This is a genomic window from Arthrobacter sp. AIWTK1, from assembly GCF_056680535.1.
Window position 1 is genome coordinate 3867288 of record NZ_CM155287.1, and the last position, 54756, is coordinate 3922043.

The window sequence follows — 54756 nt, forward strand, 5'->3', positions numbered from 1 at the left end:
GGCTATAGCGGGGAGAACGACGCCCTTGCCTGGGCCGCAACCGCCGGCGTGTTCGGCGCCCTGCAGTCCTCCGTGAACCTCGCAGACCAGCGATCCCGGAATGACGTCCTGCCCGCGGCCGGAGGGCAGGGACTGGGAGTGGTGGCCAAACGGCCCCTGGCCAACGCCCCGTGGCGCCACGACGAACGCCCCGTGGGCGTGTACGGGGAAACCTACTGGGAACGGCTGCGCAGGATGGACGTCGAACCGGAAACCGATGATTGGCAGGGCACCGCTCTGCGGTTCTCGGCCTTCAGCCCGGGGGTGAGCACGGCGATCGTGGGTACGTCCAAGGTGCGCAACCTGGAGGCCGCGGCGGCCGCCGTCGGACGCGGCCCGCTGCCGGAGACCGAGCGCCGGCGCTGGGAAGACGCGTTTGCGCCGCACGCGCAGGACTGGGCCGGCGAAGTCTGAGCCCGGCGGCTGACTGACTTCGAAAGACGCCATGGGGATCCACATCGGAACGTCCGGCTGGAGCTATGACCACTGGGAGAACGTACTCTACCCTCCGGGACTTCCGGCACGCGACCGCCTGCAGCACTACGTTGCGCGTTTTGGCACGGTGGAGCTGAATGCGAGCTTCTACCGCTGGCCGCGGGAATCATCGTTCGCCAGCTGGCGCCGACGCCTTCCCGAAGGCTTCATGATGTCCGTCAAGGCCCCGCGCGGACTGACCCACGCGAAGAAGCTTTACGCCCCCGAAATCTGGGTGGAACGGATCATCAGGTGCTGGCACGAGCTCGGTGACAAGCGGGCGGTCCTGCTGGTCCAGCTCCCGCCGGGTTTCGCCCGCGACGACGCCCGGCTCGACTACTTCCTCGCGGCCCTGCCGTGGTGGGTGCGCGTGGCGGTGGAATTCCGCCACCCCAGCTGGGACGATCCCGAAGTGTATGCCCTGCTGGAACGCCACGGGGCCGCCTATTGCATCATGAGCGGGGCCAACCTGCCCTGCATCCTGCGGGCCACGGCGCCGTTCGTGTACATCCGCCTGCACGGACCGGACCATGATTACCTCTACGGGGGATCGTATTCCGACGATGACCTTCGATGGTGGGCTGGCCGCATCCGCGAGTGGCAGGGCCAGGGCAAGGACGTGTTCGCCTATTTCAACAACGACGGCGGCGGCAACGCCGTGCGGAACGCCGACACCCTGCGGTGGCTGCTGGGCGACGGCTGACTCTCTTGTTACGGTGCGGCGCCTTAGTGGCACAACACCGCTGGCGATGGACGCCGTTGTGGCAGAGTGGAGGCATGGAATTGGCGTCGCAGGAATCATCGGTGTCCGGAAATCATGCCTTTCGGGCGGCTCACAAGGTCTCGGACACGGTCAACAGCGCCCGCATCAAGCTGGCCCGGCGCTGGAATTTTATTCCGCAGACAGTCGCGTACCAGGGGTACGGCTCCACATCGTGGGTGCGGGTCCTTGGCCGGGTGGTTCTGACCACCAAACCGAAGCCGGGCAGCCGCGCCGAACACGCCGCGAAGAACGGCAACCAGAACATCCGCGGCTGGCGGGCCTTCACCAGCGTGCCGCTGCAGTTCACCGAGGTGGACATCGAAATCGAAGGCGTGACCACGCGCGTCAAGGCGGACCGCGGCGGCCTTGTGGACACCGTGGTGGACGTGGCCCTCTCCCCCGGCTGGCACACAGCCACCCTCCGGGCTGAAGGAACCGAGGCCGTCCAGGCCAACATCATTGTGATCGGCCCCGACACGAAGTTCGGCATCGTGTCCGACATCGACGACACTGTCATGGTCACGGCGCTGCCCAGGCCTTTCCTGGCCTTGTGGAACACCTTCGTGCTAAGTGAGCGCGCACGGATGGCCACACCGGGCATGCCGGTCCTCATGGACCGGCTGGTGGTGGAACACCCCGACGCGCCGGTGATCTACCTGTCCACCGGACCGTGGAATGCCGCGCCCACCCTGGCAAGGTTCCTGACCCGCAACATGTACCCGGCCGGTCCCCTCCTCCTGACGGACTGGGGGCTGACCCAGGACCGCTGGTTCCGCAGCGGCCAGGAGCACAAGAACGGAAACCTGGAGCGTCTGGCCAAGGAATTCCCGGATATGCGGTGGCTGCTGATCGGCGACAACGGCCAGCACGACGAGCAGATCTATTCGAGGTTCGCCCGGGACCACGGCGACCGCGTAGCCGCCATTGCCATCCGCCAGCTGTCGGTCGGCGAGTCCGTGCTGGCCGGCGGCCACTCGGAGAACGGTGACCACACCGGCTCCACCGTCCCGTGGATCTACTCCCCCGACGGCGCCGGCATCACCAGGGGCCTCGCAGACCTCAAAATCGTCTGATCCGGGACAGGCCGGCCGGTACGCTCGCCGGCCGGCCTCCCCTGCTGTGCAAGCCTGGGGGCTCAGGCCACGGGCTCCGGTTCCCCGGCGGCACTCTCGCCCACCGCTTTGGCGGCAGCCTCCTTGCGGGCTTCCTGCAGTTCCTGGAGCCAGTAGTAGGACGCCTTGGGCGTCCTGGCCATTGTCTCGAAGTCAACATGCAGGAGCCCGAAAGGCTGCTTGTAGCCCGCGGACCACTCGAAGTTGTCCAGCAGTGACCATACGTAGTACCCGCGGAGATCGATCGATTCCGCGGGCCCGCCGGGGCTGGTGGCCTCCACTGCGTTGGAGATGTGGTCGGCAAGATAGCGCAGGCGGCGCTCGTCCGGAATGATGATCCGGTCCCCGGCCCTGTCCCGCACCACCAGATCCTCAAAGCTCGCTCCGCCTTCGGTGATGAAGACGGGCGGCAGCTCCGGGTAGCGTTCGGCCATCTCAGCGAGGGCAACGGGCATGTAGTCGGGCCTGATCGGCCAGCCGTACGCCGTGGTCTCCGCGTTCGGGAACTCGGTGATGTGGAAGGGCGCACCGGGAGCACTGCCGCTGAGGTCGTCACCCATCGCCTCTGCCATGCCGGGGGGAACCGCGCCGTCACCGGGGCCGGCCGCAACCCGCGTCGGCATGTAGTAGTTGAGCCCGTAAAAGTCCAGCGGCTGTGAGATCAGTTTCATGTCCTCGTCGGAGGGGCTGAACGAGCTGAAGAACGTGGCGGCCCGGATAACGTCAGGGTACTTTCCAAGCAGCACGGGATCCGCGAACAGCCTGTTCTGGAAAACGTCCATGAGCGCCGTACTCAGCTTGTCCAGCGGGTTGACCGAGGCCGGGACCATGGGCGAATAGACATTGGTCATGCCGATTTCACCGGGGACATTGGCTGCGCGCAGGGCCTGCAAGGCCAGGCCGTGGCCTAGGAGCTGGTGGTGCACTGTGGGCAACGCCTTGAGCAACTGCGATTCGCCCGGAGCATGGAGGCCCAGGGCGTAGCCGTTGGTGGTCACGGTGGCCGGCTCATTGACGGTGACCCAGCGTGCCACGCGGTCGCCAAAGGCCGCTGCGGCAATGGACGCGAACTCGCCCAGCCGGTACGCCGTATCCCGGTTCATCCAGCCGCCGGATTCGTCGAGCGGCAGCGGGGTGTCCCAGTGGTAAAGCGTCACCATGGGTGAGATACCGCTGGCCAGCAACTGGTCCAGCAGGCGGTCGTAGAAGTCCAGGCCCTTCGGGTTGACCGGACCGCTGCCGCCGGGCTGGATACGGGACCAGGACAGTGAGAACCGGTAGGAATCCACCCCCAGTTCCTTCATCAGCGCAACGTCTTCGGGCATGCGGTGGTAGTGGTCACAGGCCGTGACAGGGCTGTGGTCGTCCACTATTGCCCCGGGCCTCTTCGCAAATACGTCCCACCCGGACGGTCCGCGGCCATCCTCGTCGAGGGCGCCCTCAATCTGGAAGGCGGCTGTGGCGACGCCCAGGGTGAATGATGGCGGGATCCTGGCAGCCAGGTCTTTGGCGGAGTAGTTCATCTGCGTGATCCCTTATGTAGTTTCGGGTGGTGGACTGATTTTAGTGCACCGCGGCGTCGGAGCCGAAGAGGAATTCCTTGGCGTGGGCCAGGGCCTTTTTGAAGGCATCGTTGCGGAGCGTAATCAGGTGCTCCGTGTCACCCGCGGCCGGTTCAAGGTAGCCCGTGAAGCCCGGGCGAAGCACCCAGATGTCACCGGCCGGGGGAAGATAGAAGACTCCAAAGGACCGGTGCTGGCTGTCATCCGGGGTCCAGATGGGCACCACGGCCAGCGCCGCACCCGTCTCAGGATGGATCCACTGGGCGCGCGGGAGCGGCTCCTCATGGGCCTCGGGATCCAGGAACGGGGCTGTACCCACGCCCCACCGCTGCTCGAAGCGTTCATGGAACGCCGGAATCAGATGGGAATCATAACGGCGCCAGGCGCTCATGGACTGCTCCTTCTTTAACTAACCGGTGCCCGGCCAGGGGCCGCGCTCCCAAAGCACTGGTGTGACCCGCAGCAGCGGAGGCTGCGGGGTATGAACCCGGCGTACCGGAACCTCGCGGGGTCCGCCGCGGCCGGGGTGGGCAACGGACAGTGCGCGGTCGTATTCAGCTCGCGTTTTCGCATCGCCCAGCACCGCAAAGGCTTCCATAATGCCCAGCAGCCCGTTGGGGTCCGGGCCGGCACCGGCGGAGCTGCCCCCGCCGCTGGACCTGCCCTCGACGTCAGGATGGTGGAGGCGCATCAGCGCCCGGTACGCGCGCGAAATCTCCTGCCTCGTGGCCGTCCTGGCCACGCTGAGTACGCCGTAGTAGTCAGGCAACTGGTTGTTCATGGCCGTCCCACGCCGTCCGCTGCGTGGCGGGGCGGCTGCCGGCGCCTACCGGCTGCCGCCCCGCGAACTTCCCTGGCGCTCTTTCGATGGCGATTAGGTGCTGATCTCGTGCATCTTGTCGTTCTTGGTTTCGATTTCGATCTTGCGCGGCTTTGCCTGTTCGGCAACGGGGATACGGAGAGTCAGGACACCGGCGTCGTAGCTGGCCTTGACGTTGTCCGTGTCCAGGGTTTCGCCGAGGATCAACTGGCGGCTGAAGACGCCGCGGGGGCGCTCCGAAACGACCAGTTCCACGTTGGGTTGAGTTTGATCGCGCCGTTCAGCCCGCACAGTCAGCACGTTCCGCTCAATGTTGAGGTCCACGGAGTCGATGTCCACTCCCGGCAGATCGAACGCGACCACGAACTCCCCGTCCTCCTGCCAGGCGTCCATCGGCATGGCCGCGGGTCGTGCCGCGGTTCCAAACACCTGCTGGGTTAGCCTGTCCAGTTCACGGAACGGGTCCGTACGCATCAACATCATTTCCCACTCCTTCAGCATGTGGTTTGTCTTTCGTTGGCGGTACCCGCCTGCCATATCTATGGTGGTGGGTATAGATTTTTTATAGCACCGGTGAGAGACTGTTGCAAGACCAATATGCAGGGAATTTTCGGGGAGGATCATGGCCGAGCGAAACGCAGAAACGGGCCTGTATGCGATCTCCGTGGTGGCCCATCTCGTGGGAACGGGCCAGCAGAACATCAGGCTGTACGAGCGGAAGGGCCTGCTCACTCCGGACCGCACCTCGGGAGGGACGCGACAGTACAGCGATGCGGATCTCGCCGTACTGAAACGCATCGGTGAACTGCTGGACGAAGGGCTCAACCTGGCCGGAGTGGCGAAGGTCCTGGAACTCGAGGCGGCCAATGCCAAGCTCAGGATCGAGCTGAAAAAGGCCCGCTCACGCTCAGGGGACTCCCACCCGCGGGGCTGACCAGGGATTTGGGACGGCCGCCGGAACGCAACGCGGGCCGTCCGGCGCTAGCTGTCTACCGTATCGGCCTTGGACAGTTCCCCGGTGATCTGTTCCCCCGGGATGCGCGCCGTCCGCCACGTGTCCAGGGCGATGACGGCGCCCAGCACCACGAAGGAGATGAACAGCGAGGCCAGGGCGTCGCTGACCCAGTGGTAGCCCAGGTAGAGCCGGCTGATGGAAGCCAGGAAAATCCCGAAGACGGCTACGGCGAAGGCGGCCACCGCCGGCCACGTGCTTTGCCGCCGCGAAAAGATCAGGAACGTGGTCACCAACAGGAAGTCGCAGGCACCGAGAACGTGCCCCGAAGGGAAGGAAAAGGTGACGTCGGGACCGAACAGCATGAGGTCCAGTGGCGGCCGCTGCCGTCCGACCGACCTGCCGATGATCTGGGCCAGCGCAACTCCGGTGAGCATGGCCCCGGCCAGCAGCAGGGGCCGCCAGGCGTGTTTCGCGGCAAGGCCCCAGGCCACCGTGACCACCAGGACGATGATCGGCAGCGCCACCGGCCCGAACACGATCGCCAGGAAGATCATGGCGGCGGTGAGGGGCTCCGACCGCTGGGTGACAAGCCACGCCCTGACGGGCTCGTCCATGAAGGTCAGGCCGTCTTTTCCGAGCACCCCCGTCAGGGCGAGCGAGAAGAGCACTGCGCCAACAATCATCAGGATCACGGCGATGCGGTAGAGGTTCCTCCGGGAGGCAGCACTCATGTACCGCTCTTCGACCACGAATTTGTCGTGGAAGACCCGCCACCAGTGGGGCGATTTCCGTGATCGATCTTCAGCCATGTCCCGCTTCCGCCTATGCAGTCTTGAAAATTTGTGTCCGCTGAGATTATCCCGATTCCGGGGATTTGGCTCGCGGCGGCACGGAGGATCCGGGCTGACCGGCCGGCTGCCGGCCCGAGGGACGGCGGCAACTGCAGCCCGGGCGCAGACTGTAGCCTGACTTGCATGGGTGCCATGAACGAACTGATTGACCATGCCGCCGTCGGCCGGCTGGTTCGCGTGCTCGCGGATGCAGCCCCCGGCGTTTCCTGGTCCAACGCCTCGAGTGCCGGCGCATCGCTGGGGAACCTGAGCCTCCGCGAACGCACGGACCACGTGAGCCGCGGGCTGCTGGCCGACCTTGCCGCTGCGGGCGGCCCGGGGGATTATCCGACGGCGGCGCGTGTCTTCCGCAGCGCCCTCCGGGAGCCGGGCTTCACCGGCTGGACCCTCTGGCCGGTGACGGAAACAGCAGTAACGCTGGCCCTCGGGTCAACCGCGTCCGCCGAATTTGAAGACTGCCTGCAGCTTCTGGCCGAACTGACCCCGCGGCTGACCGGGGAATTCGCCATCCGGCGGCTGCTGGCCGCCGACCTGGACCGCGCACTCGCCGTCGTCCTGACCTGGACCGCCCACCCTGATGAGCATGTGCGCCGCCTCGCCAGCGAAGGTACCCGCCCTTACCTCCCCTGGGCAGTGCGGGTCCCGGGCCTGGTCCAGCGGCCCGAGGCAACGGTCCCCATCCTCGATGCCCTGTACCGGGACCCGCACGAGTACGTCCGGCGTTCGGTGGCCAACCACCTCAACGACCTGGCACGCCACGCTCCTGAGACGGTGCTGGCCGCGGCTGCCGCCTGGACTGAGGCGCCGGATGCCAATACGCCGTGGGTGGTCCGCCACGGACTGCGCACCCTCGTCAAGAAGGCCCACCCGGGCGCACTGGCCCTGCAGGGGTTCGCCCCGGCATCACTCTCCGTCACCCCGCCGAGGCTGGACCGGGATACCGTGGCGCTGCCGGCGGACCTCGCCTTTGAATTTGAGGTCTCCAATACGGGCGCAGAACCGGCCAGGCTCGCGGTGGACTACGTCGTGCACTACATGAAGGCCAATGGCTCCCAATCAGAGAAGGTTTTCAAACTGGCCGCCCTGACCCTGGACCCGGGCGAAACCAGGACGGTGTCGAAGCGCCACGCCTTCCGCCAGATGACCACCCGGGTCCACCACCCCGGCAGCCACGCCCTGGAGCTCCAGATCAACGGCGTGCGGTATGCACCCACGCCGTTCCTCGTCGAAGTCTGACGCGGAGGGTTAATCCGCCGGCCAATGTGATTTGCTTCACAGCCCGGCGGTGGATAGCATTCCATAATTGTTAGCGCGCACAGATTGGACCCGGGATGAACTCCGCCGGCCCCGCCCCTGAACCGACCACCACCTGGCAGGAGCTGATTGGCAGCCGGGTTGAGCTGCGGCTTGACGGACGGCTGGTCCGCACCGGCGAGGTGGAAGACGCCACGCAGGATTCCTCCGTGATGTGGCTGCGGTTCGACGGCAACCACGGCCGGCAACTGGTCTCCCAGGCCGACGGCTACGAAGTGCTACCGGTCAACTGACGGCTTCGCTTCAGCTGAGGGCATCGCTCACGCCCTGGTGCCGGCCGCGGCCTTGCCGGCGGGCGCGCTGGTAACTTTCAACCCGCAGCCTTCCTCAGCGAACACTCGCAAGGTCTTGTAGCCGAAAGTCTTGTAGGTGACATTGGGCCAGCGGTTCCTCAGGAGCTGGCCGAGCCGGGGTGCGTTGACCAAACCGTTCACCCACAAGGTGGGGTCTTCCTTGAGGAACGCCTGGACGCTTGCTTTGTAGAGTTCGAGCTCGGCGTGCTGCGCACCGGTTTTCTTTTTCGCTGGCTTGGCCGGCGCCGGGGGCTTCTTCACGGCAGGTGCAACCACCGCAGCAGCCGGCGCCGGGACGTCAATGACATGGAAGTAGTCGGCCACCGACTGCAGGACCTTGTTCACCACACCCGCTTTCGGCTGGGACGTGGTGGCCACCAGCGAACGCTTGCCCAGCGCGTGCAAGCGCCGGAGCAGCGGGACGAAGTCGCCGTCGCCGCTGACAATCACAAAGAGCTCTATCCACGGCATGTCAGCGGCCACTTCCAGCGCGTCGACCACCAGTTCAATGTCCGCTGCGTTCTTGCTGCTCTGGTCAAACGAGAAAATCTGCACGGGCTTGATGTTGTGGGCCAGCAACTGGCTCCGGTAGCCGGCCATGTCCGCCCTGCCCCAGTTGGCATAGGCCCTCGTCAGCGCCGTTTGCCCGCCCAGGCCTGTTTCCCCCACCACCTTCTCGATGTCACCCACGACTGTGGCCAGCGGTACGGACGTGACGTCGTTCTTGTACCCGCCAAAGAGATTCTCCATGTCCAGGAAAATGGCGACGTTCCGTTGCTGCGACCCCGCCACATAAGACCCTGCCACGTAAACCGTCCTCCCCCAGCGAATAGTAAACAGATCCTATCCCCCGGCAGTTACCGCGGCGGCGGTTTGGTGACAAGAAAAGGAAGGCCGACGGCGGCAGTCGCCTGCCGCCGTCGGCCTCCCTTGTCAGTTGGTTGGCGCTGGTTGCGGCCTAGCGGCCGCCCTCAACCTTCCGGTTCCGCTGCTCCTGGGCCATGGGGCCGTAGGGGTACACGCCCACCCGCGGCTGGCTGGCCTCGGTCAGCCGCCGGGTTTCCTCCTCCGTCAGCTCCAGGTCCGCGGCTGCGAGGTTGTCCGCCAGCTGCTCCGTGGTGCGGGCACCGAGGATCACGGACGTGACTGCCGGGCGGTCCGCCAGCCAGGCCAGTGCCACTTGCGAGGCACTCACACCGTGGTCCGCGGCGATCTTCTCAACGGTGCCAATGACCTCCCACGTGCGCGGATCGTCATTGCGGGCCTGCCAGGCTTCCATGCCGCGTTGGGGATTCTCGCCCAGCCGGGTGGCGCCGGCCGGAGCCTCATCGCGCTTGTACTTGCCGGAGAGCCAGCCGCCGCCCAGGGGCGACCACGGCAGCAGGCCGATCCCCGCATCCAGCGACGCCGGAACAATCTCGGATTCAATCTCCCGGACCAGCAGGCTGTACTGCGGCTGAAGGGTCACCGGGGCGCTCCAGCCGTGGGCTTTGGCCAGGTGCACCGCCTTTGTCAGCTGCCAGCCGAGGAAATTGGAGAAGCCGTAGTAGGCAATCTTGCCGCTGCTGACGGAGTCATGCAGGAAGCGCAGCGTCTCCTCCAGCGGCGTGATGGGGTCCCACGCGTGCATCTGGTACAGGTCGATCTGTTCGACGCCGAGCCGGCGCAGCGAGTCATCGAGCGCTCTGGTGAGGTGGCGGCGGGAGGTTCCGAGGTCGTTCGGGGCCTGGCCCATGGGGAACCGGCCCTTGGTGGCCAGGACAGCACGGTCCCTGACCTCGGGACGGGCGGCCAGCCAGCGGCCGATGATCTGTTCCGAGACGCCCTGGCTGTAGACGTCCGCGGTGTCGATGAAGTTGCCACCCGCTGCAAAGTAGTCATCAAGAATGGCGAAGGACGTTTCCTCAGTGGCTTCGGCGCCAAAGGTCATGGTGCCCAGCGCGTAATTGGAAACCACGGCGCCGCTGTTGCCTAGTGTGCGGTATTGCATAGTTCTCCTCAGTCTTCGGTGGGTGTGGTGCGGTTCGAGTGGTAGGTGCGCCACGTGTGCTCCGGAGCGAACCCCAGGAGGCGCTTGGCTTTGTCGATGGACAGCATGGTTTCGTGTTCGCCAAGCTCCTTGACCACTTTGACGCCCGGAAAGACCTCCGCTGCGAGGCTGGAGCTGGACCGGCTCATGACCGTGTCTTCGTTGGCGATGATGAACGCCTCGAATCCCGGTTTGCCGTTTTCCAGTGCGCGGGCCACGGCCTGGGCGCCGTCGCGGCCGTCAATGTAGCCCCACAGGTTCCACTTCCGCAGCGTGGCGTCAGAGTCAAAGGAGGGAAAAGCCTCATAGTCCTCGGGGTCCATCACGTTGGAGAACCGCAGGCCGGTGATGCTCAGTTCCGGGTCCCATCGGGTCAGCTGGATCGCCATCTGCTCTTCCAGGTGCTTCACCAGCGAATAGGTGCTTTCCGGCCGTGCCGGATATTCCTCATCCACCGGGATATAGGGAGGTTCGACGTCGAACGGAAGTCCCAGCACCGTCTCGCTGGAGGCGTACACCACCTTCTTGATTCCGGCCCGGCGGGCCGCCTGGAAGACGTTGTAGGTGGCAAGCATGTTGTTCTCGAACGTGGCCGCGTCCGGCGCGAGGCCCGGAGCCGGGATGGCCCCCAGGTGAACGATCGCGTCGAATCCTTCGTGGCGGTCATCGAGGCCCAGGATGACGTCCAGGACCTGCCCGTAGTTGCGCAGGTCAACCTCGGTGAAGCCGCGGTCCCGGGTGCCCGTGCGGTCCAGGTTCAGGACGTCATGGCCGTCCTCGGTGAGCCTGCGCACCACGCTCCTGCCCAGTTTTCCGCTTCCTCCGGTTACAGCAACTCTCATCAGGAACTCCTCTGGGTAGTTGGCGGACAGCGGTCTTCCGCGACCGTGTGCCGCCGTCGTCATTCCACCCTAGAGGCGCAGCGGCATGGATGCAGCCCTTCTGCATGGCCCTCTGAGTCCTAGGAAAGTACGCCCCTGCCTGCCGGCAGCCCTCAGCCGGCCCGGAGCAGCAGGGGAAGGGTGTTCGTGAGGATGGTGAAGGCGGCCGCCACAATGCCGATGACTGCCGGAATGATGCCCCGCGCTTCACCACGGCCCCGCGCCCTGAATCCGAGCACCGCCGCAGCCAGTTCCGGCGCCAGGATCACCACGAGGGCCGGCCCCGCCGCGAGCGCAACGACACCCAGGGGAACAGTGTCCTCACCTGTGTATCCCTGCAGCGAGAGCAGCCCTTCGCCGATGACCATTCCGGCCACGAACGCGACGGGGATGGCGGCAACGGCGATCCAGGCCCGGCGCAGGAGCCTCCGGCCGTTCAGGGAGCCTCCGGCAGCCGGGGCAGCGGCTGGCACCTGGCTACGTGAAGTCATGGGTGATGGTCCTCAGATGTGCTGCGACTGGCCCGGCAGACCCAGGCTCGGGCGTCCGAAGGGGAGCCTGCTCGGGCTGATGCCAAACGATGCGTAGTAGCCGCCCGCAACCATCACGGCAAAGCCCGCGACGCCCAAATACATCAGCTGCAGGGCGGCGCCGGCGATCACCGCAAGGAATCCGCAGACCACGCACAGGGCACCTAGGACAATCCGACGCATCAGCGACCAGGCCTGGCCCTCCATGCGCGCGGCGAATTGCGGATCGTCCTCGTGAAGCGACTGCTCCATCTGCCTGAGGATGTCCTTTTCATGTTCAGAAAGCGGCATCATTGACCTCCGAACCGGATTGATATTAAGGATCGTCCCTCGGACGGTTAAGTCAATAGAGCCGAAAGTCATGGAGGAACCCCGGGTGACTTTGGACCCTAGGCAAGGGGTGCCGGGCGGCGCACGCTGGAACCCATGAACACTGAAGAACGCATTGTGGTGGGCGTGGACGGCTCCGAATTCTCCACAGCTGCCTTGCAGCTCGCCGGACGAATGGCCGGAAGCCTCAACGCCCCGCTGGAGATCATCACATGCCTGGGCACCTCTGATTTCTACCTCGCTTCGCACATGCCTGCCGGGCGGGTCCCCAGCATGGAGGAACTCGAAGAGACAGCCAAGCGCCTGGTGGACCAGGCCGTGGAGAGGGCCTTTGGGTCAGAACCCCCGGCGCGGCTGTCCCGCACCGTGAAGTTCGGTCCGCCGGCGAAGACCCTGGTCGATGAAAGCCGCGATGCGCAGCTGCTGGTGGTGGGCCGGCGGGGGGAAGGCGGGTTCCTCACCCAGGTCATGGGATCCGTCAGCGGCGCCTGTGCCGCGCACGCCCATTGCCCTGTTTTGGTGGTGGGCCAGGACTCCAAAGTGGCCGAACCGGAACCGGGTCCAAAGTCCGGCTGAAGCCGGGCATCCCCCGGAAGGCCACGGGGCGTTCAGTGACTTTGTGCTCTGACCCCGGTTCGCGTCCAAGCCCTAACCTGAATGCATCAGCGCGGCAAGCACCGCGCGCCAAGCCCTTGGAGCGTCGTCATGAAAGCAGCATCGGCGAGCATCATCGCAGGCGTAGTCCTCCTGCTGGCCGGCGTCCTGTTGTTGCTGGACGCCCTGCGCGTCCTCGACACCGCACTGCTGGTGTGGCCGTTTATCTTCGGCGCCTCCGGCGCAGCCTTCCTGGCGGTGTTTTCCAGGAGCCGAACGAACTGGTGGGCGGCCATTCCGGGGTTTGTCCTCCTGGGGCTGGCCGCGGTCATCGCCACCACACAGCTGTGGCCCGCTTCAGCGGGCGACTGGCCGGGCTCACTGTTCTTCCTCTTCATCTCCGCCGGCTTCGCGGCGGTGTACCTCCGGGAGCGGTCCAACTGGTGGGCGCTGATCCCCTGCGGCGTCCTGCTCACCCTTGCCCTGGTGGTGGCCTTGCCGCCGGCACTGGACGGAACACCGGTGGCCGCAGTGCTGTTCCTGGGGCTCGCCGCAACCTTTGCCGCCCTGACCCTCACCCCGGAGCGGATGAAGTGGCCGCTCATTCCTGCTGCCGTACTGGCCGTGCTGGGGCTGTCCTTTGCCTTCCAGTCGGCCGTAAATTTCCGCACGATGGAGTATCTCACCGCGGTGGTGCCGCTGGTGGCCGGCCTGTGCCTGCTGTACTACGCCTTCCACACCCGCCGAAGCGGCAACGCTCACGCGGGCAGTGCCGTCGCGGACCCCATGAAGCCAGGACTGGGTGATGCTCACGGTGGCCACTGACCCAGCAATCGGGAACGACGTTGTTGGGGGAACGCGCGTATATATCCTGGACAGCCATGCCCTGGTCCGGATGGGACTGCGTGAGCTGCTGGAAGAGGCGCATTTCGAGGTGGTCGGTGAAAGCGGATCGGCCTCCGAGGCAAGCAGCCGGATCCCGGAACTGCATCCCGACCTCGTGGTGCTCGGCGCTCATTTGCCGGACGGCACCGGCATTGAAGTGTGCCGGGAAATTCTCGCCGACAATCCTGGCCTCCGGTGCCTGCTGCTGAGCAGTTACGACGACGACCATGCCCTCAGCAGCGCAGTACTGGCCGGGGCGGCCGGCTACGTACTCCGGCAGTTGCCCGGGACCACTCTGCTTGAGGGAATCCGAAAGGTCGCAACCGGCGAGTCACTGCTGGAGCCCGGCATCGAACGCAAGGTCATGGAGGGCCTGTACCAGGCACAAGTCAACCGAAGGCACAGCGGCCTCAACGCACAGGAACTGAGGGTCCTGGCACTCATGGGCCAGGGGCTGACCAACAGCCAGATCAGCGAGGAGACGAGATTCGCCCGGACAGCGGTCAAAGTCCAGGTGGCCGGCATCCTCGCCAAACTGGGTTTCGAACTGCGTGGCTGAGGATGCCGTCGCAACCCGCACCCGAGGTCACTTCGACGGCGCGGTCCACGTTAGCCGGGTGCCGTGCCCGGGGCTGCTCGTGATGGAGCACTCGCCGCCCAGTGCCATGGCCCGGTGCTTCATGTTGGCGATGCCGCTGACCCTGGCGGGGTTTTCGAACCCGCAGCCGTTGTCCGTAATCCGGAGTTCCACGCAGTCCGTCCGGGCCGTCAGCGAAATGTCGATTTCGTCCGCCCCGGAGTGCCGGACGGCGTTGCTCAGCCCCTCGGACAGCACTGGCAGCAACTGCTCCACCACGGCGTCGGGAACCGCTTCGTCCACCGGCCCCGTCAGTTGGACTTTAGGGGAGAACTCGGAGTTGCGGATCCCCTCGTGGATGGTCCGCATGATGAGGCCGGTGAGCGGTTCCTTCTGGCCGTGGCCGGTCCGCATCGAGTAAATGGTGTCCCTGAGCTCATGGATGGTGCCGTCCAATTCGGCTGTCACCGCGGAGATGCGCTCCTGGGCCACGGGGTCCGGGATGTAACGCCGCAGGCTCTGCATGCTCAGCCCCGCACCGAAGAGCCGCTGGATCACCAGATCGTGCAGGTCGCGGGCGATCCTGTCGCGGTCCGTGGACAGCAGCTGCTCCTCCCGGCGCTGCCGTGCCCTGACCAGCCCGAGGGCCAGCCCCACCCTGGAACCGAAGACGGCGCAGGACTGCAGGTCGGACTGGAGGTACAAGGGGCCTCCTGCGGGGCGTGCCAGGATCAGCAGGCCGCGCTCGCTGCTCTTGCGCCCCAGGGCAGCCACCAGCAGGGGGCCCAGTTTCTCGTCCGTTCCCGGCCCGAAAACCTCGTTCGGGTCCCTGACAAGCGCGGACGTCCCGGTTTCAAGGACGTCCCTCATGACTTTGGATGCCGGCAGCTCCTGGCCGGCAGGAAGGGACTGGACACCCACCAGGGTCCGGCACCGCTGGGTGCCGTCGGAATCAGGGTAGGCAATCACGGCGAGGATCGAGTCCGAGACGGTCAGTGCCCGCTCGGCAACGAGGTCCAGGTTGTCGGTTTCGCCGGGGAACAGCGCCGAACTCAGCTGGTCGCTGACCTCCAGCCCGGCCTCCAGCCAGCGTTGGCGGCGGCGGGTGTCCTCGTACAGCCGGGCGTTCTCGATGGCCACGCCGGCGGCCGCCGCCAACGCCGAGGCGAGCTCCTGGTCCTCCGCGGTGAATGGCGCGCCGTCGAGCTTTTCCGTCAGGTAGAGGTTCCCAAAGACGGCACCCCGGACCCTGACCGGCACCCCCAGGAACGTCTTCATCTCCGGGTGGTGGGGCGGGAAGCCGCTGGCCATTTCAGTCGCGCCCAGATCGTCCAGCCGAAGTGCCTCGGGCCGGCGGATCAGGTGCCCCAGTACCCCGCGTCCGGTGGGGAGGTCGCCGATCAGGCGGACGCCGTCGTCGTCGATTCCCACGGTGATGAAGTGGCCCAGTTCGTGGTCGCCGTTGATCACGCCCAGCGCGCCGTAGCGCGCGCCCACCAGCTCGCAGGCTGATTGCACCACACGGTCCAGGACCGCTTCGAGGCTGAGGTCTTCGGTGAGGGAAACTACCGCCCCCAGCAGGCCCTGCATCTGGTCCTGGGCGCGCACGAGTTCGTCTGCCCGGGCCACGAAATCGCGCAGCAGGTCTTCGGTGCGCCGGCGGATGGGTTCACGCCACATGCCGCCACCGAGCGAAGGACGGCCGGCGGACACCGTCAAGGGATTCGGGGGCGGGCATTTTAGAGGGCGGATCGCCGGAAAAGCGCTCGCCGCTGAACCGGAGGCGATCGTAGTGTTCTGACCGATACAACTCGAATACCGGAAGGTCCGGGATCATGCAACTCCCCACAGCAGCGAAACACACACGGCGGACTGCTTCACCGAGTTCCTATGCACCAACCCCAGACTGATATCAACACAGTACCAAGACCGACACAGCGGCTCAATAGACGGCGTAACGGGACTAAAGGCACTGGGAAACAACAGGCCCGGCTGGGAATCTATACGAGCGGCATACCGCGGCGTCCCGGGTGCGAGGAGATGATCCAACGTGCGTATCGGACTGATCGCTCCGCCCTGGTTGCAGGTGCCACCGCCCCGCTATGGCGGCACCGAAGTGGTGGTGGACGGGCTGGCACGCGGACTCGCTGCCGCCGGCCATGAGGTGCTGCTGGCCGCACCCGCCGGGAGCACCTGCCCGGTTCCCCTGGTGCCTGACATGCCGGAGCCCAGCGCGGGTTCGTCCGCCACCTGGTCCGCCGCCACCGAGCTTTACCATGTGGCCCGGGCCTATGCGGCTTTGACCGACGTGGACCTCGTCCACGACCACACGGTGGCAGGACCTTTCTTCCGCTACCGCCCCGCCTCGCTGCCGGTGGTCACCACCAACCACGGGCCGTTCAGTTCGCGTCTGGGCGATCTCTACCGGCTGATGGGGCCGGATGTGGCCATGGTGGCCATTTCGCATCGACAGGCTGCGGATGCCGCCGGGGTCCGGATCGCCCGGGTGATCCACCACGGAATCGACGTTGACGCCGTGCCGGTGGGTGACGGCACCGGCGGATACGCGGCATTCCTCGGGCGGATGAGTCCGGACAAAGGGCCGCGGGAGGCCATCCTGATCGCGCGGCAGGCCGGGTTCAGGCTGCTGATGTCGGCCCGTGTCCAGGGCCGTGAAGAGAAAGAGTACTTCGACAGCCGGATTGCCCCGCTCCTCGGGCCGGACGTGGAGTTCCTCGGGGAACTCGCCGTGGCGGAGAAGTACCAGCTCATGGGCGGCGCAGCGGCATTCCTCAACCCGATCCAGTGGCCGGAACCCTTCGGCCTGGTGATGATCGAAGCCTTGGCAACCGGCACCCCGGTGGTGGGCACCGGATCCGGGGCGGCCCCCGAGATCGTGGACGACGGCGTCACCGGTTACCTGCGGAGCGGCATCGATGAGCTGGCCGAAGCACTGTTGCTGGCCCCCGGCCTGGACCGGACTGCCTGCCGCCGGGCCGCCGAGCTGCGCTTTAGCGTGGGGCGGATGGTGGCCGACCACGTATCCCTGTACCAGGAGATACTGCAGGATAGGCGGCCGGGTCAGTCCCCCGGCTCATCCGCGCCTGGCTGAAGGTAGCGGACGAACCAGTCCCTGGCCAACGCCGCGGCCTCCGATAGCGTCCCGGGTTCTTCGAAAAGATGCGTGGCGCCCGGAACAACGGACAACTGGCTGGGACAGCGCAGCAGCGCCTGGGCCCAGCGGTTGAGCTCCAGGACTTCACGGTCCGCCCCGCCCACTATCAGGAGCGTGGGGGCACGGACGGCTGAGAGCCGGTCGCCGGCGAGATCGGGGCGGCCGCCCCGGGAAACCACGGCATCAATACGTGCGCCGGGTTCCGCGGCGGCCCACAGAGCAGCCCCTGCCCCCGTGCTCGCGCCGAAGTACCCCACGCGGCTCCCGGCTGTGTCCGGCCGCTCGGCGAGCCACTCCGTAGCCCCGGTCAGCCGGCCGGCGAGCAGCCCGATGTCGAACACATTGGCCCGGTTGAGCTCCTCGGCCGGAGTGAGCAGGTCCAGCAACAACGTCCCCAGCCCCGCCCGCTGCAGGAACGCCGCCACGAAACGGTTGCGGGGGCTGTGCCTGCTGCTGCCGCTGCCGTGGGCGAACAGCACGACGGCGGCACCCGCCTCGGGCAGGTAGAGGTGCCCCTGGAGCCGCGCCGCTCCGGCTTCGATCTGGACGTCCTCATCGACGGCGGTGCCGTTGGCAACCGTCCGGGCGCTGTGCAGCCGCTTCGCTGCCGCATCGAGCAGCAGGACTACTTCGTCGTCGTCAGTCGGCGAGAAATCACGGTAGTGGTAGCCGACAGCGGTGAACTGGCGCGGCGTGGCAAGGCACACCACTTCGTCCGGTTCCGTGAGGTCCGCGAGCGTGTCCGCCGGGGCCACCGGCACGGCCAGAATCACCTTGGCTGCACCCAGTTGACGGGCGATGAGGCAGGCAACCCTGGCTGTGGACCCGGTGGCGATGCCGTCGTCGACGATCACTGCCGTGCGTCCATGCAGATCCGCACGGGTCCGCCCTTTCCTGAACCGGGCCACCCGCGACTCGAGCAGTGCGCGCTCCCGGTCTTCAACGGCGTCAAGTTCGGCCTGCGTCACGCGTACCCGGGAAATGATGTGCTTGTCCAGCACCCGCGCACCGCCTTCACCGATGGCCCCCATGGCCAGCTCCGGCTGGAACGGGACGCCCAGCTTCCGCACCACGATCACGTCCAGGGGTGCGTCCAGCGCCGTGGCCACCTCGAACGCCACCGGAACGCCGCCGCGGGGCAGCCCGAGGACCACGATGTCCTGGCCCCGGAGGTATTCGAGGCGCTGCCCCAGCCGCCGTCCCGCTTCAACCCTGTCCTCGAAAATGCTCATGGCCAGCCGTTCGCCTCGTGGCTCAAGGCCGCCATGCGGATCCGGGTGAGCCGGCGGTGCGGAGCTCGGCATGCGGGGATGGACAACGGCGGCCGCTTTTCTCCAACTATCCGGCAGGCGGCGGCCGGTTGCGAGGGACTTTCGGCCCGGATTAGGCGGGCATCGAAGGCTTCCGCCATGGCCGGCCGGCCCGGCGGTGGGCCTTGTCACACGCACCCGCTAACCCGTGACAGATGTATATAATTTCTCGGTACGGTTTAGCAGAGAGCCGTTGGATAGTTCTACGATCCGGCTTCTCTGCCTGCTGCCCGCGTTGCGATCGCCAGGGTGGGCGACCTCTTTGCCGGCTCGTTTTGACCTGAATGAAACGGCAGCAAGAACATCGTGGCCAGCGAGTCGACCGCATATACCGCAACGTCCATCAGCCAGCACCTTAATGAGATCGTGTTGAACAGCTCGGATGTTGAGCAATTCCTCCACGAACTCGCACGCGTCTCCGCGCGCATCCTTTCCGAACCGGGAGACGCCGTCCTGTGCGGGATTACCCTGCTCCGGCACCGGAAGGCAGCCACCGTGGCCAGCAGCAGCCCCGAAGCGCAGGCCATGGATGAGATCCAGTACGCCTTTGGTGACGGTCCGTGCATGACCGCTTCCCGCGACCAGGTGACGGTGCACATCAAGGACCTTGAAACCCATGAGCGCTGGCCGAACTACTCGGATACCGTACTGGGGCACGGAGTCCGGTCCATCCTCTCCGTGCCCTTCCAGCTTGACGGCGACACCCGCGCGGCGCTGAATCTCTACTCCCACCGCCCGGGCCGGTTCGAGGGCAAGGTCCTGGAACTCGCCGAGGATTTTGTCAGCCAGACGTCCCTGGCCCTCCGGCTGGCGGTGAGGTTCGCCCACTTCAGCGAGACGGCAGCCAATCTCAAGGCAACACTGGAGTCCCGCACCGCCATCGACGTCGCCATTGGCATCATCATGGCGCAGAACCGGTGCAGCCAGGAGGAAGCCTTCGAGCTCCTCAAGTCCGCTTCGAGCGCGCGGAACGTCAAACTGCACGGCGTGGCAACGGCAATCGTCGATTCCCTGGGCCGAGGCCCGACGAGGACGCACTTCGAGCTGTAACGGCTCAGAACATCGGCAGCAGGAACCCGGCAACCATGGCTGCCGCGCCGATGCCGCTCAGGATCCAGCCAAGGACCCCGGCCGCCTCGCCGCGCACCTCCGGCGCGCTGGTCCGCCAGCGGGTGGGCGTCTTCACCGCATAGTGGATGGTGACGGCGTCCCCCGGGGCCATATGCCGGATGTCATGCGGGGACATGGGCGCGTTGTGGACCTGGTGATGGTGGTCGTACCAGCGGAAACCCACGCCACTCTCGTCGGAGTAGACCACGCCTTCCGACTGCGCCCACTGATCCTCGAACCGCCTCATCGTCTCCACGATAACCAGGAGAATCAGGCCGGCAGGCAGGCAAATCCAGGTCAGCACTTCCAGGATGGGACCTGCAATGTCGAGAACTCCGGGCATGGTCATGATGGTACCGTTCCCGCGCATACGCGGGCCACATCCGCGGACCACATCCGCGGGACCGCACCAAAGCGGGCCAAGGGCCGGCAGGCGTGCCACACTAAGGACACGAGCGGCGGATGCCTAAGGGAGCAACACTCATGGTGACGGGGCAACGCACCCACCGGTTTGGCATGGAGAGTTGGCGCGGGCACGGGCTGTCCAGTGCCGACGTCTCCGAACGTGTCCGCGGAGGCCTGACCAACCTTGTCTCCAACGCATCAAGCCGCAGCATCTGGGACATCTTCCGTGCCAACGTCCTGACCCTGTTCAATGCCATTGTGGCCGGGAGCTTCGTGCTACTCCTGGCCTTGGGGCAGTGGCAGGACGCCCTCTTCGGCTTCGCGGCCGTCGGTAACGCCGTCATCGGGGTGGTCCAGGAATACCGGGCCAAGAAGTCGCTGGACCGGCTGGCGGTGCTGAACTTCCCGCACGCACGGGTCCTGAGGGACGGCGCCATCCAGGACATTCCAACGGCCGAGGTGGTCCTGGACGACGTCATCCTGCTCTTCGCCGGGGACCAGGTGCCCGCGGACGCCACCGTGTACGACGCCCACGGACTGGAAATCGACGAATCCCTGCTCACCGGCGAATCCAACCCCGTGGACAAAGCACCGGGGACCGAGGTGCTGGCCGGGTCCAGTGTTGTGGGCGGCCAGGGCCGGGCCCAGGTGATCCGCGTCGGGGACGACTCCTTTGCCGGCAAGCTCACAACGCAGGCCAAGCGTTTTTCCCTGGTCAACTCGGAAATCCGCACCGGCCTCAACAAGGTCCTGCGATGGATCACATGGGGCCTCCTCCCCGTCATGGCCATCGTTGTCAACGGGGAGATGCAGGCCCAGGGCGGCTGGAACCAGGCGCTGGACACCGGCGCCTGGAAGACCGCGGCCGTGGGCGCCGTGGCAAGCGTCATCGCCATGGTCCCGCTGGGCCTGGTGCTCATGGCCAGCGTCGCCTTCGCGCTGGGCGGGCTGCGGCTGGCCCGCGACAAAGTCCTCATTCAGGAACTGGCAGCCGTCGAAGGCCTGGCCCGGGTGGACATGCTTTGTCTGGACAAGACCGGCACCCTCACTGAGGGCAAGATCATTTTCGACGGCGTGCACGACGCCGGCGCCGCACCGGCGGAAGGATGGCAGGAGGCGCTGGGCTGGTTCGGCGCCGACCCCGACGCAAACGCCACCGCCCGCTGCCTCGCCGCTGTCTACAAGGACGACGGCGGCCTCCGCCCGGCGTCTTCCGTCCCCTTCGCCTCCTCGCGGAAATGGAGTGCGGTCAGCTTCAACAACGGGTCCTCGCCCGGCGCCTGGGTGCTGGGCGCCCCGGAACTGGTCCTCGAGGCCACGACTCCGGGACACGCCCGGGCACTGGCGTCGGCCGCCGGGCTGGCATCGTCCGGCCTCCGGGCACTGGTCCTGGCCCATGCCGGGCGGCCCATGGCAGACCGGGAGGCGGAAGCGGCAGCCCTGCCGTCCATGCTGGTGCCCGCCGCGCTGCTGACCTTCCGCGAAAAGATAAGGCCCGACGCCGCCGCGACCCTGGCCTACTTCCGGAAGCAGGGCGTCGACCTCCGGATCATCTCCGGCGATGACCCGCGGACCGTGGCGGCTGTTGCCCGCAACGTGGGCCTGGACGCCGCCGACGGCTACGATGCCCGCGAGCTCCCCGAAGATCCTGAGCTCATGGCCGACGTCCTGCAGAACCACACAGTGTTCGGCAGGGTCACCCCGGCGCAAAAGAAGGCCATGGTCGCAGCCCTGCGCAGCCGGGGCCATGTGGTGGCCATGACCGGGGACGGAGTCAATGACGCCCTGGCGCTGAAAGAGGCGGACATCGGGATTGCCATGGGCTCAGCCGCGGCGGCCACCAAGGCCGTCTCCCGGCTGGTGCTGCTGGACGGCCGCTTCGACAGGCTCCCCGGGGTCGTGGCAGAGGGCAGGCGGGTCATCGCCAACATCGAGCGAGTCTCCATGCTGTTCCTCGCCAAAACAGCCTATGCCATTGCCCTGTCGGTGGCCTTCGGCGGCCTGCTGTGGGGCTTTCCGTTCCTGCCGCGACAGCTCTCCGCCACCGACGGGCTCACCATCGGCATCCCCGCCTTCTTCCTCGCCCTTATGCCCAACGCCCGGCTCTACCGGCCCGGCTTCCTCAAACGCTCCCTGACGTTTGCCGTCCCCGCCGGCCTCATCATCACCGCGGCGGTGCTTGCGGTGAATGCCTATGCGGCGGTCGCAGGGGTGTACGGGCAGGACTCCGTGCGGACCGGCTCGGTGATGGTGCTCGCCCTCGTGGCACTCTGGGTGCTCGTGGTGCTCTCCCGGCCGCTGAACCGCTGGCGCCTCCTCATCGTCGCCTCAATGTATGCCGGGCTGTTCGCGCTGCTCACCGTCCCCGTCATTGCCGACTTCTTCGGCATCGCCTGGCCGCCGGACACGCTCCGCAACGCCGCCCTGCTGGCGGCGGTTGGCGGGTGCGCCGCCGTCGAACTCGTGTTCCGGTTACGCCGCCGCCTCAACGTTTGACGGTGCGCCGGCCGCGGCGCCATCGACGCAAAACTGCGGATGGCACTGCCGGAAGCCGGTTGCACCTAGGGTGGAGGGGCAACGGTTGGCATCCGCCCTCCTGCGACTGATCAACTGATTGAGGAAACAAACATGGGTTTGGGCGACAAGATCAAGAACGCTGCCGAGAAAGCAATCGGCGAGGCCAAGGAAGCACTGGGCAAGCTGACCAACAACAGCAAGCTCGAGACCGAGGGCAAGATTGATCAGGGCACGGCCGACGCGAAGCACGCCGCCGAGGACGTCAAGGACACCATCAACGACAAGTAGTCGTTACCTAAAGGCCGGGGCGCGGAGACTTCCGCGTCCCGGCCTTTTCGTATGCCGCGCCGGCCTGCCGGGACCTTCGCCCCTTCCGTTCGGCGGGATCGGCAGCCAGTCTGGTGACATGGCAGCCTGCCCGGGGGGAACCGACACCGGCGGGCAATGATCGGTACAGGCGGCGACAGCCATGGACGAGCCAGTGGTGCACATCAGCGGTTTCCGGATGGACTTCGCGGACACCACCGTGGTCCGCGACCTGTCCTTCGATGTCCGGGCCGGCGAAACGTTCGGGTTCCTGGGCAGCAACGGCTCCGGCAAGACCACCACCATCCGCGCGCTGCTGGGCCTCTACGAACCCACGGCCGGGGTTCTCCACATCAACGGCCGGCCGTTCAAACCCGAGCACGGCAGCAGGCTGGGCTATCTTCCGGAGGAACGCGGGCTCTACAAGAAGGAAAAGGTCATGGACGTCATGACCTACTTCGGCCGCCTCAAGGGAATGGACCGGCATTCGGCGCGGCAGTGGTCACTGGCCTACCTGGACCGGGTGGACCTGGCCGGCAAGGCCGCCACCCAGGTGGACAAGCTCTCCAGCGGCGAGCAGCAGAAGGTCCAGCTCGGCGTCACCATCATGAACCGTCCGGAGCTCCTCATCCTGGACGAACCCACCAAGGGCTTCGACCCCGTGAACCGCCGGCTGCTGATGGACATCATTGGGGAGCAAAAGAGCGACGGCGCCACCGTGGTCATGGTGACCCACCAGATGGAGGAAGTGGAGCGGCTGTGCGACCGCATCATCCTCCTGAAAGACGGCACGTCCGAGGCCTACGGCACCATCGATGAGGTCCAGAACAAATATGGCGGCAGGATCGTGCGCATCCGCCACGCCGGGCCCATTCCGCCGTCGCCCCACTATGAGGTGACGCTGGAAGAAACCAACTATGCGGAGCTCTCCATCACGGACGGCACCGACGAAGCAGCCATCCTGCGGGAACTCATGGACGCCGGCCTGGTCATCCGGAGTTTCACCACCACCAAAATCTCGATGGAGGACATCTTCATCCGCGTGTACGGGGACCACACCCAGCCGCCGTCGTCCGTTCCCGGCCGCGCGGCCGCCGCCCGGGGAGCCTAGCCATGGCCCAGCACAACCTTGGAACGGTCATCAGCTTCGAATTCGTGCGCACCGTCACCAAGCTGCGCTTCTGGATCGGCACCCTGTCCGTGCCCGTCATCATGGCGGTGGTGTTCGGGATGATCTTCCTCAGCAACACCAGCACCAGCACCGCCGCCGAGGCCCAGAAGAACGCCCAGTTCAGCATCTCCTACCTGGACGCCTCCGGCCTCATCACGCCGGCGGACGCGGCCGCGTTCGGAGCCGTTCCAGCGGCCTCGTCCGCCGCCGGGATCAGGGACGTCCAGTCCGGCGCCGTGGATGCCTACTTCGAGTTCCCCGCCCACCCCGAAACCACTGCAGTAAAGGCCTACGGCGCGGACCGGGGGCTGTTTGAGAACGGCAAGTACGCCGCCGTGGCCCAGGCCATGCTGGCCCGCGCCGTGGCCGTGAAAATCGGGTCACCCCAGCTGTCCCGCCTCGCGTCAGGGTCGGCGCAGGTGGACACCGTCACCTACCAGGGGTCCGAGGTGTCCGGCGGCATGAACTCCGTGATCCCGCCGCTGGCATTCCTGGTGGTCTTTTACGGGCTGGTGGTGCTCCTTGCCGGGCAGATGCTGAACTCCACGCTGGAGGAGAAGGAGAACAGGGTCACCGAGATGATCCTGACGACGCTCAAACCCACCACCCTCATCACCGGAAAGGTGCTGGCCCTGTTCATGGTGGGCCTGGTGCAGGTGGCCGTCTTCGCCTCCCCCATCCTGATCGGCGCACTCTTCTATCGTGACGCCATGCGCATCCCGGAGTTCGACGCGTCCCAGCTGGAATTCGACCCCCTGCGCATGACGGTTGGCCTGCTGATCCTGGTGGGCGGCTTCGCCTTGTTCACCACCACCCTGGTGGCCATCGGCGCCATCATGCCCACCGCCAAGGAAGCCGGAAATTTCATGGGCGTGATGATCGCCCTGATCTTTATTCCGTTCTATTCGGTCAGCCTGGTGGTCTCCGAGCCGCACTCCCCGATCGTGCAGGTGTTCACCTACTTCCCGTTCTCCGCCCCGGTCACGGCCCTGCTGCGGAACGCCTTCGGCTCACTGGGCATCGTGGAGGCGGCCGCGGTGATCGCCATCCTCTACATCGGGGCTGCCCTGATGCTCCGGGTGGCGGTGCGGCTCTTCCAATACGGATCCATCTCCTACACCTCGAAGGTGAGCATCAGGACCGCCCTCAAAGCGGGTTCCCGGCATGCCGTGGCCGCCCCGGCGGAGCACCCGGCGGAAAAGTAGGCAGACTGTGGAGGGGCGGGAGGCGGACCATGCGCCTGGTGTTCCTGGGTGACGTGATGCTTGGCCGCCTGGTGAACCAGCAGCTCAGGTCCGTCCCGCCCGCCTTCCCCTGGGGCGATACGCTTCCCGTCCTGGCTCAGGGGGACATCCGGTTCGCCAACCTCGAATGCGTCCTGGCCGACGCCGGGACGCCGCAGCCGGGGAAGGTATTCCACTTTCGCTCGGACGTCCGCAACACGGCCGTCCTGGCCGCGGCAGCCATCGACGCCGTCTCCCTCGCCAACAACCATGTGCTCGACTACGGGACGGACGCCTTCCGGGAGACGCTGCCCGCGCTGGACCGCCGCGGAATCCTTCACGCCGGAGCGGGGCCGGACCTGGAGGCCGCGCAACGGCCCGCGATCATGCGGGCGGGTCCGGCCGCCGTTGGACTCATTGCCTTCACGGACAACCAGCCGGACTGGGAGGCCGGGCCGCACCGGCCCGGGGTCTACTATGTACCGGCGGACGGGCGGCAGCAGGGCGACCCCCGGGTGCGGGATCTGCTGGCCCTGGTCCGCCGCACCAAGGCCCGGGCCGATCTGCTGGTGGTTTCGGCTCACTGGGGCGGCAACTGGGGAGCAGATGTGCCGTCCGCGCACCGGGACCTGGGGCGGGCGCTGGTGGACGCCGGGGCCGACGTCGTGTTCGGGCATTCGGCGCATATATTCCGTGGCGTCGAGCTGTACCGCGGACGGCCCCTCATCTACAGCGCCGGGGACTTCATTGACGACTATGCGGTGGATCCCGAGGAGCGCAACGACCAGTCGTTCATCTTGTGCCTGGAAACCGCCGGGGCCGTGCCCGTCCGGCTGCAGCTCCATCCGACGGTCATCGCCGGGTTCCAGGCGCGGCTGGCCGGGAAGAGCTCACGCCACATCGCACTGCGGATGCAAGGGCTTAGCGCTCAGCTGGGAACGCAGAGTAGGTGGTTCGATGAAGCGAACGTGCTGGAAATACCGGTGGACGGTTAGTCCCGCTTGTCCCGTTCGCTGAATTCCTCATCGAGGTCGAAGTGCCTGAATTCGGTCTCCGGATTCGGTTCGCCCTCGGCCACATATTCATAATCCAGCTGGCGCTGGACCTGGCTGTCGAGGACCTGAAGATCCTTATCCTCAACTTCTGAGAGATCTTCCGGAAACTCGTCTTCCGGGGCTAGATGCAGCTTCTCTGACATGTCGTGCCTCTCTTGGCCAGGAACTGGGGTGCTGTTCTGGCAGCATCCTGGCATTTCCCAGATTATCCGCCCCTGCCAGTGGGCGGAAGACCAGCAGGCGGAAGCCCGGGCGCCGGAAGACTAGCCAGCGGAAGCCTGGGCGCCGGCCTTCCCACGCCCTTTCCCCCGCCATGCCGCGACGAGGAGCCAGCCGGTCCACCCGACGACCAGCACAATGCCGGACAAGGTGGGCAGGGAATTGGATGCGGAGAAACCCTCGGCGCCAATGATCCAGCCCTGCACCAGGTAGGCCGCTCCGGAAAGCACCATCAGGTAGCCGATGAACCGGGAAACCCTGCGCGTGGCGGCGATGGCAACGCCGAACAGGATGAGCGCTGAACCCAGCATGAAGCTCTGGTAGCTTCTGACTCCCCACTCAAGCCACCGGATGTCCTCCGCGGCGGCGAAGCGGAGGGCTTTCTCCCCCTCGGCGGCGCCCGCCCAGGCATCGACGGCATGTTTAAGCGCCACGCCGTCCACGCCCTGCAGGACGCCGTAGAGGGCGAGCGCCGTAATGGCTGCCGCAGCACCCACCCGGACACCCCAGGCCGCCGCTCCGTGACGGACGTTGAGGGCGAAGGCCAGCACCAGCAGTCCGCAGATCAGCAGCGCCATGCCAAGGAACTGCCCGAGGTGGACGGCGATCCAGGCGTCACTGGCGGCATACTCAGCGAACGTCGCGGTGTGGTCGTTGGCGCTGGCCGCGTCCGGATGCCGGAGTCCTGCCAGCAGCGAGACGAGGACGCCGGCGAAGAACAGCGTGGCGGACAGCCGCAGCTCAGGCCGGCGGAGCCCGCCGTCGTTCTTTGTGTCCCCCATGTCCGTAACTCCCTTCTGCCAGCTGACCGTTACGGGTTTGCTGCCCGGTAGGGCCGGATACGCCGCCGGCGCAGGGCATGTCCGCTGCTGCCCTGGCCGGTGGTCCGGGACCTGGCGGCGAGGTAGGCCGCGACCGCCGCGGTCAGCACCACCACCGCCGGGATGAACTGCCACCAGTCCACCGCGTCCATGCCCTGGGACGCGTTCATGGACCCGTGCAGGAGCCCGAGGACCAGGATGCTCCCGCCGGTCCCCACATAGACCATACCCAGTAGGTAGCGCGCCACCAGGGCGAAACCGAAGAGGACTCCCCACGAGAGGGCAACGTCCGCCAAGGGGGTGGCTGTGAACCCGCGCTGCGCGAACGCCTGGGGCAGATGGATCAGCGCGAATGGAATGGCCGTCAGCAGGGAGCCTGTGAGCACGCCCTTCCGGTCCATCAGCCGCCGCTGGACCACTCCCGCCCAGGCCAGTTCCTCCCAGACGTTGCCCAGCAGGGCACCGATGACCACTGCCTTCAGCAGATACAGCCCCGCGGTTGTTGCCCAGCCGCTCCCCGGCTCGCGGAGAGTTCCGGTCACGACGGCGGTCAGCAGCGTCAGGACGGGCAGCGCCAGCAACGCGATGACGTACCAGCCGGCAGCCACGCGCCAGCGGACCACTCCGCTGAAGAGTCGGCGGACGCCGGCGCGGCCTTCCGACGCCGCCGTCACGAAAACCGCGGCCCCCAGCAGGATCAACAGTTCCACCAGGAGCCCGGGAGTGATGTCCTGCAGCAGGATGATGGCCAGGCACTGCGCCAGCCAGGCCAGCGGGATGGCGAGGATCAGGAAAGCGGCAACAGGGTGAGCGGCTACCCGGGAGCGGACGCTTCCCGCGGACTCCGGTGCATGCGGTTCAACGCTCATGATGTGCCTCGGATCCAGGCCAAAATCACCAGATGCTAACAGCTGCAGGGTACGCCGGTTGCGCTGCTGAATCCATGCTTTCCCGCCGGGCCAGGCGCCAGGTCAGCGGGCGCGGGTGCTCCTGGTTTTCCGCTTCCGGCCGCCGCGGACCAACTGTCCGCGCAGCGGGCGCGCAACCGGGGTGCTGAAGCGGGCCGCGCGGCGCGAAATGTGGTGCGTTGGCTGCCTGCGCGGGATGACGGCCGGCCGGACCGGAGGCTGTTGGGCTGTGCGGGCAAAGAACCATCGCTTGGCGAATTCAACCATCACCAGATACACCACCGTCATCCCCAGCAGCGCCAGGAAGAAGGGCGTGGGCAGCGGATCGAACCCCAGAACACCGGCCAGCGGGGACAGCGGAAGGAAGACGCCCAGCGCCACCACCCCCAGGGATGCGCCCAGCAGGCCCGCCGAAGGCCGGCTCCGCGGGAAGGGAACCCGCCGGGTGCGGATGGCAAAGATGATGAGCGTTTGCGTGGCGATCGACTCGATGAACCAGCCGGCCCGGAATTCCCCCGGCACCGCATGGAACGCGAACAGCATCAGGGCGAAGGTGGCGAAGTCGAAGAGGGAGCTGATGGGGCCGAAAAGGAACATAAAACGCCGGATGAATCCGATGTTCCAGTGCGATGGGGCCAGCAGCTGTTCCTTGTCCACGCGGTCCCCCGGGATGGCGAGCTGGCCGGTGTCGTAGAGCAGGTTGTTCAGCAGGATCTGCCCGGGCAGCATCGGCAGGAAACTGAGGACGACGGACGCCGTGGCGGCACTGAACATGTTGCCGAAGTTGCTCGAGGTTCCCATCAGCACGTACTTGATGGTGTTGGCGAAGATCCGCCGCCCTTCCATCACCCCCTCCGCCAGGACGCCCAGGTCCTTGTCCAGCAGCACGACGTCGGCAGCGTCCTTTGCCACATCGGTGGCGCTGTCTACGGAGATCCCGATGTCCGCCGCGTGCAAGGCCAGTGCGTCATTGACGCCGTCGCCCATGAACCCGACCGACCCGCCGCTTTGGCGCAGCAGGCGGATGATCCGTGCCTTCTGCTCGGGCGAGACACGGGCGAAGATGCTCGCCTCGCGGGCCGCCGCGGCCAGTTCGGCATCGGAGAGGGCTTCCACCTCGGCACCGGTGAGTGTCCCGCCGGAGAGCACGCCGAGCTCGTCACAGACCTTCTCGGCGACCTTGGCGTTGTCCCCGGTGGCGATCTTGACCGTGATGCCGAGCGTCTCGAGCTGGTCCAGTGAAGCGCGGGCGTTGGCCTTGGGCCGGTCCAGGAAGACCAGCAGCCCTTCCAGGACCAGGTCTTTCTCGTCGGAGGCTTGAATCGCCGTCATTCCTTCGGCCGGCCGGCTGGCGACGGCCACCACGCGGGATCCCGCGTTGAACTGTTCATCCAGCATCGCCTGCACGCCGGCCGGGGTGTCCACGCAGAGCGCCAGGACATCTTCCGGCGAGCCCTTGGTGACCAGCCGGGCCGCTCCGCCTTCCTCGCTGACCAGCACGCTGGTCCGGCGCCGCAGGTGGTCGAAATCAATGACGTCGAGCCGTTCGTAGCGGTCCGGCTGGAACCCGGCCGCGTCGGCGGAGGCCCAGAGCGCCGCGTCCAGCGGGTTCAGTCCCACCGTGGAGACCTTCGCTTCCGCGTACTCCGCCTCCGTGGCGAGAAGCCCCAGCGTAAACAAATCGGCCGGGGACACTCCGTCCCTGGCGGGCAACGCTGCGGTGAAGCTGATCCTGCCTTCGGTGAGGGTGCCGGTCTTGTCGGTGACCAGCACGTCCATGTCCCCGAGGTCCTCGATGCACACCAGCCGCTTGACCAGCACTTTGCGCTTGGCCAGCTGGCGGGTGCCCGTGGCCAGGCTGGTGCTCACCACGGCCGGCAACAGCTGCGGCGTGATTCCGACGGCGATGGCCAGCGAGAACAGCAGGGATTCAATGACCGGCCGCTGCAGCAGGAGGTTGGCGATGAAGATCAGCGTGGTGAGGACGATGGCCACCTGCAGGAGCAGGAAGGAGAAGCGCTTGAGGCCGAGCTGGAACTCGGTCTGTGGCTGCCGCTCCCCGAGTCCCAGGGCGATCCGGCCAAACTCGGCACGCCCTCCCGTTGCCACCACCACGCCGGTGCAGCTCCCCGATTGGACCACCGTGCCCATGAACAGGCAGGACGTCAGGTCCGCGAGCGCAGCGGTACCGCGGACCGGCGCGGGGTCTTTGCTGACCGGCAACGATTCACCGGTCAGGATGCTTTCATCGCAGAGCAGGTCCTTCGCCGTCAGCAGCCTGATGTCGGCCGGGACGATCGCGCCGATGGCCAGATGCACGACGTCGCCGGGCACCAGGGCGGTAACGCCGACTTCGTCCAGTGTCCCGTCCCGGAGAACCGCGGCCAGGTGGGTGACGCGGGAGTGCAGCGCCTCGGCGGCCCGTTCGGCCCGGAACTCGTTGGTAAAGCCAAGACCCACGCTGACCAGCAGGATCACGCCGATCACGATGGAGTTCGTGGCATCCCCCAGGAAGAGCGACAGCCCGGCCGTGATGGCGAGAAGTATCAGGATGGGGCTGCCCAGCTGCCGGCCCAGCACGGACCACCCGCTGGCCTGATGCGTCCGCACGGCGTTGGGGCCGAGCTCGGCCAGCCGTTTGGCGGCTTCCCCGCTGTCCAGCCCCGTGCTGCCGGACCCCAGCTGGTCAAGGACCTGTTCCACCGGCAGCTGGGCGGCATGCGCCATCGACATTTGCCCGGGCAGCTGCCCCTGGACGTGGGAGTCCGGCACGCGGAGGCCCGGCACGTTAGGACAGCCGCCACACGTAGGCGTAGGGCTGCGGGAACTGCGTGATCCGGAAGGCCCGGACCACGATCCTGGCCTGGCCCGGCGGCATGCCCGTCCAGAGGACCTGTTCCACATTGTTCCGGCGGTCGAAGCCGGCCGTGGTTCCTGAGTTTCCGTGCCGCTCGCTGCCGTCCGCCGCCAGCACAATGAGGTCGAGGTCGTTCTGCAGCTGGGCGCCGGGCGGATCGGACCACACGAGCGTGATCTTCAGCGTCACCCCGGCTGCGGTCAGGGCCGGTTCCGCGGCCGGACCCCGGTTCCGCCTCCCCTTGGCGGCAACCTTGGGGATTTCCTCGGGGATATCGATGGTGAAGGTGTCCTCCTGCCCCTGCTCCAGCGGTCCGCCTTCGCCCAGTCCGGCGTTGCCGGGCTGCCCGGGAAGGACCACGGAGCGGGCCAGGTTGACCCGGCCCCAGCCGGAGTTGCCGTTCGGCGATTCCCCGGCCTCGGTGGGGTTGTACTGTCCCGGCAGGACGTCCGCGCCGTTGACCAGGAGGGCTTTGACCAGGGCCGCACTTGGCGCGTTGAACCCGTTCTTTACCAGGGTCTCGCGCAGCACCGCGGCGCAGCCGGCCACCAGCGGCGTTGCCATGGAGGTGCCGGAGTCAAAGAAGAACAGCGGGTCGGTGGAGGTGCCGAAGGTGTTGCCCATCGGGGCGTTCCGCGACAGCGTGGACAGGATGCTGGTTCCCGGCGCCACGACGTCGGGCTTGATGCGGCCTTCCTTGGTGGGACCGCGGCTGGAGAAGGCCACCATCCCGTCCGGGTTGTTGGCCTGCTTGTCCTTCTTGACGGGATTCGAGGGGAAGTCGCCGGGCCAGTAGGTGCCGTAGGACGGCGCGAATTCCTTGCGGAGGCTTTCGCTGGCACCCACGGTGATGCAGTTCTTCGCCGCGGACTGGGATCCGATGGAGTTCGAGTCCACCGTGCCGTCGCTGTTGCCGTCCACGCCGTCATTCCCCGCCGCAAAGCAGATCACCTGGTCCGGGTGGTTCCACACGAATTCGTCGATCTCCCGGGAGCTCGCGTCGTACGGAAGGTTGAGTCCGGGCACGCCCCAGGAGTTCGTGTGGACGCGGGCGCCGTCGTCGTACGTCTTTTGGAAGAGGTCGTTGAGGTTGACCGGAATGCCGCCCAGGCCGCCGTTGGAGTCGAGGAGGCTCTGCAGGATCAGCAGGGCCTCCGGCGCGGTGCCCTCAATCGCTCCGCCCATGGTGGCCGAGTTTCCCCGGCCCAGCACGGAGCCGGCCACGTGCGTCCCGTGGCCGTGCGGGTCGTCTGCTTTGTCGGGCGCCGTGCGGCCCAGCGCGTAGAGCGTCTGGACCCGTCCGGTGAATGCCGGGTGCGGGTTGCCGGCGTCGCCGGTGTCGAATCCAGTGTCCGCTACGGCCACCACTTCGCCGTCGCCGCGGTATGTTGTCCCGTTGAGCTGCACGTTGGCGTTCAGGATCTCCCGCGCCACGTTGTTGAAGAGCTGGCGCTCGCGCACCGGATGGATCTCGCGGATCTCATCGATTGCGGCCAGTTCCGGGAGCTGGCCCACCGAGGTGGTGATGCGAAGCTTGCCCGGGGTCACCGCCACGGCATCGGGCTCCACCCGCGCGGCCACGGCCACCCGGGCGATCAGCTCCGGGCCGGCCCCGATGCCCGGGTGCAGGAGCAGGTCCACCCTTTCCAGCCGGCGGTCCGGATGCGGTTCGTGGTCCGCCAGCGAGCGCACGTTGCCTGTGTCCGCGCCGCGCGGCAGCAGCGGCGGCGGGATCTTGAAGACACGGGAGTACACGTCCGCCCAGCTCACGAAGGGCAGGGCGCGCACCCTGTCCAGGTCTGCCGGCGGGAACGCCGCCAGGTAGGTGTTGTCCGAGACGTACTCCTGCATCTCGACGTCGATGCCGGCGAGTTCCGCACGTTGTTCCGCTGTCAGCGGCTCCGCGGTCTGGATGAGGATGTGGTCCGACTCCGAGGCGTCCTCGGCAACCAGCCCGGCGTCCCGCAGGGCCCGGTTTTGTGTGATCGGATCAATGGTGATGCCGTTGATGGTGATTTCAGACATGGGTTTGTGCCCCCTGGCGCCCGCCGGAAACAGCCTCGGCACCCGGCGGCCGCATGCGTTCTAGAAGGAGACCCGGGCCCCCGCCGAGCGAGGGCCCCGGAAGGTGAGCGTCAGCATACGCTCGGCGCCCTAGGCGGTCAACGGCGCGTGCGTTGCCGACGGGCGTGTGACGCAGGGCACACAGAAAATTCCACCGAAATGATTGCCTTGCGGGCCGGCGGTCCGCCACACTAAGGGTGGATCCGCAGGAACGGCACACCGTTCCCGGTCCCTCTGCCGGATGCTTGGCACCGGCCCCCGCCCCATCGCAGAATGCCGGGCCCCCTCGAATCATCCCCAGCCTCTACCGGCACTTCTTTTGCCCTACCTAATTTCCGTCCCGGAAACAGCCCGCACAAAATCCACCCTCAGACGCCCACCATCCGTCATCGCGAAAAGAGAGCACCCCATGATCAAGCACCACTCCGACATCCTCCTCGAGATCATCGCCCACGACCCCGCAACGATCGAAAACGACCTCAACAGCGCCGTGGACATCGCCCTCCGGCACGCCATGCAGGAACGCCGCCACGGCGTGCTGGTCACCCAGACCGGCTTCTCCACCTACACCGTGGCCGTCAGCCGCGACGTCCCGTACGGCGAAACCCGCGAACTGCGGCAATGGGGCGCCCTGGCATAAGGACACGCCGCGAGCCGGCGCCTAGGCGCACCGGCACCCCGGCTGTAGCGTGGAACCCTACCTCGAGATCAGGAGCAGTGCATGAGCACGGAACACAACGAGCCCGAAGACATCGTGAGCGACGGCGTCGAGGACGAAACGAGTCCGGTGCCGAGGGAAAAGCCGGAGGGCCGGCCCTCCGGCCGCCACGCCGCATCCGGCCCCGCCGACAGAGGCCCCGCAGGGGCAGGCGGCACCAACCCTCCGGGACCGGCCGAGGAACAGAACAGCGAAACCGCGGACGACCGCGGACTCACCACGGAGCCCAGCTCCAGCGACTAAACCGGACGTGGACGCAGGGCACTTGGACACAGAGGAGGGGCCCGACGGCGGCAATTGCCGCCGTCGGACCCCTCCTCTTTTGCGCCTTCGGGCGTAGTGCGTTGTGCCGGTCAGGCGGTCTGGCCGGCGTGCTCGCCTTCTTCGATCTCTTCGAGCAGTTTGTCATTGAAGGCCTTGAGGTCGCCGGGGTGCCTGCTGGTGACGAAGCCCTGGTCCACCACAACCTCCTCATCGCTCCAGGTGGCGCCGGCGTTCTTCAGGTCGGTCTGGAGCGTGTGGTACGAGGTCAGCTTGCGGCCGCTGACCACACCGGCGTCGATCAGCAGCCAGGGGCCGTGGCAGATGGAGGCCACCGGCTTATGCTGCTCAAAGAAGCTGCGGGCGAAGGCCTGGGCGTCCTTGTCCACGCGAAGGTGGTCCGCGTTGACCACTCCGCCGGGGATCACCAGCGCATGGAAATCAGCGGCGTTGGCCTCGGCCACCGTGATGTCGACGTCGAACGTCTCGCCTTTTTCAGTGCCGTCGTAGCCCTGCAGCTTTCCGGCCTTGGGCGCCACCAGGGTGGGCTCGCCGCCGGCTTCCTTCACGGCGTTCCAGGGGCTGGTCAGCTCCACCTGCTCCACGCCGTCGGTCAGCAGGAACGCTACCTTTTTGCCTGCAATGTTGTGCGCTGACATATGTCCTCCTTGTACCGGTTGCTTTACGGGTTTAACACTAGGAACCCCGGAAATAATAAGCAAGCTGATAATTCTTCCGGCCGGACAAACAGTGCCGGACAAACAGTGCTAGCACGGAAGTCAGGGACAGTGCCCCCGCCGCACCATGGAATCACGGCATCAGGAAAGGATTCCTGGCCGAAACCACCATCACCGCAACAGGAGCAAAAAATGTCCAAGACCGCCGGAACAACGAAGTCCCGCCCGTCCCGCGCCAAGGTCGCACTCGTCTCAGCAATGACGCTGGGACTTGCTGCGGGCGGCGTCGCCCTGGCCGCACCCGCCCAGGCCGCCACCACCAACTACGCCTGCACCGTCACGCCGCTGAAGCCCGTCTTTGCAGGCTTCAACTCCTCGGGCACCAAGCTGGTGGACTACCAGATCCAGGTGCGCTGCTACAACAACCGGTCCGTCTACATCGAGCAGCAGCGCTGGGAAAGTGACGACTGGCCCAACGGCGACGACCACCTCGGCAACTCCAGCTTCAGCCGCTCCGTCGGCTACTACAGCGGAATTGTCACCATCCACAACGTCCGCACCCTGACCAACACGGAGATCGGCAATGAGGAGGTGTACCAGAAGGTCCGCCACCAGGAGGGGGCCGGCGGTGTCTGGTCGCCGTTCACGGGCTGGAAGAGCAGCGGCACCACGTCCATGTCCAACTAGCTCCACGCCCGGCCGCGTCAGCGTCCCGGCTGACCAGCAACCGGCGGCTGTCCCTCCAGGACGGCCGCCGGTTTGCTACTGCTGGCGCAGGTAGGTGAGCACGGCGAGGACCCGGCGGTGGTCCTCGGGTTCGGGCCGCAACCCCAGCTTCAGGAAAATGCTCCGGATGTGCGCCTCCACCGTCCGCTCCCCCAGGAACAGGGTCTTCCCGATCGCCTGGTTGGTGCGCCCCTGCGCCATCAGCTCCAGGACGTCGCGTTCCCGGCTGCTGAGCTCATCCTCCCGCTGGTGGCCGTTGTGCGGCCGGGCCACCATCCGTGCCACCAGTTCAGGATCGACGGCCGTCCCGCCGGCCGCCACCCGGTGCAGGGCGTCGATGAAGTCGTCGATGTCCGAGACCCGCTCCTTGAGGAGGTAGCCCAGGCCTTTCGCACCGTTTCCCAGGAGCTGCATGGCGTTATCCGTCTCCACGTATTGGGACAGCAGGAGGACCCCCGTTCCGGGCTGGTCGCGCCGGATCGCCGTGGCGGCCTGGATGCCTTCGGTGGTGAAGCTGGGCGGCATGCGGATGTCCACCACGGCAACATCCGGCTGCCGGGCTGCCACGCAGCCCAGCAGTTCCTGGGCGTCCGCAGCCTCGCAGACCACCTCCAGCCCCTCGGATGTGAGCAGCGCGGCCAGGCCGCGGCGGAGCAGCGCCGAGTCGTCCGCGATGGCGACGCGCAGTGTCATGGCATGTCCTCCGTAGGGTCGGCCGAGAACGGCAAGGTTGCCGCCACCGTTGTTCCGCGGCCATCCGGGCTGGTGACCGTCAGGGAGCCGCCCAGCGCTGCCGCCCGGTCGGCCAGCCCCACCAGCCCGCCGTCGGAACCGGGGGTTGCCCCGCCGATCCCGTCGTCCGTCACGTGGAGCCTGAGTGCGGCGTCGGAGCCCTGGACGCCGATCTGCAGGTTCGAGGCGCGGGCGTGCTTGGCCGCATTCGTCACGGCCTCGGCGCAGATGAAATACGCCGCGAGTTCCACCTGCGGCGGCGGCCTCTGCGGGAGGTGGATGTCCAGCTCGATGGGCAGCGCGGAGCGCTCGGCGAGCGCCCTGAGGGAGCCGCCCAGCCCCCTTTCCCGCAGCGACGGCGGGTAGACGCCCCTGGCCAGCTCACGAAGCTCCGCCAGTGCGAGGGCGAGTTCGTCGCTCGCCTGATCCACCAGTTCCTTCATCTCCGCCGGGCTTGCAGCCCGCCTCGCCCTGGCAAGGTCCATGGACACCGCAACCAGACGCTGCTGGGCGCCGTCGTGGAGGTCCCGCTCGAGCTCACGACGCCGGGCGTCCCCGGCCGTGACAATGCGTTCCCGGGAGCGGCGGACTTCCACCAGCTGGTCCCGCAGCTGCTGCTCCATGTTCTGGTTGTCCAGGGCCAGGGAAGTGGCGCTCCGCACGGCGGCCATCAGCTGGGGCTGGTCCCGGAGGGCTTCGTCGAAAACCAGCGCCCCTACAGGCGTGCCGTTGCGCTCCAGCACCATGGCCGCCCGTCCGGATCCGTCCTCCGGCACCGCGCGGGGCACGCCGTCGTCGTCCACGAACCCGGACAGCGCGGGCGACCACCGCCACAGGCTGAGGGTAGGGTCCCGGACGGACCTGCGCAGGGCGCGGATGAGCCGGTCGCTGACCGGTGCCATCCCGATCTCCACCATCAGCTCGCTGAGTGCGCCGCGGGCGAACCGGTAGCGCCACAGCCCCAGCAGGACAGCGAGCGGGACGATCGCCGTCGCCGGGTACTGCCAGAGCAGTGCCTCGTTGGAGAGGGAACCGGTCAGCTGCACCACAGCGAGGGACACCCAGACGGTGGAGGCGGTCTTGATGATCACTGCCAGCCACAGCGGCAGGAACGCCGCCCGGTACGCCGGCGAACCGGAGCGCCAGCGGGACACCAGCACGGCCACAATCGCCACGCCGATGCCTACCTGGACAATGCGGGCAGCGTCCCCGATGGCGCTGGTCAGCGGCGGGCTGTCCCACAGCAGGAACAGGTTGCGGGAGGTGGACTCCCCCGCCGTGATGTGCAGCCGCGGATCGAAAAACGCCCAGCTCGCCACCGCGATGGCCGCCCAGGCGGCAAAGAAGAACACGACGGCCGCCCGTTCCGCCCGCGAGCGCAGGACGCCCGAGGGGAAGCTCAGCGCGAGCTGGAGCAGCGGCGGCTGGTACATGAGCGTCAGCGCCACACCGGCGGTGAACAGGACCGGGTCGCTGGAGCGGCGCACTCCGGCGGCCAGCCACAGCAGCCCGGCGACCACCAGCAGCAGCCCGGGGTTCCGGTTGGGCCGGGTCTGCCACGCGGCCACACCGGCCAGGACAAAAGCCAGCCCCACGGCGACGAACATGGAGAGTTCAACGACGGAGAAGGGTGCCCTGTCCGGGTTCTCGCCCCAGCGGATGACTCCCTGGGCGTTGAGCACTCCCAGCGTCCGGGCGGGATCCTGCAGGGCCGCCGGCGCCCAGTCGATCGAGATCAGCACCAGGGCCAGGACGCCCACGGTGGCAGCCACTACCAGAACCAGTTGCTTGGGAGTCACGGTGCTTCCCTCCGCCAAGCTTAAGAATCCCATGTCCAGGAGTCCCCGGCCATAGTCCGGGACTACAGTCCGGGACTATAGTCCGGGGCCGCAGTCCAGGACTACAGTCCGGGACTGCCAGGCGGACGGGGTCAGCCGGCGGCCAGTTGCGGCGCGAGCCGGTAGCCGATCCCCCTGACGGTTTCCACCCACCGCGGCGAGCGCGAGTCGTCGCCCAGCCGCTTCCGCAGGTTCCCCATGTGGACCTCGACGGCGCGCTCTTCGGCGGTACTGACATAGGAACCGGTGTCGTACGGTTCGTTCCGCAGGCGGCGGACCAGGTCGGCCTTGGTCTGGACCAGCCGTCCGTTCTCCAGGAGCACCAGGAGGAGGTCGAACTGCGTCCGGGTCAGTTCAACCCGCAGTCCCCCGAATTCCGCGGTCCTGGTTCCCTCGTTCAGCGTGAGCCCGTTGTGCTCGAAATCGGCGGGATCGGACTCGTCATGGGCGCCCTGCCGGAGCCCGGCCGACGCCATTCCGGCCGGACGCGTCGCTGCCGCCGGCGCCTTGGCGACTGGCCCTGGGTCACCGCCAGGTCCGGCCGAGGTCCCGGCAGCCTGCCTGGGGCGGCGAAGCATCGCTGCGATCCTGGCCCGAAGCTCGCGGGGACGGAAGGGCTTGGTCAGAAAGTCATCCGCCCCTGCTTCGAAACCCATGATGGCGTCGGCCTCGTCCACCCGTCCCGTCACGATGACCAGGTAGGCGTCGCTGAACGTGCGGATACGGCGGGAGGCCTCAAGTCCGTCGAAGTCCGGAAGCCCCAGGTCCATGGTGACCACCACGGGGTTGTGCCGCCGGACAGCCTCAACCCCTTCGAGCCCGGAGGACGTCGCGTAAACGGAGAACCCTGATTGCAACAGCACTTCCCTAAGGGAATTCCTGACGTCGTCGTCATCCTCTACAACAACGGCAATACCGCGTTCTTCCATCTATGCCCCCATAGTCCTTCGGTTGGTCACCCTCATATTCGGCGGCGGAAGCCCCACGGATGGGTATTTCCACTATCTGGACTTATGGGGTTGGTGATGAGCCTACACAGGGAGGGTCACAGGTCATTGCCGCAGAATAAAATCTTGCGCATCTCTTGAGTCGGCCCCGGGAATCCCCGGGAACTTGAGCCAAAATTGCGTCAAAGTCGCGTCATTCATGATTACGCCGGACCACCCTTGAGTCATACATCCAGGCGGGAACCCAGCACCCGTGAGAAGGAAGCATCACAGGCTGCAAGGAAGCAGGACTGGCCATGAAAAAGGCTCCAGCGGTCAACGAGGTCGCCGCAATCCACGGCGTCATTACCGACCAGGCCCCGGTGGATTTCCACAGCCTCGGGCTCGCCGGCTGCATCGACCGGCTCGCTGCCCCGCTCAGGGAACAGGGGACCACCGTGCGGTGGGAGACGCCGCACCACGGCATCGAAATACCGGCCGGCAGTGCCGGGCTGCTCTACCACGCCGCCCAGGAGGCGCTGAGTAACGCCTTCAAATACGCTGGCGCCACCGAACTGACCGTCCGGCTCGCGGCGGTGCATCACGGCATCCGGCTGACCGTGGCCGACAACGGCAGCGGCTTCGACCGCACAGAACGATGCGGGAGCCGGCCGCAGGGTTTCGGTCTGCTTCTGATGTCCATCGCGGTGCATGAAGCCGGCGGCACCGCAACCATAGACACCGCGCCCGGCCAGGGCACCTGCATCACGGTCACGCTTCCGCTGGACTGACCGCCACGCTTCACAGGGGGAAACACCATGCATCTCAGCCCGGGCCGTTGCGCCCACGGAACCACCCACCAGCTCCAGTATTATTTTGCGCATGACCAGGGCTACGGTGAACGTGCCTGCCGCGGGCGTTTCCCGCACAGCACTCGATACCGCCTGGGACCGGATCTTCTTCCTGGTCGGTGGTGCCGCGGCCGTCTGGTTGACCTATCTTCTCCTTGAGCTCAGCTTCCAGTGGGGCTGGGGCCAGATCTGGTTTACGTTCGTCTTCTGGGCCATGCTCGCCTACCTCGTGCTGCCCAGGCTGCACTCGATCCTGACCCGCCTCTATGTGCCCGATTACTTCATCGGACGCGCCCGCACCAGCGACGGGCTGCTCGGCGATCCCGTGAATGTTGCCCTGCTCGGCTCCGAAGCCCAGCTCCACCAGGTGATGCGCCGGGCCGGCTGGACCGTCGCCGACGACGTGACCCTGGCCAGCAGCTGGAGGATCGTCAACTCCACCGTGCTGCGCCGGAGCTACCTCGAGGCCCCGGTCAGCCCGCTCTTCCTGTTCGGCCGGCAACAGGACTTCGCGTACCAGCAGGAGGTGGACGGCAACCCCGGCAAGCGCCACCACGTCCGCTTCTGGCGGTGTCCGCCCGGCTGGCTGCTCCCCGGCGGCGTGGCTGCGGACTGGCTGGCCGCCGGCACCTATGACCGCAGCGTCGGCTTCTCGCTGTTCACCCTGCAGGTCACGCACAAGATCGACGAACACACTGATGATGAGCGGGACCATGTCGTCGCGTCCATTTCGGACGCCGAGCCGGCGGCCAGCGTCCGGGTGATCCTGGACTTCTCCACCGGCTACCACAGCCGCAACGGCGGCGGCGATGAAATTGCCACCGACGGCGACCTCCCGGTCGTTGACCTGCGCGCGACGGCGGTGACCGGACATACCGTGCCACGCCTCCCGAGCGACAGCCGGAACAGGCGCCCCGCCCCCACCATCATCGGAGCGGTCCTTGTGGCCGGCCGTGCGCTGGCCGCAGCGGCACTGGCCCTATCCATCATGCTGTTCCCCGCCGCCCACCTGGAGCCGCTCCTGCAACCCGGCGGCGGAGCCGGAGGCTCCGGGACCGGCCTGACCATGGACCAGGCGCAGCTGGCGCTCTACCTTGGGCTGGCCGTGGTGGTCGTCTTTGCCCTCGCGGAACTGCTCCTGGCCTGGTACGTCTTCCTGGGATGGAACTGGGCGCGCACGCTCACCATGGCCGTCAGCACCGCAGCGATCGGACTGCAGGTTATTGACGTTGCCAACGGAGGTCCCGGAATCACACTGCAGACCAACCTCCCCGGCCTCACCCTGGATATCCTGCTGATCCTGGCGCTGTCCAGCGAGCGGTCCCGCATCTACGCCCGCCGCGACCGGAAGGAACCAAAACGGATTGCTGCCCGGCCCGGCGGCCGCGCGGCGATCTGACCGTTGTCAGACCGTTGACGGGTCCGTGTTCGCGCCGTGGCGCGTGATCATGTCATCCCCGGTGTGCAGAAGTGAGCGGTGCGGCTGCGCGGCCGCCGTAGTCGTGGCCAATCTGCCTCGCGGCGTCCTGCAGCAGCGGGACCACCGTTTTTTCGATGGCCTCCGCCGGCGCCCGGTGCGTCTGGAGGGACACATTGACCGCGGCAACCACCTCGTGGCCCCGCCAGACCGGAACGGCCACGCCGCGGAGGCCTTCCTCCAGTTCCTGCGAGACCATGGACCATCCCTTGGTCCGGGCCTGGTCCACTTCGGCCTGGAGCTGGTCGAGGCTTCCGATCGAGCGTTCGGTGAACCGCTGGAGCTGGACGGAGTCGAAGTAAGCCTTCAGCTCGGCGTCGGACAAGGCACCCAGGAGGACGCGGCCCATGGAGGTTGCCCAGGCGGGAAACCGGGTGCCCACGCTGATGGAGACACTCAGGAGCCGGGGTGACGGAACGCAGGCGACATAGACGACGTCCGTGCCGTCGAGGATGCACAGGGATGTCGTTTCATTAAGCTCCGCGGCCAGCGATTTGAGGTGCCGCTCGGCGATTCTCGGGAGCGCAAGGTTCGCCAGGAAGGACTGTCCGATGTCCAAGGAACGGGGCGTCAGTTCGAAGTACGGACCGTCGGCACGAAGGTAGCCCAGGTCAGTCAGCGTCAGCAGGAACCTCCGGGCGGAGGCCCTGGTCATGTCCGACTTTGCGGCGACCTGGGAAACAGTCAGGCGCGGCTCGTCCGGGGCGAAGGAACGCAGCACGTCAAACGCCTTTTCCACCGACTTCACGAAGTACTCGGGTTGCTCCGCCATGGAATCGCTTGCCCTCCCTGAAGCTCGATCTCGGCATCTGCAGGCGCGCGGCCGCAGGCTAATTCCGATCATATCCGGATAAAGCAGGGCGGAATCCGCCGGGCAGTCCGGTTTCAGCTCCTGTCAGTTCTCCGTCCGGATGACAGTCAGTGTCCGGCCCAGGAGGGCGCCGGTCTCCGACTTCAGTCCAAGGATGGGGATCATGGCCTCCGCCTGCGCCCGCAGGTGGTCCCAGCCGTCCGCGCAGGGCAGGCTCTGCGCCCTCGCGGCGGCGATGGTGGCCGTCGTATGTCCGGCGTAGACGAAGTCATAGACAAAGGCGTCCGGTGAAAGCTCCGCCGATCCCCAGGCCGGTTCGTCGGCTGAGCTCTTGCCGAGGGGCGTCGCATTGACGATCAGGGACGCGCCCGGCGCTGAATCCCGCGCCTCGTCCCACGGCACCGCACCGGCCTTCATGCCCAGGCTGGTGGCGAGTTCCAGCAACTGCTGCGAGGCACGAGGATCCTTGTCCGTCACCGTGACCCGGTCCGCCAGTCCCGCCAGGGCGACCAGTGCTGCGCGCGCGGCGCCGCCCGCCCCAAGCATCAGGGCGTGGCGCTGGTGCCGGCCGTCCAAAAGTTCGGCGAAGGCGGTGATGTCCGTGTTGTGGGCACTCAGCCGCCGGCCGTGCCGGACCAGCAGGTTGGCGGCTCCGCTGATCCGCACTTGTTCGGTGACGGTGTCAGCTGTGCCCGCGGCCCACTGCTTGTGGGGCATCGTCACGTTTGCGGCCACGACGTCGGCCTCCAGCATCGCGGCGCGGACGCCGGACATGTCCTGTCCGGCCGGGACGTCCCATGCCTCGTAGGTCCAGCTGATTCCAAGCTGTTCGAGGACCGGACACCAGAGCCCGGGCGAGATGGCGGCCGAGGCTTCCGAGCCGATGAGGAACAGCCGGTGGGCCGGTGGGTGGTTTTCCATGGGGGCACCTTTCGCTTGGGAGACTCAGCCGGGGTGTTGTGAGGCACCTCACCTCTGCGCTACTCTTTCTATAATCGCATACCGCACAGCTGTTCGGAATGCGCACAACCCACCACACGATAACCGTCTTTCAGCGCGGAAGGGCCAGCACCATGACAAACACAGCTACAGGCGCCAGCATCGGAGCCGATCAGCGCCAGCTCAAGCGGGCCAGGAAAGCAGCCCTCGCCGCGTTCCTCGGCGGCGCCCTTGAGTACTACGACTTCTTCATTTACGCCACCGCTGCGTCGCTGGTCTTTTCCAAGATCTTCTTTCCGGCAGGCGACCCCACCGTCGCCCTGATCGCTTCCTTCGCCACCTTCGGTGTGGCCTACGTTGCACGCCCCTTCGGAGCGGTGGTCTTCGGCCACCTGGGCGACAAGATCGGCCGCAAGAACACCCTGGTGCTGACGCTGGTGCTGATGGGTTCGGCCACGTTCCTCATCGGCGTGCTGCCCGACTTCAACACCGCCGGCTACTGGGCCCCTGCCCTGCTGGTGCTGCTGCGCCTCATGCAGGGCCTCTCCGCAGGAGCCGAAACGGCCGGTGCCTCGGCACTGTCCACCGAGGAGGCCCCGGAAGGCCGCCGCGGCTTCTTCGCCAGCTTTGCGATGAGCGGCATCTCCGCCGGCATCGTTCTGGCCTCCCTGGCGTTCCTGCCCGTGGCTGCCATGAGTGAAGCCGACCGCCTCGCCTGGGGCTGGCGCATCCCGTTCTGGCTCTCGTTGATCGTGCTGATCGTCGCGTACCTGGTCCGCCGCTCGCTCGAGGAACCCGAGGTGTTCGAGGAGAAGCATGATCACGGCGAGCTGGTGAAGCTCCCCTTCGCCAAGATGTTCAAGACGCATCCGGCGCAGTTCTTCCAGGTGGCCCTGATGTCCTTCGAGACCGTCACCAACACCTTTATGCAGTCCTTTGGCCTGGCCTACGCAGTATCCGTCGGCGTTCCCGCCTCCACCATGCTGTGGGTCAGCATCACCGGCAACGTCCTCGCCATGGCAACCCAGCCGCTGATGGCCTGGTTCTCCGACAAGTACGGCCGCCGCCCGGTCTTCATCACCGGCGTCCTCGGTTCAGGTGCCATGATCTTCGTGTACTTCTCCGTGATCTCCACCGGCAACGTGCCCATGATCTTCCTGACCAGCACCCTGATCACGGCCGGCACCTACGCCATGTCCAACGCCATCTACCCGGCCTGGTTCTCGGAGCTGTTCAACGTGAAGGTCCGCTATTCCGGCATGGCCATCGGCCTGCAGGTCGGCATCCTGTGCGCCGGCTTCACCCCGCTGCTCGGCACTGCACTCGTCGGCGCGGACAAGGCAAACTGGGGCCCCGCCGCCTGGATCGTGGCCGCGTCCTCCCTGCTGGCCGTCGCCGGCGCCTTCTGGGCCCGCGAAACCAGCAAGACCCCGCTGCGCGAACTGGGCAACTCGGTCCGCTGAGGAACAGGCGGTTGAGCCTGCCCGGAACCCCAATCCCGGCAGGCTCAACCAGCCGTGTCCCCTGCCGCGCCGGGACTTTGTCCTCTGCGGCCTTTTGCCATCGCCACGGACCCGCAGCACTGGGCCTCCTGGCGGGTCAACCTCGGAGAGGCCAAGAAAGTAACGGGCGACGGCGGTGCCGGCACCGTGGTTGAGCACAGTTACCTGATGGCCGGCGTTGGCGGAGCGCTAAGCCCCTGCCAGCGGGCGGCGCAGCCTGGCCAGCAGCGTCGCGGCGAGGAGCGCCGTCGTGATTTCCATGGCGATGATGGCGAGCATCCCGCCGGCGGCAGAACCGGCAGCGGAAACCGCGGTTTCCGCTGCCGGGATACCGGAGACCCCGTGGTTGTGGCCGGCCGACCCGCTGCCGGCTCCCACCCCCAGCAACAGGACAGCGTGCAGGGCGGCCATCGCCAGCGCGCAGGCCATCACCTGCCGGAGGGAACCCGGCCGCCCGTCGCGCCAGATGTGGACCGCGCACGGCAGGCATACGCCCACCATGGCCAGCATCAGCAGGTTCATCCATATTCCGTGGTGGTTTCCCGTGACCAGCCAGAGGTGCACCAGGCAGGACGCAACGGTCGCGGCGGCAATGGCGCGCATATGGAGGACAGGGCGGGGGCGGAGGATGGGGCCGGCGGGGCGGCCCCATCCTCGCAGGACAGTCATGCTGGGTGCCTAGCCGTGGCAGTGCCCGCCGGCGGCGGGCCCCGTGTTCGGGTTGGCGGGAACATCCAGCACCGGGCTGCGGTCAAAGAACCCTTCCGGGCGCAGCTTGAAGCCCACCGTGTCCACCGGCATGATGGGCCAGTCCTCGATCCGGGGGAAGTGCGTCAGCCCGAAAGTGTGCCACACCACGATGTCCTGGCCGTCGATCTCGCGGTCCTGGGCGATGTAGGCCGGCAGCCCCGCTCCCCCGGAGTGCTGGTTCACGAAGTCGCCGGTGGGGTACCGCTCGTCCTCCGCAAACCGGGTGACCCACAGGTCCTTGGTGGCGAACGCCGCCCGGCGCGCGATGGAGGAATCCGGATCCGCGAGAAGGGTCGGCTGGCCCTGGGCATGCAGCTTGTAGCCCACGGGTTCGCCCAGCCGGTTGCGCGACTCCGGGTTGGAGATGATCCAGGTCCTCCCGCTGCGGGCATCGGCTTCCCGGACGGCTTCGGATTCCCGGCTCAGCACGGTCCTCTTCCGGGAGAACGCGTTGCCGCGTTCGTTGCCTTCGCCCATGGGCTGCCGGACCACATCCTCCTCCTCGACCCGGTTGCTGAAGCCGTCGATCGCCATATCCAGGCGGGCGCTGAAGAGGTGCTGGTGGAACGGAGCGCCGAGCCCGGGTGCCAGCTGGGAGATGTTGGCCGAACCGCCCTCCGGGTAGGCGGAGGTGAAGACGACGCCGGTGGCCTTGGCCTCGAATTCGATGGTGCCGTCGAGGTAGAGGTACCAGTAGAAGCCGTAGTCGTAGTTGCCGATGGTGGTGAAGAAGGAGATCACCAGGCGGCGGTTGCGGCGGGTGTAGTTGATGCCCGTCCAGAGGTCGCTGTGCTTGGCCAGGATGCCCCAGTCCTCCTCATGCATGCAGATGCCGTTGCGGATTTCGCGGGGGTTGCCGAACGCGTCGCTGATCACCGGGCTGAGGTAGGTGATCTCGCCGAGGCAGTCGCAGCCCAGTTCGAGCGAGTTGGCATACTGGCCCACAAGGTATTCGCCGGTGTCGAAGTAGTTCTGCCAGGACCGGATCGGCGACGGATCGCCGTACGGGACCACCATCTCGGCGATGGAGCCGCGGTTGATGATGGGGCGCTTCCGGTCGCCGTCCTGGAAGGCCAGGTTGTGCAGCACCACGCCCTCGCGGACGTCGAAGCCGACGTCCACGCTCCACTTTTCCCACTCCACGTGGTTGCCGCCGGTGACGGTGAAACTGGGCCCCTCGGGCTGGGTGATGTGGAGCGGCTTCTGGGTGGTGCGGAGCGGGCCGGTGAGTTCGGGGTCGGTGTAGTTGCCGTGCTCGGCCGGAATCGGGACAACCCCGGTGTCCAGGACCTGCGTGACTTCCTTGCTGACCACGTCGACGTACGCCACCAGGCCGTCGACGGGATGCGCCCAAGCGCTGTCCTCGGGGAAGTCCTGGACGAACGCCAGCCCGCGGAGGATGCGCCTGCCCTTTTCCTCCGGGTACTCAAAAACACCGGCCGAGAGCGGAGCAACACGGACCTTGCCGACGTCGAGTCCACGGTCGGCCAGCGCCTTGAGCCACCGCTCGTCGGACGCCAGAAGGGCCTCGACCACTTCGAATTCCTCTTCCAGTACAGGAAGTTCGCCGGCGACGGCGGTGTCCAGTTCGACGGCGGAAATCACCTCGCCGCGCGTCACGGAGACCGTTACGTCAACGGGGCGGCCGCCGGAAACATCGTGGATGAACACGCGGAAGCGCCGGTCCTCGGAATTCCCGGCGCTGCCCCGGGCGGGGTCCAGCAGGCCGAGGTAGGCGATCCGCTTCGCCGGGTCCAGCAGTCCCCCGGCGCGGAGAATGCCCTGGACTTCGGTGATTTCAGCACCGGCTGCCAGGCGGTACGGGGTGACTGTGTCAGTTGGTGCAAGTGTCATGCGCTCGACCTTTGTCCGGGACCGTGTTGGGGTCGGAATTTTTATTTTCTATAGTTGTAGAGAATAACCGTCCGTAAGATGGCTCACAATAGCCAGCCGCAAAAAATTTCCGGGGGAGCACCACCGTGCCAAAGATTGTCGACCATGATGAACGGCGCCTGGAACTGGTGGATGCCACCTGGCGGATCATCGCCCGGCTGGGTATCGAAGGTGCCACCATGCGGGAGATCGCCCTGGAGGCCGGCTTTGCCAACGGCGCCTTGAAGCCGTACTTCCCCACCAAGGACACGCTGCTGACATTTGCCTTCGGGCACGTCTTCAACAGAACCAATGAGCGCATCCGGGAAGTGACCGCAGGCAAGGCCGGGATTCCGGCGCTCAGGGCTTTTTGCGTCGAGGTGCTGCCGCTGGACTCCGAGCGCGTCAATGAAGCGCGGATCGTGGTCCCGTTCTGGCAGAAGGCAATTAACGATCCGGAAAAGGCTGCCATCCACCGCGAGTCCATGGACCAGTGGCACGCCGCAATCCTGGGATACCTGGCCGAGGCCAGGACGCAGGGCGACGTGCATGCCGCCGTCGACGACCCGGCAGTTGCCGGCCACCTGCTGAACATGCTGCTGGGCGCGCAGATCGCCGCCGCCCTGGCCCCCGACGGCCAGGCGGATCCGGGCCTGAATGATCAGCTGGAAGCATTCCTGACCCTGCTGCAGACGCGTCCGTAATTCTTTTTTCGACGTTCGTCGAAAAAAGATGACAACGCCGGCCAACAGCGCTAACCTGAAATGACTGTGTCGTAGGACACAGTATTGGGGACCACTATTCAGATGGCTATCCGGCGTCAGGAACACCCATGTCTGCAATTACAGCCCGCCCGGCGGGCCAGGATCTCACCTCCAGCGTGGCCACCTCCTTCGACCACTGGCGGCACCTGGTGGCGGAGTCCTTCGTGCCGCTGGCCGCGGAGACAGATCATCCCGACACCTTCCGCGGCCGGATGCGCTCAAGGGTCCTGGACCGGCTGTGCATCGTGGAGGTCTCCGCCTCGGGCCACAGCGTCCACCGCACGCCGGCCCTGGTGGCCCGGCCCGGCCAGCGCTATTTCAAGCTCAATCTCCAGCTGGAAGGCACCGGGCTCCTCATCCAGGACAACCGCGAGGCAGTCCTGCGCCCCGGCGACCTCGCCATTTACGACACCAACCGTCCTTACACGTTGGCGTTCGAAGAGCAGGCCCGGGTCATGGTGGTCATGTTTCCGCACGACTCCCTATCCCTTCCCCCGGACTACGTGGGCCAGCTTTCGGCGGTCCGGCTGGCCGGCGGGCACGGGCTGACCGGCATCGTGGGTCCGTTTATTGCCCAGCTGGCCGAGAACCTTGAGGCCCTCAGCGGTCCCAGCGGTTCCCGGCTGGCCGCCAATGCCCTGGACCTCGTCTCAACCATGCTGCACTCGGAACTGGACATGGCCCGGGACGGCATGAAGCCCCAGGTGCTGCTGGCAACGTCCGTGCGCGAATACATCGACGCCAACCTCGCCGATCCGCAGCTTTCGCCGGCCAGCATTGCGGCCGCACACTTCATTTCCACCCGCCACCTGCACAACATCTTCCACGAGTCGGGCGCCACGGTTGCCAGCTGGATCCGGAGCCAGCGCCTGGAGCGCATCCGCCGCGACCTGAGGGATCCGCTGCATCACGGCACGTCCGTGGGCGCCGTCGCCGCACGGTGGGGGTTCCTGGACGCGGCGCATTTCAGCCGCACCTTCCGGGACGCCTACGGCGAATCCCCCAGCGACTGGCGCCGCGGCGCCTAGCTGAGGCCTGAATCGGACCTAGATCAGGCCCTGCGCGAGCATCGCGTCCGCCACTTTGACGAAGCCGCCGATGTTGGCGCCGAGCACATAGTTGCCCGGCTCCCCGTATTCGTCGGCGGTGGAGGCGCAGCGGTGGTGGATCCCCACCATAATGTCGGTGAGCCGCTGCTCCGTGTGCTCGAAGGACCAGGAGTCGCGGCTCGCGTTCTGCTGCATCTCAAGGGCCGACGTCGCCACACCGCCTGCGTTGGCGGCCTTGCCCGGGCCGAACAGCACCCCGGCCTCCTGGAACACCGCCACCGCTTCGCGGGTGGACGGCATGTTGGCGCCTTCGCCGATGGCCAGCAGGCCGTTGCGGACCAGCCTCGCCGCGGCGTCGCCGTCGAGCTCGTTCTGCGTGGCGCACGGCAGCGCCACCGTGGCGTCGACGTCCCACACGGAGCCAGCCTCCACGTAGGAGACGCCGGAACGGCGCAGCGCGTAGTCCTTCAGGCGCCCGCGTTCGGTTTCCTTGACCTGGCGGAGAAGCCCGACGTCGATTCCCGCCTCGTCCACGACGTAGCCGGAAGAGTCGGAACAGGCCACCACCGTGGCGCCGAGCGTCTGGGCCTTGGCGACGGCATTGATGGCCACGTTCCCGGAACCGGAAACCACCACGCGCTGCCCGTCGAAGGACGTGCCGCGGGTCTTCAGCATCTCCTCGGTGAAGATCACCGTGCCGAAGCCGGTGGCCTCGGGCCGGACCAGCGACCCGCCCCAGGAGATGCCCTTGCCGGTCAGGACGCCGGATTCGTAGCGGTTGGTGATGCGCTTGTACTGGCCGAAGAGGTAGCCGATTTCGCGGCCGCCCACGCCGATGTCCCCGGCCGGCACGTCCGTGTATTCGCCGATGTGGCGGTACAGCTCGGTCATGAACGACTGGCAGAACCGCATGACCTCGGCGTCGCTCCGGCCGCGGGGGTCGAAGTCCGAGCCGCCCTTGCCGCCGCCGATGGGCATGCCGGTGAGGGCGTTCTTGAATATCTGTTCGAAGCCGAGGAATTTGACGATGCCCAGGTACACGGACGGGTGGAAGCGCAGGCCGCCTTTGTAGGGGCCGAGGGCCGAGTTGAACTCCACCCGGAAGCCGCGGTTGATCTGCACGCGGCCCTGGTCATCGGTCCACGGGACCCGGAAGATGATCTGCCGTTCGGGTTCGCAGAGCCGTTCCAGGATGGCCGCTTCGAGGAATTCGGGGTGCCGGTCGTGGACAGGGCCCAAGCTTTCGAACACCTCGACCACCGCCTGGTGGAACTCCGCTTCTCCCGGGTTCCTGGCCAAGACGGTGTCCCTGATGGCCTCGAGCCGTGCATCCATGACGATTCCTTACGTCGAACCGGGCGCGGGAAGTGTCCCGCATACGCCGGACCGGCACCCTTTTATTGAAACTTCAACATCCCCAATTGTGACTGAACGGGCCACGCATGGCCAATCGGTCTTCCGCTAACATCCGTATTGTGACATTCAATTTCCATGGAACGAAAATTACTGCCTCGGCTCCGGCTCCGGCGGGGGACTTCTGATGGCCCACCTTTGCCTGCTTCTCTCCGGAGCCGCGCTGCTGCTCAACGGCCTTGCGGCGCTGGATCTCCTCCCCCGCCGGGACGCTGCCGTGTTCAGTCTGGTCATCGGCGTCACCCAGTTGGTCCTCGGCGTCACGTACCTGGGGATTACCGGCGGCGACGGCCTGCATTTGCTCCTCGGGGCATCCGGGATGTTCCTGTTCGGGCTGACCTACGTCTACGTTGGGCTGGATTTCCTGCTGGGGCTCGGGTCCCGGGGCCTTGGCTGGTTCTGCGGGATGGTGGGCGCGTGCGGCCTCCTGCTCGCTGCGGCCTGGTCCGGGGAGGATCCGCTCCTGGCCGTGCTCTGGCTCTGCTGGACGTACCTGTGGCTGCTGTTCTTCCTGCAACTGGCCCTGGGGTTTGAGCGCCTCACGCCGTTCATCGGCTGGTCCCTGGTCCTCACGAGCCAGGCATCGGCCACGGTCCCGGCGTTCCTGGGCATCACCGGGCAGTGGCCCGCCGGCCCGGAGGCAGCGGCTGCGGCGGCTGCCGCAGCCGCAGCCGCCGCCCTGGCGGTGCTTCTGCTGCTGGCCGGCGGTCTGGCCTGGCGCGGGCGCCACACCGCCGCCCGCGCCGCCGTCGCCGGCTCCTTCGTTGTCCCTGCCGATGTCCCTGACCGTCCGCTACCCGACCAACTCAGGCTCTGAGGCCCGGATCTGCTTCTCCACCCGGATCTCCACCAGCACGCCGGCCAGAAAGAGCGCGGGGACGGCCGCCAGCAGGCCCGCGGCCGTTTCAGCGCTGCCTCCGATGAGGGAGGTGAAGTTACTGACCACCAGGTACAACACCCAGGCCAGCAGCGCGGAAGCGAGAACCGGGGCGATGAACGTCTGCCAGTGCTGGCCGGCCACCTTTTCCCTGCGGAAATAGGCGACGACGGCGAGGGAGGACAGCATGTACAGCACCAGCAGTGCCGCGACGGCCAGGCCGCTGAACCAGGAGAACAGCGTCAGTACCGGGTCCAGCCCCAGCAGCGCGAACGGCGCCACCAGCAGGGCTGCCACTACGGTCTGGATCCAGGCCGCGGCAGCCGGCGCACGGTGCCTGTTGGTCCGGGCAACCACTGCCGGCATGGATCCGCGCAGGGCCAGTGAGTGGAGGTAGCGGTTGATGCCGTTGTGGAAGGCAATGATGCCCGCCAGCAGCGAGGTCACCAGCAGGACTCCGGCGGTGATCCCCGCCCAGGGTCCGAACATTTCAACGATGGGACCGATCACGAATGATGTGGCATCCCCGGATTCCAGGGCGGCGCCCGCGGCATCCACCACGTGTGAGGGCCCGTAGAAGCTGACCAGCATCCAGGTGATGAAGGAGAAGAACACGGCGATGATGCCCACGGACAGATAGGTGGCCCGGGCAACGGTCCGGTGCGGGTCCTTGGCCTCGGCGGAGTAGATCGCCGTGGATTCGAAGCCGAACATGGAGGCCACCGCGAACATGATGGCCACGCCGGGGGCTCCGCTGGCGATGGCTTCCGGCGCGAACGAGGCGGCGAGGTTCAGCCCCTCGGGGCCGCCGCCTTTGAACAGCACTGCAAATCCGAACATCAGGAGGATGGCCACTTCCAGGCCCACCAGCACCGCGAGGACGCGGGCGCCGAGCTCGATGTTCATGGATCCGAGGACCTGGACGCCCGCCATGGTGACCAGCGCGAGCAGCCACCAGGGAACAGTGATGCCGGCGGAGGCCAGGAGCCCGGAGAAGGCCGCCCCGTACAGCCCGTACATCGCCGCCTGCACCGTGCTGTAGGCCAGCAGGGCAAGCCACGCCGCCCCGGCACCCACTTTGCGGCCGAACGCTGCGGTGACGTAGGCGTAAAAGGCGCCGTTGGTCTGCACCTTCCGGCTCATGGCCACGAAGCCCACCGCGAAGATGACAATGACGATGCCGACCACGAGGTAGGCGCCCGGGGCGCCGGCTCCGTTGCCGAGCGCGGCCGCGAGCGGTGCCGCTCCCACGATGCCGGTCAGCGGGGCCTGCGCGGACAGGACAAAGAACAGGATGCCCAGGACTCCGATGCTGCCTGCGCGCAGGGCGGTGGAGTGTTCCTGGCGGGAACCGGGTTCTGCGGTCCGGGATTCGGGGTTCGAAATACTCATTGGATCCTTCTTAACGGTCATGAGTGCTGCGGAGGGAACTTAGGGGAAAGTGCGTGGGAAGGGTGCCTGGGCCCGGGCAAAGGTGCACCGTGAAATCCAGCATGGCACTTGCCGCCGAGCCCGGCTTGTCTTCCAGCGATCAGTTGTTGTTCGTGAGCGCAATGTGGTTCAGGGCCGCCCGTACTGTTCGCCACCGGTCAAGTGCCGTACGCGGATACACAAGACCCCGCGGCGCCTCCCGGAGCACGCTTAAGGCAGCGCTGTTGGGCCGTTCCGGCCGCGTTCTCTGACCTACTCGAAGTGGAGTACCCCATGGAAACCTACGATGCCCTGCTGGCCTCGATCACCCCGGACACCGGCGAAACCCGGACCATCCTGGACCCCGCCACGGGGGAACCCGTAGGCGAAGCACCCGTGCACACCGCTGAGGACCTCGAGGCGGCCATTGCTGCCGCGGCAGCCGCCCAGCCCGCGTGGGCCGCCCTGGGCCACGACGCCCGGAGCGCCGCGCTCCTGAAGGCAGCCGACGCCGTCGAACGTTCCGCCGAAGAGCTCGCGCGGCTGCTCTCCCGGGAACAGGGCAAACCGCTGAACGGTCCCAACGCCCGCTTCGAAGTCGGCGCCTGCGCCGCCTGGCTGCGCGTTGCCGCCGGCACGCCGCTGGAGCCGGAAACCGTGGTGGACGACGGCGAAACCCGGGCCCAGCTGCACTACCGGCCCATCGGCGTCGTGGGCGCGATCGGGCCGTGGAACTGGCCCATGATGATCACGGTCTGGCAGATTGCCCCCGCGCTGCGGATGGGCAACGCCGTGGTGGTCAAGCCCTCCGAGTACACGCCGTTGTCCGTCCTGGCCCTGGCCAAAGTCCTGAACGAGGAACTCCCCGAGGGCCTCCTCACCGTGGTCTCCGGCGGCCGCGACGTCGGCGCCCGGCTGGCCGAACACCCGGCGATCGGCAAGGTCATGTTCACCGGCTCAACCGCCACCGGCAAGGCGATCATCAAATCCTCCGCGGACACCATCAAGCGCCTCACCCTGGAACTCGGCGGGAACGACGCCGGCATCGTCCTGCCCGACGCCGACCCGAAGGCCATCGCCGAAGGCCTCTTCTGGGGCGCCTTCATCAACACCGGACAGACCTGCGCGGCCCTCAAGCGGCTCTACGTCCACGATTCGCTGTATGAAGCCGTATGCGAGGAGCTCACCAAGGTGGCCGCCGCGATGCCGATGGGCAACGGCCTGGACGAGGCCAACGTCCTGGGCCCGCTGCAGAACCGGCAGCAGTACGACATCGTCGCTGGGCTCGTTGACGCAGCCTGCGACTCCGGTGCCCGGATCCTGCTCGGCGGGAACCCGAACACGGACCAGCCCGGACACTTCTACCCCGCCACCCTCGTGGCGGACATCGACAACAGCAACCCGCTGGTGGCGGAGGAACAGTTCGGCCCCGCCCTGCCGATCATCCGGTACGGCACTGTGGATGAGGCAGTAGCCATGGCGAACGCGCTCGACGTCGGGCTGGGCGCCTCCGTCTGGTCCTCCGACCCGGCGCTGGCACGCGAAGTGGCCGCCCGGCTCGAGGCAGGCACCGTCTGGATCAACAAGCACGGCGCCGTGGACCCCCGCGTTCCCTTCGGCGGCGCCAAGCAGTCCGGCTACGGCCTGGAATTCGGCGTCGAAGGCCTGAAAGCCCTTGGTGTTCCGCAGGTGATCAACGGCTAGCAAGGAGTTTTTGTCCACTTAGAGGGACTTCAGCCCCGTTTTGCGCCCGCTATCTGGACAAAAACTCCTGGACCATCGGCTGCTGCAGCCAGGGCCGTGTGGGCGTCTGGCCCAGCTGGTCGTTGAACTCCTGGGCGTCCCGGTAGTAGTCCAGCAGGCTCAGGCGGGACGCGGCTGCCGGGTCCAGGATGACCACGGCCCGGCGGTGCAGCTGCAGCACCGAGGCGGGGCAGTGCGCGCTGACCGGCCCTTCCACCATGGCCTGGACCGCACCGGCCTTGTTCTCCCCCATGGCCACCAGCACCGCTA

General features: G+C 66.9%; 55 protein-coding genes (2 of these 55 running past the window's edge). 26 read left to right on the forward strand and 29 right to left on the reverse strand.

The window, feature by feature from the left end:
• The 3 genes from AC1MDG_RS17725 to AC1MDG_RS17735 form a co-directional block, all read left to right on the forward strand.
• Window positions 1-453: the 3' portion of an aldo/keto reductase gene (locus tag AC1MDG_RS17725; protein WP_479805614.1), read on the forward strand. It extends 438 nt beyond the left edge of the window; 453 of the gene's 891 nt are visible here — the last part of the coding sequence; the start codon falls outside the window, past its left edge; its stop codon occupies window positions 451-453.
• 31 nt (window positions 454-484) lie between these two features.
• A complete protein-coding gene (locus AC1MDG_RS17730; RefSeq protein ID WP_479805616.1) occupies window positions 485-1216 on the forward strand; it encodes a DUF72 domain-containing protein in 732 nt (243 codons plus the stop codon).
• A gap of 74 nt (window positions 1217-1290) precedes the next feature.
• Window positions 1291-2349 carry an App1 family protein gene (locus AC1MDG_RS17735; protein WP_479805617.1) on the forward strand — a complete coding sequence of 353 codons (1059 nt, stop codon included), beginning with the start codon at window positions 1291-1293 and terminating at the stop codon, window positions 2347-2349.
• 62 nt (window positions 2350-2411) lie between these two features.
• On the opposite strand, the gene AC1MDG_RS17740 is transcribed toward AC1MDG_RS17735, so the two are convergent.
• The 4 genes from AC1MDG_RS17740 to AC1MDG_RS17755 form a co-directional block, all read right to left on the reverse strand.
• Entirely contained in the window at window positions 2412-3911 is a 1500-nt protein-coding gene (locus AC1MDG_RS17740; protein ID WP_479805618.1) for a GH1 family beta-glucosidase, read from the reverse strand.
• A 40-nt stretch (window positions 3912-3951) separates the two neighbouring features.
• Window positions 3952-4341: a hypothetical protein gene (locus AC1MDG_RS17745; RefSeq protein WP_479805619.1), complete on the reverse strand. Its 390-nt coding sequence runs from the start codon at window positions 4339-4341 to the stop codon at window positions 3952-3954.
• Between the two features lie 18 nt (window positions 4342-4359).
• A complete protein-coding gene (locus AC1MDG_RS17750) occupies window positions 4360-4731 on the reverse strand; it encodes a J domain-containing protein (RefSeq protein ID WP_479805621.1) in 372 nt (123 codons plus the stop codon).
• A 93-nt stretch (window positions 4732-4824) separates the two neighbouring features.
• Window positions 4825-5250 (reverse strand): Hsp20/alpha crystallin family protein, encoded by a 426-nt coding sequence (locus AC1MDG_RS17755; RefSeq protein WP_479809135.1) that lies wholly within the window; start codon window positions 5248-5250, stop codon window positions 4825-4827.
• Between the two features lie 142 nt (window positions 5251-5392).
• On the opposite strand from AC1MDG_RS17755, the gene AC1MDG_RS17760 reads away from it, so the two are divergent.
• Complete coding sequence (locus AC1MDG_RS17760) at window positions 5393-5704, forward strand: MerR family transcriptional regulator (protein WP_479805623.1); 312 nt, start codon at window positions 5393-5395, stop codon at window positions 5702-5704.
• A gap of 47 nt (window positions 5705-5751) precedes the next feature.
• Here the strand turns inward: AC1MDG_RS17760 and AC1MDG_RS17765 are convergent, their stop codons facing one another.
• The gene (locus AC1MDG_RS17765) at window positions 5752-6534 is read right to left on the reverse strand and encodes a phosphatase PAP2 family protein (protein ID WP_479805625.1); all 783 of its coding nucleotides are present in this window, start codon (window positions 6532-6534) and stop codon (window positions 5752-5754) included.
• 165 nt (window positions 6535-6699) lie between these two features.
• On the opposite strand from AC1MDG_RS17765, the gene AC1MDG_RS17770 reads away from it, so the two are divergent.
• A complete protein-coding gene (locus AC1MDG_RS17770) occupies window positions 6700-7812 on the forward strand; it encodes a DNA alkylation repair protein (protein WP_479805627.1) in 1113 nt (370 codons plus the stop codon).
• Between the two features lie 95 nt (window positions 7813-7907).
• Complete coding sequence (locus AC1MDG_RS17775; protein ID WP_479805629.1) at window positions 7908-8123, forward strand: hypothetical protein; 216 nt, start codon at window positions 7908-7910, stop codon at window positions 8121-8123.
• 27 nt (window positions 8124-8150) lie between these two features.
• On the opposite strand, the gene AC1MDG_RS17780 is transcribed toward AC1MDG_RS17775, so the two are convergent.
• The 5 genes from AC1MDG_RS17780 to AC1MDG_RS17800 all read right to left on the reverse strand — a co-directional run bounded on the left by AC1MDG_RS17780 (window position 8151) and on the right by AC1MDG_RS17800 (window position 11917).
• Window positions 8151-8990, reverse strand: coding sequence for an NYN domain-containing protein (locus tag AC1MDG_RS17780; protein WP_479805631.1), 840 nt, complete (start codon window positions 8988-8990; stop codon window positions 8151-8153).
• A 151-nt stretch (window positions 8991-9141) separates the two neighbouring features.
• Window positions 9142-10173 carry an aldo/keto reductase gene (locus AC1MDG_RS17785; RefSeq protein WP_479805632.1) on the reverse strand — a complete coding sequence of 344 codons (1032 nt, stop codon included), beginning with the start codon at window positions 10171-10173 and terminating at the stop codon, window positions 9142-9144.
• Window positions 10174-10181: 8 nt separating this feature from the next.
• The gene (locus tag AC1MDG_RS17790) at window positions 10182-11054 is read right to left on the reverse strand and encodes an NAD-dependent epimerase/dehydratase family protein (protein WP_479805634.1); all 873 of its coding nucleotides are present in this window, start codon (window positions 11052-11054) and stop codon (window positions 10182-10184) included.
• Window positions 11055-11206: 152 nt separating this feature from the next.
• On the reverse strand, window positions 11207-11584 hold the full coding sequence (locus tag AC1MDG_RS17795) for a hypothetical protein (RefSeq protein WP_479805636.1): 378 nt from the start codon (window positions 11582-11584) through the stop codon (window positions 11207-11209).
• A gap of 12 nt (window positions 11585-11596) precedes the next feature.
• The gene (locus AC1MDG_RS17800) at window positions 11597-11917 is read right to left on the reverse strand and encodes a DUF3040 domain-containing protein (protein ID WP_052500613.1); all 321 of its coding nucleotides are present in this window, start codon (window positions 11915-11917) and stop codon (window positions 11597-11599) included.
• A 132-nt stretch (window positions 11918-12049) separates the two neighbouring features.
• Here AC1MDG_RS17800 and AC1MDG_RS17805 point away from each other — a divergent pair, with 132 nt between their 5' ends.
• The 3 genes from AC1MDG_RS17805 to AC1MDG_RS17815 all read left to right on the forward strand — a co-directional run bounded on the left by AC1MDG_RS17805 (window position 12050) and on the right by AC1MDG_RS17815 (window position 13991).
• Window positions 12050-12529, forward strand: coding sequence for a universal stress protein (locus AC1MDG_RS17805; protein ID WP_043484077.1), 480 nt, complete (start codon window positions 12050-12052; stop codon window positions 12527-12529).
• A gap of 129 nt (window positions 12530-12658) precedes the next feature.
• Window positions 12659-13372 carry a hypothetical protein gene (locus AC1MDG_RS17810; protein WP_479805639.1) on the forward strand — a complete coding sequence of 238 codons (714 nt, stop codon included), beginning with the start codon at window positions 12659-12661 and terminating at the stop codon, window positions 13370-13372.
• Window positions 13353-13991: a response regulator gene (locus tag AC1MDG_RS17815; protein WP_479805641.1), complete on the forward strand. Its 639-nt coding sequence runs from the start codon at window positions 13353-13355 to the stop codon at window positions 13989-13991. Before AC1MDG_RS17810 ends, AC1MDG_RS17815 begins: the two co-directional genes overlap by 20 nt.
• 27 nt (window positions 13992-14018) lie before the next feature.
• On the opposite strand, the gene AC1MDG_RS17820 is transcribed toward AC1MDG_RS17815, so the two are convergent.
• Entirely contained in the window at window positions 14019-15689 is a 1671-nt protein-coding gene (locus AC1MDG_RS17820) for a GAF domain-containing sensor histidine kinase (RefSeq protein WP_479805643.1), read from the reverse strand.
• A gap of 370 nt (window positions 15690-16059) precedes the next feature.
• Here AC1MDG_RS17820 and AC1MDG_RS17825 point away from each other — a divergent pair, with 370 nt between their 5' ends.
• Window positions 16060-17121 carry a glycosyltransferase family 4 protein gene (locus tag AC1MDG_RS17825; protein WP_479805645.1) on the forward strand — a complete coding sequence of 354 codons (1062 nt, stop codon included), beginning with the start codon at window positions 16060-16062 and terminating at the stop codon, window positions 17119-17121.
• On the opposite strand, the gene AC1MDG_RS17830 is transcribed toward AC1MDG_RS17825, so the two are convergent.
• Window positions 17091-18416, reverse strand: coding sequence for a phosphoribosyltransferase family protein (locus AC1MDG_RS17830; protein ID WP_479805647.1), 1326 nt, complete (start codon window positions 18414-18416; stop codon window positions 17091-17093). The two genes, AC1MDG_RS17825 and AC1MDG_RS17830, sit on opposite strands and share 31 nt — an antisense overlap.
• Window positions 18417-18800: 384 nt before the next feature.
• On the opposite strand from AC1MDG_RS17830, the gene AC1MDG_RS17835 reads away from it, so the two are divergent.
• Complete coding sequence (locus tag AC1MDG_RS17835; RefSeq protein ID WP_479805649.1) at window positions 18801-19544, forward strand: GAF and ANTAR domain-containing protein; 744 nt, start codon at window positions 18801-18803, stop codon at window positions 19542-19544.
• 4 nt (window positions 19545-19548) lie between these two features.
• Here AC1MDG_RS17835 and AC1MDG_RS17840 read toward each other — a convergent pair whose 3' ends face one another.
• On the reverse strand, window positions 19549-19953 hold the full coding sequence (locus AC1MDG_RS17840) for a hypothetical protein (protein ID WP_326942850.1): 405 nt from the start codon (window positions 19951-19953) through the stop codon (window positions 19549-19551).
• A 113-nt stretch (window positions 19954-20066) separates the two neighbouring features.
• Between AC1MDG_RS17840 and AC1MDG_RS17845 the strand changes: the two genes are divergently transcribed.
• The 5 genes from AC1MDG_RS17845 to AC1MDG_RS17865 all read left to right on the forward strand — a co-directional run bounded on the left by AC1MDG_RS17845 (window position 20067) and on the right by AC1MDG_RS17865 (window position 26221).
• Window positions 20067-22505, forward strand: coding sequence for an HAD-IC family P-type ATPase (locus AC1MDG_RS17845; protein ID WP_479805652.1), 2439 nt, complete (start codon window positions 20067-20069; stop codon window positions 22503-22505).
• A 132-nt stretch (window positions 22506-22637) separates the two neighbouring features.
• Window positions 22638-22814: a CsbD family protein gene (locus AC1MDG_RS17850; RefSeq protein WP_011693297.1), complete on the forward strand. Its 177-nt coding sequence runs from the start codon at window positions 22638-22640 to the stop codon at window positions 22812-22814.
• A 181-nt stretch (window positions 22815-22995) separates the two neighbouring features.
• Window positions 22996-23943, forward strand: coding sequence for an ABC transporter ATP-binding protein (locus tag AC1MDG_RS17855; protein ID WP_479805654.1), 948 nt, complete (start codon window positions 22996-22998; stop codon window positions 23941-23943).
• A 2-nt stretch (window positions 23944-23945) separates the two neighbouring features.
• Window positions 23946-25208 carry an ABC transporter permease gene (locus AC1MDG_RS17860; protein ID WP_479805656.1) on the forward strand — a complete coding sequence of 421 codons (1263 nt, stop codon included), beginning with the start codon at window positions 23946-23948 and terminating at the stop codon, window positions 25206-25208.
• A gap of 29 nt (window positions 25209-25237) precedes the next feature.
• Window positions 25238-26221 carry a CapA family protein gene (locus AC1MDG_RS17865; protein WP_479805658.1) on the forward strand — a complete coding sequence of 328 codons (984 nt, stop codon included), beginning with the start codon at window positions 25238-25240 and terminating at the stop codon, window positions 26219-26221.
• Here AC1MDG_RS17865 and AC1MDG_RS17870 read toward each other — a convergent pair.
• The 5 genes from AC1MDG_RS17870 to AC1MDG_RS17890 form a co-directional block, all read right to left on the reverse strand.
• On the reverse strand, window positions 26218-26424 hold the full coding sequence (locus tag AC1MDG_RS17870; RefSeq protein ID WP_043484102.1) for a hypothetical protein: 207 nt from the start codon (window positions 26422-26424) through the stop codon (window positions 26218-26220). The genes AC1MDG_RS17865 and AC1MDG_RS17870 overlap by 4 nt on opposite strands.
• A 120-nt stretch (window positions 26425-26544) precedes the next feature.
• Window positions 26545-27282, reverse strand: coding sequence for a DUF4386 family protein (locus AC1MDG_RS17875; RefSeq protein WP_479805660.1), 738 nt, complete (start codon window positions 27280-27282; stop codon window positions 26545-26547).
• Between the two features lie 29 nt (window positions 27283-27311).
• Window positions 27312-28190 (reverse strand): CPBP family intramembrane glutamic endopeptidase, encoded by an 879-nt coding sequence (locus AC1MDG_RS17880; protein ID WP_479805662.1) that lies wholly within the window; start codon window positions 28188-28190, stop codon window positions 27312-27314.
• Window positions 28191-28292: 102 nt separating this feature from the next.
• Complete coding sequence (mgtA, locus tag AC1MDG_RS17885; RefSeq protein WP_479805664.1) at window positions 28293-31001, reverse strand: magnesium-translocating P-type ATPase; 2709 nt, start codon at window positions 30999-31001, stop codon at window positions 28293-28295.
• A 16-nt stretch (window positions 31002-31017) separates the two neighbouring features.
• Window positions 31018-33111: a S8 family serine peptidase gene (locus AC1MDG_RS17890; RefSeq protein WP_479805666.1), complete on the reverse strand. Its 2094-nt coding sequence runs from the start codon at window positions 33109-33111 to the stop codon at window positions 31018-31020.
• 448 nt (window positions 33112-33559) lie between these two features.
• Between AC1MDG_RS17890 and AC1MDG_RS17895 the strand changes: the two genes are divergently transcribed.
• Window positions 33560-33790, forward strand: a complete 231-nt coding sequence (locus AC1MDG_RS17895; protein ID WP_043484112.1) for a hypothetical protein — start codon at window positions 33560-33562, stop codon at window positions 33788-33790.
• Window positions 33791-33871: 81 nt separating this feature from the next.
• A complete protein-coding gene (locus AC1MDG_RS17900) occupies window positions 33872-34111 on the forward strand; it encodes a hypothetical protein (RefSeq protein WP_479805668.1) in 240 nt (79 codons plus the stop codon).
• 110 nt (window positions 34112-34221) lie between these two features.
• On the opposite strand, the gene AC1MDG_RS17905 is transcribed toward AC1MDG_RS17900, so the two are convergent.
• Complete coding sequence (locus AC1MDG_RS17905; protein WP_479805669.1) at window positions 34222-34788, reverse strand: type 1 glutamine amidotransferase domain-containing protein; 567 nt, start codon at window positions 34786-34788, stop codon at window positions 34222-34224.
• Between the two features lie 210 nt (window positions 34789-34998).
• Between AC1MDG_RS17905 and AC1MDG_RS17910 the strand changes: the two genes are divergently transcribed.
• Entirely contained in the window at window positions 34999-35493 is a 495-nt protein-coding gene (locus tag AC1MDG_RS17910; protein WP_479805671.1) for a hypothetical protein, read from the forward strand.
• 75 nt (window positions 35494-35568) lie between these two features.
• Here the strand turns inward: AC1MDG_RS17910 and AC1MDG_RS17915 are convergent, their stop codons facing one another.
• The 3 genes from AC1MDG_RS17915 to AC1MDG_RS17925 form a co-directional block, all read right to left on the reverse strand.
• A complete protein-coding gene (locus tag AC1MDG_RS17915; protein WP_479805673.1) occupies window positions 35569-36225 on the reverse strand; it encodes a response regulator transcription factor in 657 nt (218 codons plus the stop codon).
• Window positions 36222-38063, reverse strand: a complete 1842-nt coding sequence (locus tag AC1MDG_RS17920) for a sensor histidine kinase (RefSeq protein ID WP_479805675.1) — start codon at window positions 38061-38063, stop codon at window positions 36222-36224. Before AC1MDG_RS17920 ends, AC1MDG_RS17915 begins: the two co-directional genes overlap by 4 nt.
• A 131-nt stretch (window positions 38064-38194) precedes the next feature.
• Window positions 38195-39031: a response regulator transcription factor gene (locus tag AC1MDG_RS17925; RefSeq protein ID WP_479805677.1), complete on the reverse strand. Its 837-nt coding sequence runs from the start codon at window positions 39029-39031 to the stop codon at window positions 38195-38197.
• A gap of 314 nt (window positions 39032-39345) precedes the next feature.
• On the opposite strand from AC1MDG_RS17925, the gene AC1MDG_RS17930 reads away from it, so the two are divergent.
• Window positions 39346-39819 carry a sensor histidine kinase gene (locus tag AC1MDG_RS17930; RefSeq protein ID WP_479805679.1) on the forward strand — a complete coding sequence of 158 codons (474 nt, stop codon included), beginning with the start codon at window positions 39346-39348 and terminating at the stop codon, window positions 39817-39819.
• Between the two features lie 91 nt (window positions 39820-39910).
• Window positions 39911-41278 (forward strand): LssY C-terminal domain-containing protein, encoded by a 1368-nt coding sequence (locus AC1MDG_RS17935; protein WP_479805681.1) that lies wholly within the window; start codon window positions 39911-39913, stop codon window positions 41276-41278.
• A 52-nt stretch (window positions 41279-41330) separates the two neighbouring features.
• Here the strand turns inward: AC1MDG_RS17935 and AC1MDG_RS17940 are convergent, their stop codons facing one another.
• Together AC1MDG_RS17940 and AC1MDG_RS17945 are read right to left on the reverse strand one after the other, a co-directional pair.
• A complete protein-coding gene (locus AC1MDG_RS17940) occupies window positions 41331-42128 on the reverse strand; it encodes an IclR family transcriptional regulator domain-containing protein (protein ID WP_043484133.1) in 798 nt (265 codons plus the stop codon).
• Between the two features lie 123 nt (window positions 42129-42251).
• The gene (locus AC1MDG_RS17945; protein WP_479805683.1) at window positions 42252-43088 is read right to left on the reverse strand and encodes a shikimate dehydrogenase family protein; all 837 of its coding nucleotides are present in this window, start codon (window positions 43086-43088) and stop codon (window positions 42252-42254) included.
• Window positions 43089-43240: 152 nt separating this feature from the next.
• On the opposite strand from AC1MDG_RS17945, the gene AC1MDG_RS17950 reads away from it, so the two are divergent.
• Window positions 43241-44569 (forward strand): MFS transporter, encoded by a 1329-nt coding sequence (locus AC1MDG_RS17950; RefSeq protein ID WP_479805685.1) that lies wholly within the window; start codon window positions 43241-43243, stop codon window positions 44567-44569.
• Between the two features lie 228 nt (window positions 44570-44797).
• On the opposite strand, the gene AC1MDG_RS17955 is transcribed toward AC1MDG_RS17950, so the two are convergent.
• Both AC1MDG_RS17955 and AC1MDG_RS17960 read right to left on the reverse strand, forming a co-directional pair.
• Entirely contained in the window at window positions 44798-45277 is a 480-nt protein-coding gene (locus AC1MDG_RS17955) for a hypothetical protein (RefSeq protein WP_479805687.1), read from the reverse strand.
• A gap of 9 nt (window positions 45278-45286) precedes the next feature.
• Window positions 45287-47212 carry a primary-amine oxidase gene (locus AC1MDG_RS17960; protein WP_479805689.1) on the reverse strand — a complete coding sequence of 642 codons (1926 nt, stop codon included), beginning with the start codon at window positions 47210-47212 and terminating at the stop codon, window positions 45287-45289.
• Between the two features lie 125 nt (window positions 47213-47337).
• On the opposite strand from AC1MDG_RS17960, the gene AC1MDG_RS17965 reads away from it, so the two are divergent.
• Together AC1MDG_RS17965 and AC1MDG_RS17970 are read left to right on the forward strand one after the other, a co-directional pair.
• Window positions 47338-47934 (forward strand): TetR/AcrR family transcriptional regulator, encoded by a 597-nt coding sequence (locus AC1MDG_RS17965; protein WP_479805691.1) that lies wholly within the window; start codon window positions 47338-47340, stop codon window positions 47932-47934.
• A gap of 128 nt (window positions 47935-48062) precedes the next feature.
• Window positions 48063-49022, forward strand: coding sequence for an AraC-like ligand-binding domain-containing protein (locus tag AC1MDG_RS17970; RefSeq protein WP_479805693.1), 960 nt, complete (start codon window positions 48063-48065; stop codon window positions 49020-49022).
• Window positions 49023-49040: 18 nt separating this feature from the next.
• Here AC1MDG_RS17970 and gdhA read toward each other — a convergent pair whose 3' ends face one another.
• Entirely contained in the window at window positions 49041-50378 is a 1338-nt protein-coding gene (gdhA, locus tag AC1MDG_RS17975) for an NADP-specific glutamate dehydrogenase (RefSeq protein ID WP_479805695.1), read from the reverse strand.
• Between the two features lie 205 nt (window positions 50379-50583).
• Here gdhA and AC1MDG_RS17980 point away from each other — a divergent pair, with 205 nt between their 5' ends.
• Complete coding sequence (locus tag AC1MDG_RS17980) at window positions 50584-51273, forward strand: AmiS/UreI family transporter (protein ID WP_479805697.1); 690 nt, start codon at window positions 50584-50586, stop codon at window positions 51271-51273.
• On the opposite strand, the gene AC1MDG_RS17985 is transcribed toward AC1MDG_RS17980, so the two are convergent.
• Entirely contained in the window at window positions 51250-52725 is a 1476-nt protein-coding gene (locus AC1MDG_RS17985) for an APC family permease (protein WP_479805699.1), read from the reverse strand. The genes AC1MDG_RS17980 and AC1MDG_RS17985 overlap by 24 nt on opposite strands.
• 312 nt (window positions 52726-53037) lie before the next feature.
• Between AC1MDG_RS17985 and AC1MDG_RS17990 the strand changes: the two genes are divergently transcribed.
• A complete protein-coding gene (locus AC1MDG_RS17990) occupies window positions 53038-54447 on the forward strand; it encodes an aldehyde dehydrogenase family protein (protein ID WP_479805701.1) in 1410 nt (469 codons plus the stop codon).
• Between the two features lie 49 nt (window positions 54448-54496).
• Here the strand turns inward: AC1MDG_RS17990 and nagB are convergent, their stop codons facing one another.
• Window positions 54497-54756, reverse strand: the 3' end of a protein-coding gene (gene nagB, locus AC1MDG_RS17995; protein WP_479805703.1) for a glucosamine-6-phosphate deaminase. It continues 568 nt past the right edge of the window; only the last 260 of its 828 coding nucleotides appear in the window; its start codon lies beyond the right edge, outside the window — the gene reads right to left on this strand; its stop codon occupies window positions 54497-54499.

What these genes read in the sequence shown, in the direction of transcription:
- AC1MDG_RS17730 (WP_479805616.1), top strand. Translation starts at nt 485, where the DNA reads ATGGGGATCCACATCGGAACGTCCGGCTGGAGCTATGACCACTGGGAG.
- AC1MDG_RS17735 (WP_479805617.1), top strand. Translation starts at nt 1,291, where the DNA reads ATGGAATTGGCGTCGCAGGAATCATCGGTGTCCGGAAATCATGCCTTT.
- AC1MDG_RS17740 (WP_479805618.1), bottom strand. Translation starts at nt 3,911, where the DNA reads ATGAACTACTCCGCCAAAGACCTGGCTGCCAGGATCCCGCCATCATTC.
- AC1MDG_RS17745 (WP_479805619.1), bottom strand. Translation starts at nt 4,341, where the DNA reads ATGAGCGCCTGGCGCCGTTATGATTCCCATCTGATTCCGGCGTTCCAT.
- AC1MDG_RS17750 (WP_479805621.1), bottom strand. Translation starts at nt 4,731, where the DNA reads ATGAACAACCAGTTGCCTGACTACTACGGCGTACTCAGCGTGGCCAGG.
- AC1MDG_RS17755 (WP_479809135.1), bottom strand. Translation starts at nt 5,250, where the DNA reads ATGTTGATGCGTACGGACCCGTTCCGTGAACTGGACAGGCTAACCCAG.
- AC1MDG_RS17760 (WP_479805623.1), top strand. Translation starts at nt 5,393, where the DNA reads ATGGCCGAGCGAAACGCAGAAACGGGCCTGTATGCGATCTCCGTGGTG.
- AC1MDG_RS17765 (WP_479805625.1), bottom strand. Translation starts at nt 6,534, where the DNA reads ATGGCTGAAGATCGATCACGGAAATCGCCCCACTGGTGGCGGGTCTTC.
- AC1MDG_RS17770 (WP_479805627.1), top strand. Translation starts at nt 6,700, where the DNA reads ATGGGTGCCATGAACGAACTGATTGACCATGCCGCCGTCGGCCGGCTG.
- AC1MDG_RS17775 (WP_479805629.1), top strand. Translation starts at nt 7,908, where the DNA reads ATGAACTCCGCCGGCCCCGCCCCTGAACCGACCACCACCTGGCAGGAG.
- AC1MDG_RS17785 (WP_479805632.1), bottom strand. Translation starts at nt 10,173, where the DNA reads ATGCAATACCGCACACTAGGCAACAGCGGCGCCGTGGTTTCCAATTAC.
- AC1MDG_RS17790 (WP_479805634.1), bottom strand. Translation starts at nt 11,054, where the DNA reads ATGAGAGTTGCTGTAACCGGAGGAAGCGGAAAACTGGGCAGGAGCGTG.
- AC1MDG_RS17795 (WP_479805636.1), bottom strand. Translation starts at nt 11,584, where the DNA reads ATGACTTCACGTAGCCAGGTGCCAGCCGCTGCCCCGGCTGCCGGAGGC.
- AC1MDG_RS17800 (WP_052500613.1), bottom strand. Translation starts at nt 11,917, where the DNA reads ATGATGCCGCTTTCTGAACATGAAAAGGACATCCTCAGGCAGATGGAG.
- AC1MDG_RS17805 (WP_043484077.1), top strand. Translation starts at nt 12,050, where the DNA reads ATGAACACTGAAGAACGCATTGTGGTGGGCGTGGACGGCTCCGAATTC.
- AC1MDG_RS17810 (WP_479805639.1), top strand. Translation starts at nt 12,659, where the DNA reads ATGAAAGCAGCATCGGCGAGCATCATCGCAGGCGTAGTCCTCCTGCTG.
- AC1MDG_RS17815 (WP_479805641.1), top strand. Translation starts at nt 13,353, where the DNA reads ATGCTCACGGTGGCCACTGACCCAGCAATCGGGAACGACGTTGTTGGG.
- AC1MDG_RS17820 (WP_479805643.1), bottom strand. Translation starts at nt 15,689, where the DNA reads ATGTGGCGTGAACCCATCCGCCGGCGCACCGAAGACCTGCTGCGCGAT.
- AC1MDG_RS17830 (WP_479805647.1), bottom strand. Translation starts at nt 18,416, where the DNA reads ATGAGCATTTTCGAGGACAGGGTTGAAGCGGGACGGCGGCTGGGGCAG.
- AC1MDG_RS17840 (WP_326942850.1), bottom strand. Translation starts at nt 19,953, where the DNA reads ATGACCATGCCCGGAGTTCTCGACATTGCAGGTCCCATCCTGGAAGTG.
- AC1MDG_RS17845 (WP_479805652.1), top strand. Translation starts at nt 20,067, where the DNA reads ATGCCTAAGGGAGCAACACTCATGGTGACGGGGCAACGCACCCACCGG.
- AC1MDG_RS17850 (WP_011693297.1), top strand. Translation starts at nt 22,638, where the DNA reads ATGGGTTTGGGCGACAAGATCAAGAACGCTGCCGAGAAAGCAATCGGC.
- AC1MDG_RS17855 (WP_479805654.1), top strand. Translation starts at nt 22,996, where the DNA reads ATGGACGAGCCAGTGGTGCACATCAGCGGTTTCCGGATGGACTTCGCG.
- AC1MDG_RS17860 (WP_479805656.1), top strand. Translation starts at nt 23,946, where the DNA reads ATGGCCCAGCACAACCTTGGAACGGTCATCAGCTTCGAATTCGTGCGC.
- AC1MDG_RS17865 (WP_479805658.1), top strand. Translation starts at nt 25,238, where the DNA reads ATGCGCCTGGTGTTCCTGGGTGACGTGATGCTTGGCCGCCTGGTGAAC.
- AC1MDG_RS17870 (WP_043484102.1), bottom strand. Translation starts at nt 26,424, where the DNA reads ATGTCAGAGAAGCTGCATCTAGCCCCGGAAGACGAGTTTCCGGAAGAT.
- AC1MDG_RS17875 (WP_479805660.1), bottom strand. Translation starts at nt 27,282, where the DNA reads ATGGGGGACACAAAGAACGACGGCGGGCTCCGCCGGCCTGAGCTGCGG.
- AC1MDG_RS17880 (WP_479805662.1), bottom strand. Translation starts at nt 28,190, where the DNA reads ATGAGCGTTGAACCGCATGCACCGGAGTCCGCGGGAAGCGTCCGCTCC.
- AC1MDG_RS17890 (WP_479805666.1), bottom strand. Translation starts at nt 33,111, where the DNA reads ATGTCTGAAATCACCATCAACGGCATCACCATTGATCCGATCACACAA.
- AC1MDG_RS17895 (WP_043484112.1), top strand. Translation starts at nt 33,560, where the DNA reads ATGATCAAGCACCACTCCGACATCCTCCTCGAGATCATCGCCCACGAC.
- AC1MDG_RS17900 (WP_479805668.1), top strand. Translation starts at nt 33,872, where the DNA reads ATGAGCACGGAACACAACGAGCCCGAAGACATCGTGAGCGACGGCGTC.
- AC1MDG_RS17905 (WP_479805669.1), bottom strand. Translation starts at nt 34,788, where the DNA reads ATGTCAGCGCACAACATTGCAGGCAAAAAGGTAGCGTTCCTGCTGACC.
- AC1MDG_RS17910 (WP_479805671.1), top strand. Translation starts at nt 34,999, where the DNA reads ATGTCCAAGACCGCCGGAACAACGAAGTCCCGCCCGTCCCGCGCCAAG.
- AC1MDG_RS17915 (WP_479805673.1), bottom strand. Translation starts at nt 36,225, where the DNA reads ATGACACTGCGCGTCGCCATCGCGGACGACTCGGCGCTGCTCCGCCGC.
- AC1MDG_RS17925 (WP_479805677.1), bottom strand. Translation starts at nt 39,031, where the DNA reads ATGGAAGAACGCGGTATTGCCGTTGTTGTAGAGGATGACGACGACGTC.
- AC1MDG_RS17930 (WP_479805679.1), top strand. Translation starts at nt 39,346, where the DNA reads ATGAAAAAGGCTCCAGCGGTCAACGAGGTCGCCGCAATCCACGGCGTC.
- AC1MDG_RS17935 (WP_479805681.1), top strand. Translation starts at nt 39,911, where the DNA reads ATGACCAGGGCTACGGTGAACGTGCCTGCCGCGGGCGTTTCCCGCACA.
- AC1MDG_RS17940 (WP_043484133.1), bottom strand. Translation starts at nt 42,128, where the DNA reads ATGGCGGAGCAACCCGAGTACTTCGTGAAGTCGGTGGAAAAGGCGTTT.
- AC1MDG_RS17945 (WP_479805683.1), bottom strand. Translation starts at nt 43,088, where the DNA reads ATGGAAAACCACCCACCGGCCCACCGGCTGTTCCTCATCGGCTCGGAA.
- AC1MDG_RS17950 (WP_479805685.1), top strand. Translation starts at nt 43,241, where the DNA reads ATGACAAACACAGCTACAGGCGCCAGCATCGGAGCCGATCAGCGCCAG.
- AC1MDG_RS17955 (WP_479805687.1), bottom strand. Translation starts at nt 45,277, where the DNA reads ATGACTGTCCTGCGAGGATGGGGCCGCCCCGCCGGCCCCATCCTCCGC.
- AC1MDG_RS17960 (WP_479805689.1), bottom strand. Translation starts at nt 47,212, where the DNA reads ATGACACTTGCACCAACTGACACAGTCACCCCGTACCGCCTGGCAGCC.
- AC1MDG_RS17970 (WP_479805693.1), top strand. Translation starts at nt 48,063, where the DNA reads ATGTCTGCAATTACAGCCCGCCCGGCGGGCCAGGATCTCACCTCCAGC.
- gdhA (WP_479805695.1), bottom strand. Translation starts at nt 50,378, where the DNA reads ATGGATGCACGGCTCGAGGCCATCAGGGACACCGTCTTGGCCAGGAAC.
- AC1MDG_RS17980 (WP_479805697.1), top strand. Translation starts at nt 50,584, where the DNA reads ATGGCCCACCTTTGCCTGCTTCTCTCCGGAGCCGCGCTGCTGCTCAAC.
- AC1MDG_RS17985 (WP_479805699.1), bottom strand. Translation starts at nt 52,725, where the DNA reads ATGAGTATTTCGAACCCCGAATCCCGGACCGCAGAACCCGGTTCCCGC.
- AC1MDG_RS17990 (WP_479805701.1), top strand. Translation starts at nt 53,038, where the DNA reads ATGGAAACCTACGATGCCCTGCTGGCCTCGATCACCCCGGACACCGGC.